Source organism: Virgibacillus sp. FSP13 (assembly GCF_054048505.1).
The window spans coordinates 1-57,671 of the sequence record NZ_JBSVKG010000008.1 but is presented as its reverse complement, the minus strand read 5'-3'; the positions used below and the strand labels follow the sequence as shown (position 1 = coordinate 57,671).

General features: G+C 37.1%; 55 protein-coding genes and 6 tRNA genes (1 of these 61 running past the window's edge). 6 read left to right on the top strand and 55 right to left on the bottom strand.

Annotated elements, in window-relative coordinates; translation table 11 throughout:
- The 3 genes from ACW2QC_RS09055 to ACW2QC_RS09045 all read right to left on the bottom strand — a co-directional run.
- Positions 1 to 490 carry the 5' end (the start) of an LTA synthase family protein gene (locus ACW2QC_RS09055; RefSeq protein ID WP_457543643.1) on the bottom strand. It extends 1,409 nt beyond the left edge of the window, so only the first 490 of its 1,899 coding nucleotides appear in the window; the start codon lies at positions 488 to 490; its stop codon lies off the left edge, out of view.
- Positions 491 to 979: 489 nt separating this feature from the next.
- The gene (locus ACW2QC_RS09050; RefSeq protein ID WP_457543642.1) at positions 980 to 1,939 is read right to left on the bottom strand and encodes an ROK family glucokinase; all 960 of its coding nucleotides are present in this window, start codon (positions 1,937 to 1,939) and stop codon (positions 980 to 982) included.
- On the bottom strand, positions 1,932 to 2,150 hold the full coding sequence (locus ACW2QC_RS09045; protein WP_457543641.1) for a YqgQ family protein: 219 nt from the start codon (positions 2,148 to 2,150) through the stop codon (positions 1,932 to 1,934). Before ACW2QC_RS09045 ends, ACW2QC_RS09050 begins: the two co-directional genes overlap by 8 nt.
- Before the next feature lie 128 nt (positions 2,151 to 2,278).
- Here ACW2QC_RS09045 and ACW2QC_RS09040 point away from each other — a divergent pair, with 128 nt between their 5' ends.
- On the top strand, positions 2,279 to 3,130 hold the full coding sequence (locus ACW2QC_RS09040) for a hypothetical protein (RefSeq protein ID WP_457543640.1): 852 nt from the start codon (positions 2,279 to 2,281) through the stop codon (positions 3,128 to 3,130).
- Between the two features lie 110 nt (positions 3,131 to 3,240).
- On the opposite strand, the gene ACW2QC_RS09035 is transcribed toward ACW2QC_RS09040, so the two are convergent.
- The 4 genes from ACW2QC_RS09035 to rpmG form a co-directional block, all read right to left on the bottom strand.
- Positions 3,241 to 4,791: a rhomboid family intramembrane serine protease gene (locus ACW2QC_RS09035; protein ID WP_457543639.1), complete on the bottom strand. Its 1,551-nt coding sequence runs from the start codon at positions 4,789 to 4,791 to the stop codon at positions 3,241 to 3,243.
- Positions 4,792 to 5,246: 455 nt separating this feature from the next.
- Entirely contained in the window at positions 5,247 to 6,260 is a 1,014-nt protein-coding gene (locus ACW2QC_RS09030; RefSeq protein WP_457543638.1) for a ThiF family adenylyltransferase, read from the bottom strand.
- Positions 6,261 to 6,273: 13 nt separating this feature from the next.
- Positions 6,274 to 6,837, bottom strand: coding sequence for a 5-formyltetrahydrofolate cyclo-ligase (locus tag ACW2QC_RS09025; protein WP_457543637.1), 564 nt, complete (start codon positions 6,835 to 6,837; stop codon positions 6,274 to 6,276).
- A 90-nt stretch (positions 6,838 to 6,927) separates the two neighbouring features.
- Positions 6,928 to 7,077 (bottom strand): 50S ribosomal protein L33, encoded by a 150-nt coding sequence (rpmG, locus tag ACW2QC_RS09020; RefSeq protein ID WP_026681152.1) that lies wholly within the window; start codon positions 7,075 to 7,077, stop codon positions 6,928 to 6,930.
- A 176-nt stretch (positions 7,078 to 7,253) separates the two neighbouring features.
- On the opposite strand from rpmG, the gene ACW2QC_RS09015 reads away from it, so the two are divergent.
- Positions 7,254 to 7,598, top strand: coding sequence for a hypothetical protein (locus ACW2QC_RS09015; RefSeq protein ID WP_457543636.1), 345 nt, complete (start codon positions 7,254 to 7,256; stop codon positions 7,596 to 7,598).
- Positions 7,599 to 7,619: 21 nt separating this feature from the next.
- Positions 7,620 to 8,153: a hypothetical protein gene (locus tag ACW2QC_RS09010; protein WP_457543635.1), complete on the top strand. Its 534-nt coding sequence runs from the start codon at positions 7,620 to 7,622 to the stop codon at positions 8,151 to 8,153.
- Between the two features lie 123 nt (positions 8,154 to 8,276).
- On the opposite strand, the gene ACW2QC_RS09005 is transcribed toward ACW2QC_RS09010, so the two are convergent.
- From ACW2QC_RS09005 to sodA, 3 genes are all read right to left on the bottom strand, one after another.
- Positions 8,277 to 10,343 (bottom strand): peptidoglycan D,D-transpeptidase FtsI family protein, encoded by a 2,067-nt coding sequence (locus ACW2QC_RS09005; RefSeq protein ID WP_457543634.1) that lies wholly within the window; start codon positions 10,341 to 10,343, stop codon positions 8,277 to 8,279.
- 70 nt (positions 10,344 to 10,413) lie between these two features.
- The gene (locus ACW2QC_RS09000) at positions 10,414 to 11,685 is read right to left on the bottom strand and encodes an MFS transporter (RefSeq protein WP_457543633.1); all 1,272 of its coding nucleotides are present in this window, start codon (positions 11,683 to 11,685) and stop codon (positions 10,414 to 10,416) included.
- 122 nt (positions 11,686 to 11,807) lie between these two features.
- A complete protein-coding gene (sodA, locus tag ACW2QC_RS08995) occupies positions 11,808 to 12,419 on the bottom strand; it encodes a superoxide dismutase SodA (protein WP_457543632.1) in 612 nt (203 codons plus the stop codon).
- Positions 12,420 to 13,504: 1,085 nt separating this feature from the next.
- Between sodA and ACW2QC_RS08990 the strand changes: the two genes are divergently transcribed.
- On the top strand, positions 13,505 to 13,738 hold the full coding sequence (locus tag ACW2QC_RS08990; protein WP_457543631.1) for a hypothetical protein: 234 nt from the start codon (positions 13,505 to 13,507) through the stop codon (positions 13,736 to 13,738).
- A 106-nt stretch (positions 13,739 to 13,844) separates the two neighbouring features.
- Here the strand turns inward: ACW2QC_RS08990 and ACW2QC_RS08985 are convergent.
- The 8 genes from ACW2QC_RS08985 to ACW2QC_RS08950 form a co-directional block, all read right to left on the bottom strand.
- Positions 13,845 to 13,920: transfer RNA gene (locus ACW2QC_RS08985), tRNA-Phe, on the bottom strand.
- Between the two features lie 59 nt (positions 13,921 to 13,979).
- Positions 13,980 to 14,072 (bottom strand) — tRNA-Ser (locus tag ACW2QC_RS08980).
- Positions 14,073 to 14,084: 12 nt separating this feature from the next.
- Positions 14,085 to 14,161, bottom strand: a tRNA-Ile gene (locus ACW2QC_RS08975).
- Between the two features lie 9 nt (positions 14,162 to 14,170).
- Positions 14,171 to 14,246 (bottom strand) — tRNA-His (locus tag ACW2QC_RS08970).
- Between the two features lie 29 nt (positions 14,247 to 14,275).
- Positions 14,276 to 14,349: transfer RNA gene (locus ACW2QC_RS08965), tRNA-Met, on the bottom strand.
- Positions 14,350 to 14,352: 3 nt separating this feature from the next.
- A tRNA-Asn gene (locus ACW2QC_RS08960) sits at positions 14,353 to 14,427 on the bottom strand.
- A 366-nt stretch (positions 14,428 to 14,793) separates the two neighbouring features.
- Positions 14,794 to 16,422 (bottom strand): Na/Pi cotransporter family protein, encoded by a 1,629-nt coding sequence (locus ACW2QC_RS08955; protein WP_457543630.1) that lies wholly within the window; start codon positions 16,420 to 16,422, stop codon positions 14,794 to 14,796.
- A 194-nt stretch (positions 16,423 to 16,616) separates the two neighbouring features.
- Entirely contained in the window at positions 16,617 to 17,249 is a 633-nt protein-coding gene (locus tag ACW2QC_RS08950; protein WP_457543629.1) for an NfeD family protein, read from the bottom strand.
- A 73-nt stretch (positions 17,250 to 17,322) separates the two neighbouring features.
- Between ACW2QC_RS08950 and ACW2QC_RS08945 the strand changes: the two genes are divergently transcribed.
- On the top strand, positions 17,323 to 17,652 hold the full coding sequence (locus ACW2QC_RS08945) for a hypothetical protein (protein ID WP_457543628.1): 330 nt from the start codon (positions 17,323 to 17,325) through the stop codon (positions 17,650 to 17,652).
- Between the two features lie 36 nt (positions 17,653 to 17,688).
- Here the strand turns inward: ACW2QC_RS08945 and ACW2QC_RS08940 are convergent, their stop codons facing one another.
- A complete protein-coding gene (locus tag ACW2QC_RS08940; RefSeq protein WP_457543627.1) occupies positions 17,689 to 18,093 on the bottom strand; it encodes a hypothetical protein in 405 nt (134 codons plus the stop codon).
- 149 nt (positions 18,094 to 18,242) lie between these two features.
- On the opposite strand from ACW2QC_RS08940, the gene ACW2QC_RS08935 reads away from it, so the two are divergent.
- Complete coding sequence (locus ACW2QC_RS08935) at positions 18,243 to 18,527, top strand: DUF2624 family protein (RefSeq protein WP_457543626.1); 285 nt, start codon at positions 18,243 to 18,245, stop codon at positions 18,525 to 18,527.
- 179 nt (positions 18,528 to 18,706) lie between these two features.
- On the opposite strand, the gene ACW2QC_RS08930 is transcribed toward ACW2QC_RS08935, so the two are convergent.
- The 36 genes from ACW2QC_RS08930 to lepA form a co-directional block, all read right to left on the bottom strand.
- The gene (locus ACW2QC_RS08930; protein ID WP_457543625.1) at positions 18,707 to 19,600 is read right to left on the bottom strand and encodes a deoxyribonuclease IV; all 894 of its coding nucleotides are present in this window, start codon (positions 19,598 to 19,600) and stop codon (positions 18,707 to 18,709) included.
- A gap of 22 nt (positions 19,601 to 19,622) precedes the next feature.
- On the bottom strand, positions 19,623 to 20,942 hold the full coding sequence (locus ACW2QC_RS08925; RefSeq protein ID WP_457543624.1) for a DEAD/DEAH box helicase: 1,320 nt from the start codon (positions 20,940 to 20,942) through the stop codon (positions 19,623 to 19,625).
- A 70-nt stretch (positions 20,943 to 21,012) separates the two neighbouring features.
- Entirely contained in the window at positions 21,013 to 22,119 is a 1,107-nt protein-coding gene (locus tag ACW2QC_RS08920; RefSeq protein ID WP_457543623.1) for a Nif3-like dinuclear metal center hexameric protein, read from the bottom strand.
- A complete protein-coding gene (locus ACW2QC_RS08915; RefSeq protein WP_457543622.1) occupies positions 22,109 to 22,822 on the bottom strand; it encodes a tRNA (adenine(22)-N(1))-methyltransferase in 714 nt (237 codons plus the stop codon). Before ACW2QC_RS08915 ends, ACW2QC_RS08920 begins: the two co-directional genes overlap by 11 nt.
- 168 nt (positions 22,823 to 22,990) lie before the next feature.
- A complete protein-coding gene (cccA, locus tag ACW2QC_RS08910; RefSeq protein WP_457543621.1) occupies positions 22,991 to 23,371 on the bottom strand; it encodes a cytochrome c550 in 381 nt (126 codons plus the stop codon).
- A gap of 104 nt (positions 23,372 to 23,475) precedes the next feature.
- Positions 23,476 to 24,015, bottom strand: coding sequence for a hypothetical protein (locus tag ACW2QC_RS08905; protein WP_457543620.1), 540 nt, complete (start codon positions 24,013 to 24,015; stop codon positions 23,476 to 23,478).
- A 106-nt stretch (positions 24,016 to 24,121) separates the two neighbouring features.
- On the bottom strand, positions 24,122 to 25,243 hold the full coding sequence (rpoD, locus tag ACW2QC_RS08900; protein WP_457543619.1) for an RNA polymerase sigma factor RpoD: 1,122 nt from the start codon (positions 25,241 to 25,243) through the stop codon (positions 24,122 to 24,124).
- 31 nt (positions 25,244 to 25,274) lie between these two features.
- The gene (dnaG, locus tag ACW2QC_RS08895; RefSeq protein ID WP_457543618.1) at positions 25,275 to 27,089 is read right to left on the bottom strand and encodes a DNA primase; all 1,815 of its coding nucleotides are present in this window, start codon (positions 27,087 to 27,089) and stop codon (positions 25,275 to 25,277) included.
- A 514-nt stretch (positions 27,090 to 27,603) separates the two neighbouring features.
- On the bottom strand, positions 27,604 to 28,404 hold the full coding sequence (locus tag ACW2QC_RS08890; RefSeq protein ID WP_457543617.1) for a pyruvate, water dikinase regulatory protein: 801 nt from the start codon (positions 28,402 to 28,404) through the stop codon (positions 27,604 to 27,606).
- 32 nt (positions 28,405 to 28,436) lie between these two features.
- Positions 28,437 to 29,066 (bottom strand): helix-turn-helix transcriptional regulator, encoded by a 630-nt coding sequence (locus ACW2QC_RS08885; RefSeq protein ID WP_457543616.1) that lies wholly within the window; start codon positions 29,064 to 29,066, stop codon positions 28,437 to 28,439.
- A gap of 170 nt (positions 29,067 to 29,236) precedes the next feature.
- Positions 29,237 to 31,321, bottom strand: a complete 2,085-nt coding sequence (glyS, locus tag ACW2QC_RS08880) for a glycine--tRNA ligase subunit beta (protein ID WP_457543615.1) — start codon at positions 31,319 to 31,321, stop codon at positions 29,237 to 29,239.
- Positions 31,321 to 32,199 (bottom strand): glycine--tRNA ligase subunit alpha, encoded by an 879-nt coding sequence (gene glyQ / locus ACW2QC_RS08875; RefSeq protein ID WP_106497117.1) that lies wholly within the window; start codon positions 32,197 to 32,199, stop codon positions 31,321 to 31,323. Before glyQ ends, glyS begins: the two co-directional genes overlap by 1 nt.
- A 443-nt stretch (positions 32,200 to 32,642) precedes the next feature.
- Complete coding sequence (gene recO / locus ACW2QC_RS08870; RefSeq protein ID WP_457543614.1) at positions 32,643 to 33,386, bottom strand: DNA repair protein RecO; 744 nt, start codon at positions 33,384 to 33,386, stop codon at positions 32,643 to 32,645.
- Between the two features lie 90 nt (positions 33,387 to 33,476).
- A complete protein-coding gene (locus ACW2QC_RS08865; protein ID WP_457543613.1) occupies positions 33,477 to 33,617 on the bottom strand; it encodes a YqzL family protein in 141 nt (46 codons plus the stop codon).
- Positions 33,618 to 33,751: 134 nt separating this feature from the next.
- A complete protein-coding gene (gene era / locus ACW2QC_RS08860) occupies positions 33,752 to 34,654 on the bottom strand; it encodes a GTPase Era (RefSeq protein WP_457543612.1) in 903 nt (300 codons plus the stop codon).
- Between the two features lie 234 nt (positions 34,655 to 34,888).
- Positions 34,889 to 35,275 (bottom strand): diacylglycerol kinase family protein, encoded by a 387-nt coding sequence (locus ACW2QC_RS08855; protein WP_457543611.1) that lies wholly within the window; start codon positions 35,273 to 35,275, stop codon positions 34,889 to 34,891.
- Positions 35,253 to 35,717 carry an rRNA maturation RNase YbeY gene (gene ybeY, locus ACW2QC_RS08850; protein ID WP_457543610.1) on the bottom strand — a complete coding sequence of 155 codons (465 nt, stop codon included), beginning with the start codon at positions 35,715 to 35,717 and terminating at the stop codon, positions 35,253 to 35,255. The genes ACW2QC_RS08855 and ybeY overlap by 23 nt, the downstream gene beginning before the upstream one ends.
- A gap of 1 nt (position 35,718) precedes the next feature.
- Complete coding sequence (locus ACW2QC_RS08845) at positions 35,719 to 37,860, bottom strand: HD family phosphohydrolase (RefSeq protein ID WP_457543609.1); 2,142 nt, start codon at positions 37,858 to 37,860, stop codon at positions 35,719 to 35,721.
- 83 nt (positions 37,861 to 37,943) lie between these two features.
- Entirely contained in the window at positions 37,944 to 38,903 is a 960-nt protein-coding gene (locus ACW2QC_RS08840; protein WP_457543608.1) for a PhoH family protein, read from the bottom strand.
- A gap of 2 nt (positions 38,904 to 38,905) precedes the next feature.
- Positions 38,906 to 40,123: a sporulation protein YqfD gene (yqfD, locus tag ACW2QC_RS08835; protein WP_457543607.1), complete on the bottom strand. Its 1,218-nt coding sequence runs from the start codon at positions 40,121 to 40,123 to the stop codon at positions 38,906 to 38,908.
- A gap of 29 nt (positions 40,124 to 40,152) precedes the next feature.
- Positions 40,153 to 40,431, bottom strand: a complete 279-nt coding sequence (yqfC, locus tag ACW2QC_RS08830; RefSeq protein WP_106497108.1) for a sporulation protein YqfC — start codon at positions 40,429 to 40,431, stop codon at positions 40,153 to 40,155.
- A 249-nt stretch (positions 40,432 to 40,680) separates the two neighbouring features.
- Positions 40,681 to 41,154, bottom strand: a complete 474-nt coding sequence (locus tag ACW2QC_RS08825; RefSeq protein ID WP_457543606.1) for a hypothetical protein — start codon at positions 41,152 to 41,154, stop codon at positions 40,681 to 40,683.
- A gap of 32 nt (positions 41,155 to 41,186) precedes the next feature.
- A complete protein-coding gene (floA, locus tag ACW2QC_RS08820; RefSeq protein WP_457543605.1) occupies positions 41,187 to 42,179 on the bottom strand; it encodes a flotillin-like protein FloA in 993 nt (330 codons plus the stop codon).
- Positions 42,180 to 42,216: 37 nt separating this feature from the next.
- Positions 42,217 to 43,497: an NfeD family protein gene (locus tag ACW2QC_RS08815; protein WP_457543771.1), complete on the bottom strand. Its 1,281-nt coding sequence runs from the start codon at positions 43,495 to 43,497 to the stop codon at positions 42,217 to 42,219.
- Between the two features lie 220 nt (positions 43,498 to 43,717).
- Complete coding sequence (locus ACW2QC_RS08810; protein ID WP_457543604.1) at positions 43,718 to 44,164, bottom strand: GatB/YqeY domain-containing protein; 447 nt, start codon at positions 44,162 to 44,164, stop codon at positions 43,718 to 43,720.
- A gap of 14 nt (positions 44,165 to 44,178) precedes the next feature.
- Positions 44,179 to 44,355: a 30S ribosomal protein S21 gene (gene rpsU, locus ACW2QC_RS08805; protein WP_010650937.1), complete on the bottom strand. Its 177-nt coding sequence runs from the start codon at positions 44,353 to 44,355 to the stop codon at positions 44,179 to 44,181.
- Positions 44,356 to 44,508: 153 nt separating this feature from the next.
- Complete coding sequence (gene deoC / locus ACW2QC_RS08800; RefSeq protein ID WP_457543603.1) at positions 44,509 to 45,180, bottom strand: deoxyribose-phosphate aldolase; 672 nt, start codon at positions 45,178 to 45,180, stop codon at positions 44,509 to 44,511.
- 131 nt (positions 45,181 to 45,311) lie between these two features.
- A complete protein-coding gene (gene mtaB / locus ACW2QC_RS08795; protein WP_457543602.1) occupies positions 45,312 to 46,667 on the bottom strand; it encodes a tRNA (N(6)-L-threonylcarbamoyladenosine(37)-C(2))-methylthiotransferase MtaB in 1,356 nt (451 codons plus the stop codon).
- Complete coding sequence (locus ACW2QC_RS08790) at positions 46,667 to 47,425, bottom strand: 16S rRNA (uracil(1498)-N(3))-methyltransferase (protein ID WP_457543601.1); 759 nt, start codon at positions 47,423 to 47,425, stop codon at positions 46,667 to 46,669. Before ACW2QC_RS08790 ends, mtaB begins: the two co-directional genes overlap by 1 nt.
- Positions 47,426 to 47,434: 9 nt before the next feature.
- The gene (gene prmA / locus ACW2QC_RS08785; protein WP_457543770.1) at positions 47,435 to 48,382 is read right to left on the bottom strand and encodes a 50S ribosomal protein L11 methyltransferase; all 948 of its coding nucleotides are present in this window, start codon (positions 48,380 to 48,382) and stop codon (positions 47,435 to 47,437) included.
- Positions 48,383 to 48,473: 91 nt separating this feature from the next.
- Complete coding sequence (dnaJ, locus tag ACW2QC_RS08780; RefSeq protein WP_457543600.1) at positions 48,474 to 49,601, bottom strand: molecular chaperone DnaJ; 1,128 nt, start codon at positions 49,599 to 49,601, stop codon at positions 48,474 to 48,476.
- A gap of 261 nt (positions 49,602 to 49,862) precedes the next feature.
- Positions 49,863 to 51,695 (bottom strand): molecular chaperone DnaK, encoded by a 1,833-nt coding sequence (gene dnaK, locus ACW2QC_RS08775; RefSeq protein WP_457543599.1) that lies wholly within the window; start codon positions 51,693 to 51,695, stop codon positions 49,863 to 49,865.
- A 30-nt stretch (positions 51,696 to 51,725) separates the two neighbouring features.
- Positions 51,726 to 52,301, bottom strand: a complete 576-nt coding sequence (grpE, locus tag ACW2QC_RS08770; RefSeq protein WP_457543769.1) for a nucleotide exchange factor GrpE — start codon at positions 52,299 to 52,301, stop codon at positions 51,726 to 51,728.
- A 120-nt stretch (positions 52,302 to 52,421) separates the two neighbouring features.
- Positions 52,422 to 53,453, bottom strand: a complete 1,032-nt coding sequence (hrcA, locus tag ACW2QC_RS08765) for a heat-inducible transcriptional repressor HrcA (RefSeq protein WP_457543598.1) — start codon at positions 53,451 to 53,453, stop codon at positions 52,422 to 52,424.
- Positions 53,454 to 53,529: 76 nt separating this feature from the next.
- Entirely contained in the window at positions 53,530 to 54,687 is a 1,158-nt protein-coding gene (gene hemW, locus ACW2QC_RS08760) for a radical SAM family heme chaperone HemW (RefSeq protein ID WP_457543597.1), read from the bottom strand.
- An 82-nt stretch (positions 54,688 to 54,769) separates the two neighbouring features.
- Entirely contained in the window at positions 54,770 to 56,578 is a 1,809-nt protein-coding gene (gene lepA / locus ACW2QC_RS08755; protein WP_457543596.1) for a translation elongation factor 4, read from the bottom strand.
- Positions 56,579 to 57,671 lie beyond the last annotated feature (1,093 nt).

The following is a 57,671-nucleotide window of genomic DNA, read 5'->3' as shown; positions in this document are numbered from 1 at the left end:
CCAACAATACGAATGACATAGCTAAGGCAAAAGCTTTACCACTTCTTGGGTATTTAACAGCAACTATATCTGACTTTTTCTTACTTAAATACCAAATAATTGCTACATCGGTAAATAAGAAGATATCGTAAACTTTAATCAGTGTTAAAATACTGGATCCCAAGTCCCCCATATTACTTGCCTGAAATAATTGAGGAATTGTTATAAAATCTGTAAAGGAACGATAGAATACTAGATTGAAATATAAAATGACAGTTCCGATTAAAGCAGTATAACGCAAAAATTTCATTTGCCTTGATTGTTTTTTAAACCAAACACTTAGCGCAAAAATTAAAAATGCTGAAACAAACGGATTAATAAACAGGATTAATTCCTGCATGGAGTTGTCTAATTCAATGCTGAACATAAAGCGGTAAATAATATATGTCTTTACCCCAAACAGCAACGTTGCAATTATATACAGCGGAATTTTAGGCCATTTCACGTTCATTTTATTTCCTCCTACAAGAAAAACATTTCCTTAATTCGATTATTATTACATACTCTTACGTAACCCACCATGGATTACATTCATCCTATACTATATGACGTTTTAAAAGAATAAAAGTTTCATTAAAGGTAAGAAAGTATAAAACTTGGCACTAATTCGGTATTGGACAGGACAAGCCACGTCCAGCTCCAGCGCTAAAGCGACTAGCGCGACTTCCCTCACCTCCGTACGATAAGTCAACATCGGTTCAAGTCTAAAGGAAGGCCGACTAAGAGCGGGCTTTACGCCCAACGTCGGCATACCCCTTTTGCAGGGGCATGTTTCCTTTATCTCCTACGGCAGGAATGTTCAGTTAAGATCGCTGCTTTGCGCAGCAACACTGAACCACCCTGCTTGGCAGGGTGCAGTCCGTACGTCGCTAAACGGGCGCTTGAGCTTTTGTTCTTTATTTATCATTCCTATGTTTCAGCAATTAGGAATGACACAACATCAATTTATCCCTAATTTTTCCTTGACCAGAAAGGCTGCCCCGATAATCCCGGCATCATTACCAAGCTTGGCAATTTTCAGTTTACATACCTCGCTTACTCTAGGTAATGCATATTTAGTAAAAGCGGAATTTATGCTAGATAATAATTGGTCGCCAGCTTTGGAGACCCCACCACCTATTAGGATAGTAGATGGATTGATAACGGTGGCCAAGTTGGCAATTGCAAATCCAAGAACATCCCCGGTCCGTTCAACGATAGCTTTACAGTCTGGATCTCCATTACGCGCTAAGTCAAATATGTCTTTAGCTGTCACCATATCGGATTGCTGATAAAATGAAGCCAAATGACTAGTTGATTCATTTTTGACTTGTTCCATCGCCTGTCGAACAATACCAGTTGCGGAGGCGATTGTTTCCAAACAACCTTTCTTTCCGCAATTACATGGGTAACCTTCTGGATCAACCGTAATATGACCGATCTCACCCGCTGTTCCATTCACCCCATTTAAGATGGTTCCGTTAGCAATGATTCCACCACCAACACCAGTACCAAGAGTTAATGCGATCAAGTTTTTCGATTGATTGCCTGCACCTTTCCAGTTTTCTCCTAACACAGCAATATTGGCATCGTTTTCAACAAACACCGGAAGATTAGCAATCGAAGAAAAACTCGTTGCCAACTGAAAATTCCTCCATCCAATATTTACCGCTTCATATACCAGTCCAGTAGCACCGTCTATAAATCCTGGTGCACCGATTCCAATTCCAATAACTGATTTAATTTGAGAGATTGATAATGTATCACTAATAGATTGCCAAATATCCCGTACAATGGAGTCTCCATTATTCGCTTTTGAAGTCGGAATTTCCCATTTATCCACAATTGTCCCTTGTAGATCCAGTAAACCAATTTTACTAGTGGTTCCACCTATATCAATGCCGATTATCAAATCATTCATGAGAATTCCCCTCTTCTTTATCATGAAGTCGTGCCATTTCTTTGCGAAGTACGAGCAAGGCCATCTGGTATTCGTCTGTTCGAATCAATTGCGTTTGATACAATTCTTTTATTTCTGTTTCCATTAATTCCATATCAGCTAGTCGATCACCAATATAAATAAACGTTCCAAACCGTTTAAGCAGTTGTCGTACATCATACACTGTTTTCATATAAATCACCAAATTATATTATATCAAAACCTTAACAAGAAAGGAATACAATTAACTGAAAAAAGCATAAAGGCTTGTTTCTTAACATACATCATATTAAAGACAAGTTTTCATAAAGGGTGACACGAATGAATAAATGGTTATTCATTAGTATCTTTACGTTATTTTGCTGTTTAGCTGGCTACCTATTTTTTCAACGAATAAGCTCAGTTCCGACTGTTATTTATTTTCCGATTGACCAAAATACAACCTTTGACACTGCCGATACCAGAATTGAGTTTATAACCGAGCACAAACACAATCAATATGAATTGGCGTGGACAAGCAACTCGAAAAGTAGTAAAGAAGTATACTTACGCCAAGATACCTCTTTATTGTTTGATAATGGACTATTAAGAGGTGTTACAAGCAAATGGAGTGAAAATTCGGATACGGTCAACTTACGAAAAAAACTTTTAAGCGAGGATAGTAGTTACTTCCAGGCAATTTCTTATCATCATGGGGAGATCCATTATCCAGATGATCAAATTAAAAGTATTCAAAAAATGTCATATGATGAATTGTATGTAGTTGATTCACCAACAACCCCACTAGTGACTTTTCAATCACCAAAGGAGGCTTTTGACAAGGAATGGAAAAAATTACTGGATGTTACATCGAAACAACAGTTGCTTTATCATTGGAAAAAGTTAATGCGCCATTTCAATATTCAAGCATCGTCCTATGACATTGTTCCTTTGACATCGCTACACCGCTATAACCAGGAAAGTTTGGCTAACATGACACAGAAACAGACAGACCAAATGATTGGGCAATTATGGGAGGGATTGTACAAAAATTACATTATTCCTGCTTCATCTGGTACTGGCGATTTGAAATCGAGTTATGTTCCATTGGTTTTATTTGCCAAGGACCGTACCCATCTAATCGTTTTATTCCAACTCAATGGTGAAAAGCAAAAACTAATCCAACAATTTTAAATAAGGGGACTTCATTTTTATAGGGGTCACTCGAAATTTTGTACATTCGTTATTATTGTAATGTAGATACAACTAAAATGGCGCCTTTATTAAGTGAAAGGCGCCATACTTCATTTTTTCGGATTTTCCCCCGTGATTTTCTCATAAAGATTAGCATAGGCTGCTTCATCGGGGTTTAAATCATAAGCCTGTTTGATCATTTCTTCTGCTTGATCCGTCTTGCCCTTTTCATAATACAATATTGCAAGGTTATAATACGCCTCAGGCATCTCATCAGTCTGTTGAACTACCTCTTCTAAATCGATTGTAGCCAATTCAGGTTTATCAAGCTGTATATACGCATAGGAGCGCTGAAAAAGTAAAGGTACTTGTAGGTTATCCGGATGTTTTAAACCTTCTGTTGCATGATCAACAATCGCAGCATAATTATTTTCTTCAAGCAATTCACCAATCCTTGCTAGTTGATAGGATGCACTATTTTCGTTGTTTTGGATACCAAAAACACTGAGCCCGATTATTACAGCAATATACAAAATAAATGCACTGATTTGAATAGGCAACATTCTTTTTTTGGGTAAACTAATGATTGCTGTTGCTAGAAATCCCATTAGCAATCCACCAATATGTGCACTATTATCAATTGTTTCAACAAAAAAGCCAAAAATTATATTTATCCCGATTAATACGAGTATTCCTTTCCCCATTGTTTGAAAAAATATTTTCTTATGGATGAGTCCAAAAAACAGTAATGCACCAAATAAGCCAAATAGGGCTCCAGAAGCACCAGCTGAAACATTCGTTGTCATTGCAAAGCTAGCTACACCCGCACCCATTCCTGCGAGGAAATAAATAAAAGTAAACCGCCATGATCCATATATTCGCTCAACCGCTGTACCTAAATAATACAGAGCAAGCATATTCATAAATAAGTGCAGCAAGCCAATATGTAAAAACATGGAGGTAATAATTCGCCACCACTCTCCATCCATGATTGCTGGATTATATTTTCCTCCGAAGTCAATTAAGGTTTGTGTTGATGTACTCCCCCCATTCAATTCAAGCATTAGAAACATCAATACATTGACGATTAACAGCAAATATGTAATGAACGGCTTGCCATGTGAAAATACCGATTGTACTTCTTTTCGTTTATTATTTAAGTTACTAGTCAGCTGATTTTGATAATAGTCGATTTGTTCTTCCGTTTCACTGCCTGCTGAGTAATCTGGTTTTTCTTTTTCGGAACCATCTACAGCCATGTAAAATCTGCTTAGTTCCTCCTGCTTACTGTCATCATCCAAATAATAAACATTCATTTTCACTGGATTTCTTTCATTTAACTGCATTGGTCGTTTCAATTCTTCCCAGTCGTCCACTGGAGCATGGGAAGAAACATAAACATTATGTACGTGAACATGTTTACCTTGTAATAATCGCTTCATTGCTTTCGTTTTCTGAAATACAATCGCGATATCTTTTTTCAAATGGTTCTTCCAATCAAATCCATGATGCAGCAAACGAATAATTTGGGATGTTTTATTTTCATACCGTTCCAGCCATATTTCTTCATCGTTATCATTTATATGTAACACGTTAAAATGATCGTCTTTTACCAAGTGATACGCCAACTGGTACATCGTATGAGTCTCGTTCCTATACATTTTGTCACCACCTTAACGTCCATCATACCAAAACTAGGAACTGATTACGTAACAAAACGTATTTTGTATGAAAACATTTTTAGGTTGAAGCATACATAAATAAGCCCAACGAATTTTTTTGAAGGGCTATGCTATGAAGATCGTTGTTGGTGGTTTCTTATAAAAAAGAAAGCTGCTAAAAATGCAACTTTCTTTATCCGTTATGAATTAGTTTGTTTCTGAAATAATCCGGGTAGAAGCTTATTCTTAATCGCCGGCAAATTCATGGATATTGCAACCGTTAACCTCCGTAAGAAACTGATTGCCAGTAAGGTGTTGATCAACCTATACCGCCATTTATAAATTATCGATAATACAGACACAAGCAGCGCAAGGACTACAAAAACCCTCATGTGAACACCCTTTTCATTCGTAGTAGTGTTATTAGTTATTTTCCAACGTCAGCAAAATATACATTAGGAACCGATATATCGGTCATACAATGTTCTAGCTTTGGCGATATCCTCTGTTCCCTGTACGAGTACACGACCATCGGGAAAAATAACAAAGGTTTTTTCATCATCCATTTTTGCCTTTACTAAAAATGGGGTCCGCTTGGTTTTCATGATTTTTGCTAACTGATTATCAATTTTCGCAAGATCCCAACTTTGTTTTTGATGAATTTGCACCGTATTTCGTCCACATAAAACAGTTTCTGAGTTTTGAGCCTTTTTTTGTAATGCAGGATATTCTTTTCTTTGACATGTCGGACATTGTGGATTAGCTTGAGCAAATTTCATATCATAATGTTGGTTATACCAGAAATCGACTGTTTTTATTGTATTTCTTAAATGTTGCTTATTACCAGTCAGAAACTTCAACACTTCGATCACTTCCATTGAAGAAATCATGTCCACGGCAGGAGCAATAACGCCAACAGTATCACATGTTTGTCCACTTTCAGATCCTTCCTTTGTAATACAGCGTAAACAAGGAGTTTCGTCTGGAATAAATAGTGCTGTCATCCCTCTGGAACTAACGACACCGCCATACGAAAATGGAATATCTTTCTTAAAACAGATATCATTCAAAAGGAAGCGAGTAGAAAAATTATCTGTTCCATCTAAAACTACATCAACGTCATCTGTTAACTTATCGATATTTTCATTCATAACATTCTCGATGATCGCTTCAATCGTGACATCACTATTTATTTTTTCCAGCTTTCTCTTTGCTGCAACTGCTTTCGGAAGCGCTTCGTATGCATCTGCTTCATCAAATAACATTTGCCGCTGTAGATTACTTAACTCTACATAATCCCTATCAACAATCCTAACTTTACCAACTCCGGCCCGTACCAGATGATTACTAATAACCGTTCCTAAGGCACCAACGCCAACTATGAGTACCGTGCTGTCCGCTAACATTTTTTGACCAGCTGCTTGGATAGGTGAAAATAATAACTGACGAGAGTAACGCTCCATATTCATCAACTAGTCCTCCCTACTTGATCAAAGTCTTCTCTGTCATAAGATGATTAACCGGAATATCGAACGACTCAGATGGAAGATGATCAACAACTTGTTGTTCACTTGTTAAAGAAATGGTTTCATTTGGGAAATCATTTAAAAAGCGATCATAATATCCTCCACCAAACCCAATCCGAAATCCATTTTTATCAAACAGTATCCCCGGAACAATTAACAATTCAATTTGCTTTTTTTCCACCCTCAATGTTTCCTCTGGTTTTGGCTCCAATAAACTATAATAAACGGTTTCCAATTGATCATATGTATGAAATTGATAAAAGACAAGCCTCTTTTCTTTTGGTTGGCATTTCGGTACACAAACGGATTTCCCTTGCTTCCATGCAGCTTCAATTATTGGTCTTGTATTCCATTCAAATGCTTGGGATATTGTAATCCCTATCGATGTTGCCTGCTTCCAATAATCTGATGTTATCAAGTTCTCTATTAGCTTGTGTTCAATTATTTGTTTCTGTTCGTTAGACATCTGTTTCAATTGTGCGATCATAGCCTTGCGCATTTGCGATTTATCCAATGTCATACCCCCTACTTAATGAAGTATACCGTATTATTGATTAATCCCAAAAATAAAACCCTCATCAACAATGATAAGGGTTTTATCTTCGTACATTTATTTTGTTTCACGATGTAGAGTATGTTTTTTAAGACGTGGACAATATTTCATAAGCTCTATTCGCTCAGGATTCGTACGCTTGTTTTTAGTAGTAATATAATTACGATCACCAGTTTCTGTACAAGCTAATGTAATGTTTACGCGCATGATTTTTCCCTCCAAACTGTGAGACTTGCTTAATAGCATATAAAATTCACTTCAGACTTAATTATAATAGCAGATCTTTAACAATCAATCAAGGAGCAAATATAAAAAAATACCAGTTTTCTCATTGGCAATTGTATGTTATAACTAATATGGAAGATAAAATGGAGGTATCAAGGATGATTTATGTATTAATTACACTAATAGCAGTGGCTGTAATTTTGTTTGTTTTGACATTTTTTATGAATGATAAATTTGATGATCTGGAAAATCAATTTGAACAGTTTTCCATTTCAACGATGCAGGATACATATCAATTGAAGAAAAAAGTTAAAATCCTCGAGGAAGAGCTACTAACAGAGGATTTTTCAACTGATATCCAACCAACGCGAACAGAAGAAAAGAAACCACTTTTAATTCAAAAGGTCTACAACTTACATCAACAGGGGTATTCAACTGAAGCTATTTCAGAACGCACCGGGTTAAGTAGCAACGATATAAAAGCTATCTTAAACAATAATTAAACTATAAATGAGGAGAAAACCATGAAACAACCTATTCGTTCATTTTCAATCGGACTATTTACAGCTAGTCTGATTTTGTTAATTGTATTTCTGTTTATTGACGACTCTAAAAATAATACAGACGATATAGCCGCTGATGACATGATTGAAGCATTAAAAGAAGATGGTTATCGTGTCTTATCGGAATCAGAATATATATCATTATCGGTCAATGACAACGGCAAAGATACAACGGAAGAAGAAAAGGAAGAGCAACCAGCAACTGAACAAAAAGACAACGAAAAAGCTGAAAAAGAAGAGAATAAAGCAGATGACAATTCAAAAGAAGAAAAGAAAGAAAAAGAAGCTAAAAAAACATACACCATTACCATCAAATCCGGAATGGCATCTTCCGAGATTAGTAATCTATTAGTTGAAAATGATATTATTGATGACGCTGACGAATTCAGTCAGTACTTAGAAAAAGAAGGATATGCTAAAAAAGTTCAGCTTGGGAAATTTAAGGTATCAAGCGATATGAGCAATTATGAAATTGCCGAAGAAATAACGAAATAAGAATCCAGACTATAATAGCTGTTTGCAAGGGTTTTACAACCCTGATGCAAACAGCTTTTTTTCTTCGTCACAAAAAAAGGTCTATAACCCTTTACTAGAGTAATAGACCCCATGCATTTTTATTTAGTCATCTTTTGTATCTTCTTTATGCTCCTCTTTTAAGTCAAAATACGAATCAAAAATACGTTCACCAATCTTATTATTAATATGCTCCCCTATACCAGTATTCGGCACAACAATCGCAAATGCTACTTCAGGATCATCATATGGGGCATACCCAACAAGTGTTAAGTTCTCGGTATAATCACCATCAGCTGTGTTCTCTGCAGTACCCGTTTTTCCCGCTGGATTGTAGTCTTTCCCAGCAAATTCAGTATACGCAGTCCCGCCTGGTGTTTGATATGCTCGGCGGAATCCCTCTTGAACACGATCGATATATTTTTGATCCATTTGAATTCGGTTTAGTACTTCTGTATTCTCACTTTTCAATACAGGACCTAATCGATCTTCAGACGGTGCAGGTGTGCGAATTTCCTTCAAGAAATGCGGGCGAACACGATAACCATCATTTGCAATCGTTGATACATATTGTGCTAACTGCATGGTTGTGAATGTATCATACTGTCCAATCGCAAAGTCAAGTAAATTACCTGCATTTGGATTTTCTCCTTTAAACCCTGTCTCCTCATAAGGGAAATCAATCCCTGTTGATGTACCAAGTCCAAATTGACTAAAATAATTTCGCATTCTTTCAAATGGTTTTGACTCCCAATCAAACTGTAAATTTTCACCTTTCACATAATGGAAGTCACCACCCATACGCATTGCGATGTAAAACATATAGACGTTTGATGATTCTTGTAAGGCGGTAATATCGTTTACAGGTCCTAGGTCTTTCCAAGAACTTTTTGGGTCGTCACCAGCAATTTGAATTTCTCTGTCATTAAATGTTTGGCCAGGAATTATTACACCTGATTGAAAACCGGATAGGACGGTTGCACCTTTTACCGCTGATCCTGGACGGTGTACTTCATACAACGTTTTTAATGCTGCATTTGAAAACTCATGTTCTTCACGATCATAATGCTGTCCAGATACAGCTAACAGTTCTCCTGTTTTCGGCTTCATGACGACAGCCATAGCATCTTCCATGTGACGATTATCGTATGGATACTTATTTATCGTTTTCTTAAGCTCTTCACGAATAATTTTATCAACTCGTTTTTGTAGATCCATATCAATGGTTAATACTAAATCTTTTCCCCGCTGACCCTCTACAGCGACCTTCGTATCAACAACTTTTCCAGCCTTATTTGTTGTATATTCGATCTGCTCTTTTCTGCCTCTTAAGACGGATTCATATTGCTCTTCCAGTCCGCTTCTTCCAACACGATCATTCGGACTGTATCCACGTGTCAGGTAATAGTCTTCTTTTTCCTGTAAAATCCCTTGTGATTGCGAGGTTATTGTACCAAGTAAATTGCTGAATGTTTCATCATAAGGGTATTCTCGATTCCAGTCGGTTGTCGCATTAATTCCGTCGAGTTCACTTAAATGTTCAGCAACTCTAGCGTATTCTTCTGGCGTGACATTTTCATTTTTTACAATTTGGGGAGTTAGGGTTAATGCCTTATCTAATTCTTTTTTGATGAGAATAACTTCCAATTGTTCTTCCGTAAGGTCATTAACCTCTTCTTTTTTTATTCGTTTTAATATCGTCTTATACTGTTTTGCTGGTTCCATGTCTTCAGCTTCTTGTTTACTTAATCGCTTTTTCGCTTCTTCTTCATGGTTTAAATACCAGTATTCCTTCTTATCCCGTAATGTTATAGTATCTAATTTTTCTTCTTTATTCTTTTCGTTATACATAGAAATATACGTTGACAGCTTTTCTGCTACATCTAACCGGTCTTTTGCTTGTACTCCTTTTGGCGGTGTATAGGTGATGGAATACAATGGTTTATTGTCCACAATTACATTATGGTAACGGTCATAGATTTTCCCACGAGGTACTGGTATTTTTGTGGTATCCTTAATTGTCCGATCAATTTCTTCTTGGAAGCTTTCCCCGTTTAAAATTTGAACCACACCCAATTGAAGAATCAGGACAGAAAACATTAAAAATACAACAAAAAATAATATATTCAAACGAAAGGGAAGCTGTCGTTTTTTCTTTTTTTTCTTTACCATTTTCCTCCCCCATTTTTCTGTAAACATTTCCTCTTATTATATCATCTTTTGAAGCAGAATCTAACATGTTTTAACGATTTTTTTCATCTGTCAGCTGCTCTTTTATCGGAACTTCTTTTTTACGGGAACTACCTAAGTAAATATCCTTAACGAAAAAATAAATAAACAAATGTCCCGTGCCTAATACGACCAAAAGTATCGGTATAATTTTTTCTGCCGGAAACAGCGAAACGGTGATAAGAAAGATCGAAATTGATGCAACTCGACCAATATTGACAAAGAGTTCACGAACAACAATATATTCTACCCGTAAGTCCTTTGCCTTCCATGCCTTGCCAATCACATCATATGTTAACGAAGCATATGGGACATTGATTATTGGATAAGCAATACCGATTACAACGGCATAGATGATCAGGTTCACATAACTGATCTTGAACAGAATAATGTATATCGAAAAGTAAAGAATTACCCCTCCAAGCAAGATTGCCTTCTTTCGCAATGAAGGTTTAATGTATTTTGTGGCGATAAAATAAAATACAAAAGACAACCCAGATAGACACAAATTAAACATACCTAAAGAAAATTCACTTTTGGTAACGAGGAACACCCAAATGGAAATAACGAACAAAAATATCCCTTCACGTAAACCTTGGAATACATGAGCATGTAAAATTTTTCGCCAATTTTTATTGTGATGACGTTCAATAAAAATCCTTTTAAAATGAAAATCTCCTTCTGCTTGTCGGCGTTTTAATGCGAAACTGCAAGCAACTGCACAAATAAATAATATAAACGAAATCGTGAATATAGTCGTATATCCAACATTGGCGGTCATTTTCGCAATAATAAAACCAGCTAATACAGGACCGACCATTCCACCAAACGATTGCAAAACCCCTAGAAATCCATTAAAGAAATCCCGTGTTTCCGGTTCAGTGATCTCAAAGGTTAATACATTATAGGCAAGCCAGTAAAACCCATAACCAATACCAAGTACGCTTCCTAACAAAAAGTTGTAAGTGGAGGCTTTTTCAGCAATGATTAAAACACTCAAAAAAAATAGAGATAAAAAAATTACCCCCAAACGTAAAACGATAACACGATCAATCTTTTTCGCTATTCGCCCAGCAAGGATAAACATGACTGGTTGGAACAAATAAATACCCAAGTTATACATGGCGATTGTGATATAATCCCCGGATTGTTTCCAAAGGTAAATGTTGACAAAAGTGTTGGAAAGAAAAATCCCTAAAGAATAGAGTCCTCCAATCACCAATAAAAAGATTAAATCCCGATTTATATCTACTTTTCCTGTTATGTTTTCTAGACTTTTTAGCATGATTTTAAGCTCCTTTTGTATATCTAATAGTTTGAGCAAATCATCATCAGATATGCAAAAGGATTACCAATGAAAACATAAAAAAACGCGGGAAACATTGATCCCGCGTTTTTTATGTTTATTTATTTAGCTTCATTATAATTTTTTGCTACTTCATCCCAGTTAACAACGTTCCAGAATGCTGAAACATATTCAGGACGTTTGTTTTGATATTTAAGATAATAAGCATGCTCCCAAACATCAAGGCCTAGAATAGGTGTTTTACCTTCCATTAAAGGTGAATCTTGGTTAGGCGTGCTTGTAACTTCAAGTGCACCATTATTAACAACTAACCATGCCCATCCAGATCCGAAACGACCTTTTGCAGCTGTTTCAAATTCTTCCTTAAACTTATCAAGGCTACCAAATGTACCATTTATTTTGTCAGCTAATTCACCTGATGGTTCGCCACCACCATTTGGTGATAATACTTTCCAGAATAAGCTATGGTTCGCATGGCCACCACCATTATTACGTACAGCAGTGCGAATATTTTCAGGTACAGCATCTAGGTTGCTTACAAGATCTTCTAGTGATTTATCTTGAAGATCAGCTTGTCCTTCAAGTGCACCATTAAGTTTTGTAACATAAGTATTATGATGCTTCGTATGATGGATGTTCATTGTTTCCTTATCAATTGTTGGTTCTAAAGCATCGTATGCATAAGGTAATTCTGGTAATTCAAATTTAGCCATTACTAAACGTCCTCCTTCATAATTATGTTAAAAAAGGATAGAATATTCACCCTTTTAATGCAAGATTATCAAAGCTTTATCGTACATGCAAATTATATGCATATTTTTACAATACAATCGTGATAATCAACTTGATCACATATTAAATAATACCCGATTGAAAAAAAATAAAACATCCGAATGAAAAACTTTGATCTCCTTGTTGCTTCGATCATTGGAAAACCTATGTATATTTTAACTCAACTTTCGCACCAATAAAATAATATCAAACAGTTAGCTGGGGCAAACTTGGAACGTTTCTAATAATTGCCTTGATAACCTTGGTAAACATAAAGACTGTTTTCTAAAAGATTGGGACTGCGATTATTCGCCCCTTTGAAAGCATTTGTTGTTTTATATAAAAAATGCGAGGTAACTAAGAAATTGCTCCCTCGCCGTTCCGGAAATACACTGGTATTGCATTTACTACCATTGACTGTAGTAGTACGTGTCCTACCAAGCCACATTCTATCGCTTCACTAGTCCGGGTGAGTGGAGGGTGGTGACTCCTCGAAAAAGAAAAGCACTTTTTCTTCGTGCGATGTATCGCTGACGAAGCCTTCCTTGTCCTGCGGGAACAGCACGTGTCCGAAGACCCCGGAGTGGTTTTCTCGAGGCAGGTTAAATACGCGACGTCCTGTCGCAACACCTGCACTAGCACGTCCTGTGCGTCGAAGGCTGAGGCCGTGCCCGCGGAAAGCATCCACCCGGAACGATCCCGGACGGCAGGAAATGCGCGTACTTATAGAAAAAGAGCCCAGCAGTCGCAGTTTGTTTAAATGCGATTGATCCAAAGTCAACTTAAGCAGTGAATCTTCATCCTTCCTCATTTTATCAAGGCCTATTTGTCCATTTGAAGCTGCAAAAGTTGAGTTTTAACTAATAAAAGCGATTATTGGTTCTTTTAACCAGTTTATCCTATAATGGAATGATAATGAATGCAAAACAAAAACCTGCTAAGATGGTCTACTATAGCATGGAAATTGAATAGGAAAAAGCCTTAGACCAACTTTTTCCCTATAAATATATAAAGAGGAGTTTTTACCGTGTTAATAAAAAATGCTGGTACGCTCAGCCAGAAATATTTCCAATCCTACTTTCAATTAACGATGAATTCTCAACATTGTAATGCTGACCAAGCTAAGAAAATTATCTTTGACCGTTTTTTTGATGGTAATACAAAAAAACTTGGTGTCACTTCATACCAAAATTTCATAAATGCGTATAAACAGAGTAAAAAACCACACCTAGAATTTCGGATGAATAATCATAACATTTGAGTGTTAAGTTGTTGTATTTTAAGCAGAGAATATAACTATTTGCTAAAATTTATAAATAAAAAAACAAGCATCAAGTAGCTTGTTAGTAATATTATTAATTATAAAATGGTGGCTCCGGACGGAATCGAACCGCCGACACACGGATTTTCAGTCCGTTGCTCTACCGACTGAGCTACAAAGCCATATGATTTTTTAAATATTATATTATCCTCGTATTTCATCTCTGGCATTAAAATATGTATGGAGGAGGTAGAGGGATTCGAACCCCCGCGCGGTTTGACCCGCCTGTCGGTTTTCAAGACCGATCCCTTCAGCCAGACTTGGGTATACCTCCGTAAGCTTTTTATGGTGGACCCTGCAGGATTCGAACCTGCGACCGATCGGTTATGAGCCGATAGCTCTAACCAACTGAGCTAAGGGTCCTAAAATTTATGGGGCGACCGGTGGGGATCGAACCCACGGATGCCGGAGCCACAATCCGGTGCGTTAACCACTTCGCCACGACCGCCATTTAGGCTTTTTGTTTTATAACTATAGTAGCGGCGGAGGGGATCGAACCCCCGACCTCACGGGTATGAACCGTACGCTCTCGCCAGCTGAGCTACACCGCCATATGGCTCCACAGGTAGGATTCGAACCTACGACCGATCGGTTAACAGCCGATAGCTCTACCACTGAGCTACTGTGGAATTATCTAATATAGTATTTCATTGTAGAACAATCCAACAAGGATGTGTTCGTCATGTTGCAAGTTTCATCAGGAGGTAAACACTCCCTCGCATGACCTACTTTGAAGTAATTCAAGGATGTTACGGTCAAGCTACTGTGGAATTATCTAACAAATCCCTGTCGTTTTTTATCAGCGACGAATAATAATTTACCATATCCGACAGAATCTGTCAATCATTCGATCAAAACTTTTTTCAAAATATCTTATGTAACTCGTTGTTACTTTTAACGGAAACAACAATAAATACTATAGCATTTTCATTTATAGTTTTCAATACAAATCTTAAAAATTTTTATTTGGCAGGGATATTCCCTGCCAAACTTCGCTACGATTCACCAAGAACCTCTTCCGCAATATTCACAGCATGATCGCCGATTCGTTCTAAATTACTAATAATATCAACAAACACAATACCTGCCGATCCATTACACAAACCTTCATTCATGCGAATAATGTGCTTTTTGCGATACTTTCGTTCCATTTTATCGATTTGATCTTCTTTTTGCGCAACAGCTAACGCTTCTTGCCGATCCATTTGATCAAGTGCTTTAACAGCTTGCTTAACCGTTAAAATCGTTAAATCAAACATATTGTTCAGATCTTCTTTGGCTTGATCCGTTAACTCGACTTTATTTGAAATCTTATAATCAATTAATTCTATAATATTCTCGAAATGATCGCCAATCCGTTCAATATCACGTACTGAATCCATTAATGCAGTATGCTTGGCACTTTCTAGTTCTGATAACGAACCAGATGATACTTCCACAAGATAATCGGTAATTTTGCGATCCAAATTATTCAATGCACCTTCCACTTGCATCGCCATTTCCGAATGTTTTTGCTGTTGTGTAAACAAGTACTGATTCGTTTCTTCTAACCCGATACAAGCATACTCTCCCATGCGAATAACCTCTGCCTTTGCCTGTTCAAGCGCGAGTGCAGATGATTGCTGAATAAATATAGGATCTAAGTGCTTTGGTTTATATTCAATTGTAACGTCCTCACCAGGAATTATTTTCGTCACAATCCACGCTAATCCAGCAATAAATGGAAATTGAAGTACCGTATTGGCAATGTTAAAACTACCATGTGCGAAAGCTAATGTCATTTCCGGATTCAAATGAAACTGTCCTTGTAAATAATAAACAAAGTGAGTAAATAAATCCAATCCAACAATAAATATTGCTGCACCTACTAAATTAAAAATCACGTGTGTAAAAGCTGCACGTTTAGCCGCGACACTTGCACCAATCGATGCTAATATCGCTGTAATTGTTGTTCCAATATTGTCACCAAAAAGGACAGGTATTGCTGCTTGTAAATCGATTGCTCCTTCTGAAAACAATCCCTGCAAAATTCCAATCGTCGCACTCGAACTCTGAACGATAACCGTAAACAATGTTCCAATAATGACGCCAAGTACTGGATTTGAACTCATTTCTACCGTCAGTTCATGAAATGACTCCAGTCCTCTCAATGGTGACATACCACTGCTCATCAATTCGAGTCCAAAAAATAAAGCGCCAAAGCCAAAGATAGTTTGTCCGATCGAATTAACTTTCTGATTTTTGAAGAAGAATAAGAGGAAACATCCAACTGCAATAATTGGTAATGCATATTCACCTAAATCAATACCGATAATAAATGCTGTAACAGTTGTTCCAATATTTGCACCCATAATGACACCGATAGCTTGTCTCAGTGTCATAAAACCTGCATTTACAAGCCCAACGGTTAGTACGGTTGTGCCTGAACTACTTTGAATAAGTATCGTTACAATCATACCCGCAAGTACACCTAGAAAAGGATTACTTGTCGTTTTATCAAGAATATCTCGCAACCGTTCACCCGCAGTTTTTTGTAATCCTTCTCCCATAAATTTTATTCCGAGCAGGAAAATACCCAAACCGCCAAAAAACTCAAAAAGAAGTGTTTGTAAATCGATACCCAATGGTTTTACCGCCCCTTCACATTGTTGAATTATGTCATACCTTTTTCATTATTAGCCACGCCCTCACGTTTTGTAAATACTTATTCTACATTCTTAACAATAAATTTACATTCTATTTTCTACAATGGCACTTCCCAAGAGAGCGTAAAAAAAATAATTCTCTTGAATCTTGATGATTCAAAGAGAATTATCATTTAGTTCGTTATTATTTCGACTAGTATTCGTGTGCCATCTACTTCTACAACACGCACGGTACTGCCTCTAGGAATCCATTGTCCATTAGATATTGCACTATAGTTCTTGTTGTTAATCCGTACCGTCCCAACTGGGCGCAAATCGTTTAACGTTATCCCTTGTTGGTTTAGTAAATTTTCATATTCCTCATTCATCGTGTTATAGCCAGCTTCCTTTGTTAACCGGTCCCTCAATGTGATTTTTGTCCACATGTCACGATGTTTAAACACCTTTAGAAATAGCAGAGAAGAAAACCCACCCACAAGAACACCGATTACAGCATACAAACCGACAGATAAACTTGGTGCCGCCAACGCGACAGATGTTAACATGCTCGCAAGTCCTAACGTAGCAAGTGTACCATCATTTAATAACTTCCCATCAATGATGATAAGTAATAATCCGATAAAATAAATAATAAGCATAATAATAAACAAGCTTGTGTCCAAATAGGCCGAAAAATAAACAACGATAAATCCAATTCCAAGTATCCCAAAGAAACCACGCATGTTAACCAAAATTTCACCAATCAAAAATAAAGTTCCTAGTCCAGTTATAACAAATCCAATCCAATCGGAAGAAAAAATATCCATAAATCCCCCTCCTCCCTATTACTTTTATATACGTTTTATGCTCGCTGTTTGTTTCACAAAAGGAGAAATGAATATGAACTTTTTTAAAAAAAGCGGAATTTATTTATTCATTATATTAATAATAGTGAGTATTTATACTGATTTGACTAATGGTTCACTACTACCGTCAAACAACAATACCATACCAGAAAAACAAACAGAATCAACTAACACTAGGAAATTTGAGATCATGAAGGTAAAAGTGCGGGCAGGTGATACCGTACTATCGATTGTCGAAGAAATTAACGATTCACTTCCGGCGTTTGATATTAACCAGATCTTTGAAGATTTCCAATTAATTAATCATACAGACCCACATAAACTGATTATTGGAGGTTATTACTATTTCCCTATATATCCATAAAAAAGAGACTGACAACTCATTGCCAGCCTCTTTTTGTTATACAAATGGTAATATAAACAGTGAAATGATAATCGAAACAGCACCAGCGATTATAGCTGTATTTCCTAACGTATTTGCACCGCGACTTCTTGCGATAAAGCCGACAATGATCCCTGCTCCACCAAGAATTATTGGTAGCCAAAAGAAGGATACAACCGATAATGCCAACGCGATCCAGCCATACATACTGTTTACATTGGTATCATCATCGTCTTCTATTCTTGATGGTGTATCAAGATCATCTGCTGTCATTTCAGCTGCTGTTTCCTCATCGTTTTTTCTTGTAGGGTTAAATGACGATGGATCTTGACCCGTTAAATTTGTACCCACCAAATCATTATCATCTTGTCGTTCTCCAAGGTCTTCTGAAGATTTATTCGAGTAACGCTCAAAGTCATCCATAAACAATACCTCTCTTTCTTGTATTGAGGTGCATCTATAGTTTATGGATTCTGCCTAAATCTAATGGTGTTACTTTATGGAAAAGCAAGTCACTTTTTCTGAGCTGGTTCATATCATAAATAAGCAATAAATTTTAAGGAGGCATGATCATGTCCAGATTTATCAAAGATCTGATAGCCAATAAAATAACTCAATTATCCCCAGAAGAATTATTGCATTATAGTCAACAATATGGTTTTTCAATTACCAATACACAAGCTAAAGCAATTACAACATATCTAAAAACGCACACCATTGACCCGTTTCATGCTGACGGGAGAGCCAAAATGCTTCAAGAATTAGCACGTATAACCGATCTAAAGACTGCCAAGAAAGCTCAGAAATTATTTAATGAAATAATCAAGTCGCATGGTTTGGAGTCATTATTTTATTAATGCCAAAAGGAATAGCGTTTACCAGCACTATTCCTTTCATATTATAGAGGATGTTCAAAAAGTCCGGTGAAAATGACACATCGAATTTCTTCGTTGGCTTGTTTTTCCGTTCCGGTACTCAAAACTACACCGCCTCGAACTTCTCGGTCCTTTTCATCCTCCTTTTTGAACACGCACTTTTATTGATTTCTAATTTTTTCTTTTAGATTTTCATCAAATTTTTCCGCTTTTATCATCTCAATTTCAAATTTATATGGCGGTTTTTTATTTTTCTTATCTTCCCCAACGTATGGCGTCTCCAATATTTTCGGTAGATCCGTTAACTGTGGATGATGAATCACATAGCGAAGTGCCTCAAATCCAATATGGCCAAATCCTATGTTTTCATGACGGTCCTTATGTGCTCCAATTTCATTTTTACTATCATTCACATGTATAACCTTCAGACGATCTAAACCAATAATTTTATCAAAATCATTTAATACACCATCAAAATCATTGACAATATCATAGCCCGCATCATGGATATGGCACGTATCTAAACAAACAGATAATTTCTCATTATGTGTGACCCCATCAAAGATTTTTGCTAACTCATCAAACGTACGACCGATTTCCGTGCCTTTTCCTGCCATCGTTTCCAGCGCTATTTGGACATGTTGTTCCTTATCAAGTACCTCATTTAAGCCTTCAATTATTTTTTCAATTCCAGCTTCTGCACCCGCACCTACATGGGCACCAGGGTGAAGAACAATTTGCTTAGCCCCAATCGCCTCTGTACGTGCGATTTCACTTCGCAAAAAGTTAACACCTAATTCAAATGTTGCTGGTTTTGTCGTATTGCCTATATTGATAATATAGGGGGCGTGCACAATCAGATCGACAATTCCATTTTCTTTCATATGAGCTATTCCTGCTTCAATATTAAGCTCCTCAATCGGTTTTCTTCTCGTGTTTTGTGGAGCACCGGTATAAATCATGAAGGCATTTTCTCCATATGAAACTGCTTCTTCACTCGAACCTAATAACATTTTTTTCCCGCTCATTGAAACATGTGAACCTATTTTTAACACGTGACACCTCTCCTGCCCTGAATTATTTTTTACGTTTTGTATGTTGGTTTTTGGTTAACTGGCGTTTAATCTGTTGTTGTTGCTTTTTCATTTTTTTCTTATAACCTGGTTTTACTTTTTTCGTTTTTCGTACCTTTTTCCAGGCTTCCTTTTCAGCGTTTGTTTCGGTTTTTGTACGAAGATTGCGTTCATTCCACGCCTTCACTTCTTGCCAGTCACCATTTTTTATCGTGTAAAATGTAAATGCAAGTCCTTTGTATTCTAATTTTTCAATCAGCTTAAGATCCTGGTCGTCATATAAGCTAATCGCGGTACCTTCCATTCCTGCTCTAGCTGTCCGTCCAACACGATGGATATAAAAATCTTCCTCTTTGGGCAACTGTGCGTTAATCACATGACTAACACCTTTAATATCAATCCCTCTTGAAGCTAAGTCGGTTGCCACAATATATTGATACCGGAGATTTTGAATATCCTTTAACACCCGTTTCCGTTCTCGTGGCGACAATCCCCCATGAATTAATCCCACATCCAATCCTTTTTGTTGCAAGGACGCCGATAGTTCATTCGCTAATTCTTTGCCGTTCGTAAAAATAATAGCTAAAAACGGTTGGATTGTTTTGGTTATATCAAAAATAATCTCAGCTGCAGTCCGGTGTTTCAATGGAATTAGCCGGTGTTCCATTGTTTCTGGTGATAACCCGTCATCTATTTTCACATGTAATGGATTTTCCAAATACTTTTTGAAAAAATGTTCCAACCGCTGTGGGATCGTTGCCGAGAATACTAGTAATTGGATATCTTGTTTACAGCGTACCAATAATTGATCGACATCATGAATAAATCCTAAATCCAACATCAGATCCGCTTCATCAATGACAAAGGAATTGGCCGAATAAAGTGAAATGGCGTCTTCCTTTACCAAATCCAAAATTCTTCCAGGTGTACCAACAACAATATGGGGAGGTTGCTTCAACTTCTCCATCATTTTTTGTTTATCTGTACCACCAACTAATAACTTTGCGAACCATTGATTGTCTTTATCGGCATAATGGATTATTTTTTTTACCTCTTCATGTATTTGCATAGCAAGTTCTCTTGTCGGTGCGGTAATGACAAATTGCACTTCACGTTTATTTACATCAATTTGGTTAAATAACGGTAATAAATAGGCATGTGTTTTGCCTGAACCTGTATGTGACTGTCCGATGACACTTTTTCCGTTTAAGGCAGCCGGTATCACCTGTTGTTGAATTTCTGTCGGTTGATAAAATTGTAGACGTTCTACTACTTCAAGTAAAACAGGATGGAATGCAAACTTACTAAAATGATTATTTTCCATAAATGTACTCCTTCTTCAATTAACGATCTAATGTTTAAGATAGACTTTATCTCTATTATAGAGTACTTTCTTAAATAAAGCGAAATGGTTCAGTATTTGCTTTTGACGTAATAACCTTGATACTTTGTTGGTTAAGTTGTTGTTCTAAATGGTGCTTAACACTTTGTTTCATCACTTTTTCAATATGATGTCCAGGATCAATAACAGAAAGTCCCATTTGCCAAGCATCCTGTGCTGCATGAAATGTCATATCGCCTGTTATATAAGCATCTGCACCTTTGGCTTTAGCAGCATGAATATATTTTTCACCACTTCCACCTAAGACCGCAACTTTGCTAATTGTCGATGTTAAATCGCCAGTTACCCGCAAATCAGGTACATCCAATACTGTTTTTAGGTGTTCGCATAATTCAGTTAAACCCATGCTTTTCGTTAACCAGCCGATTCGACCAATTCCATAAGTTTCTCCTTTGTTTTCCAATGGATAAATGTCATAGGCTGGTTCTTCATACGGATGCGCGTGAAGGACAGCTTTTACAACGTTATCTATTCTTTGTTCTGGTACTATTGTTTCAATTTTTATTTCATCAACTTTCGCGATTTCATTTTTCGTACCAATAAAGGGGGTTGTCCCTTCCAGTGGTTTAAATGTGCCCTGGCCTTCTGTTTGGAATGTACAATGACTATAATTACCAATATGACCAGCCCCACCCTCATGAAGTGCTTGCTGTACTTTTTCCATCTGTGGGTGCGGAACGTAGACACTGAATTTCACTAATTTGTCTGTATTTGATCCAAGTAGCACCTTACGCTCATTAATACCTATCACATCACATAACATATCATTAACGCCACCATTTGCAGCATCAAGATTTGTATGTGCAGCATATACAGTTATATCATGCTGGATAAGTTTTTGAATGATTCGCCCTTGAACGGAATTTGTATTTAACTGTTTGATTGGTTTAAACAATAACGGATGATGAGCAATAATTAAATCAACATTTTTATCGATCGCTTCATCCACAACAGATTCCAGCACATCTAACGTTATCATAATTTTATTTACTTGTTTATCATATGTTCCAACTTGCAAACCGACATTGTCCCAATCATACGCCAAACGTTTTGGAGCCCACTGCTCAAGGATAGAAAATATAGTAGCATTAGTTACCATTATTCAAAACCTCCTTTATCCATCCTAATTCCCGTTCGAATTGTGTGATCTTTTCTTCATCTCGAGTTGTTGCTTGTTTCATTTGGTTAATCACCCGAATTAATTTTCCCAGTTCATATTGCCACTTACGATAGAAAGTTGACGTTTGTTTTGCTAATAAAAAAGGGCCAAATAACAATTCTTTTTCTGTCCAATTATTCAATGGGGAATCATTATGACGTTTTGCTGCGTTAATGATTTCATAAAAATGACCATTCTCTTCAACTAGTTCTTCATCTGTAAGTCGAAAATTATGCGCCGTCAACCATTTCCGAACACCTTTTGCATCTACATTTGGTTGAGCGATGATATGCTCCACATTATCAAGCTTGTTCTTTCCGTTTTCTAAAATGGATTGAATTAGTGATCCGCCCATTCCAGCAATCACAACCTGCTCCACCTCATCTTTTTCAATCACTTGCAATCCATCACCTAGACGCACATCAATTTTGTCGGAAAGTTGATACGCCTGTACCGTTGTTTTAGCACTATTAAACGGTCCTACATTTACCTCACCGGCAATTGCTTTTGCTGCACTATCTTTTAGGCATACATAACATGGTAAATAAGCATGGTCCGATCCTATATCTGCAAAATTAGCACCTCTAGGTAAAAATAATGCTACTTTTTTTAATCGATTTGAAAGATTTATTTTTTGCGACATCTTACTCTCCTCTTATAGCGCTTGTCCAAAAAAAAGAGGAAAAAAAGGACCAATTAGTTTCGATGAGTCATTTTTACCGGAATTTTTGAACAACCTCTTCTATGATAAAAGAAAGCCTTCTGCATTGATCAGAAAGCTTTCCTTGTAGTCTATATTCTTAATCTTTGTTTATTTCTTTTCTGAAAGCCATTTAGCTAATGCTTCTGCTTGTGGATCTTCTACTAGACCAGCTGGCATTTGACCACGGCCATTCATAATTGTGTTTTTAATTTCATCCTCGGAAAGTCTGCCGCCAACTTCCTGTAAGTTTGGCCCCATTCCACCGGATAGATCAGCACCATGACAGCTAGCACAAGTATTTTCAAAAATGGCTTCAGGATCGTCTGTTGCACCCTCTTCTCCGCCATTATCAGCTTGTTCGCTTGTATCTCCGCCTTCTTCAGCCTTTTGAATAGCTTCACGTTGGTCGATACCAGCAACAGAAAGAATGATTACCATAGCTATCCCTAAAACGGCGATAAGTGCAAACGGAATGATGTTTTTCTTCATTCGTATTTCCTCCTTATGTATACCCTTATTCAATTTTGTCAAAAAAAGACTATCCTTATTTTACTTGAAAACCAATTTAGTTTAAAGAGAAATGATGTGAAAACTTATAGAACTATTATTACTACTGTTAACACAATCCCAACAACACCTGCAATATTAATATATTTCATCTGGTTTTTCAGCCCCAATAAAAGCCAACCAAAAAACTGCGCGATTATCAAACCATTTGTCAAACCTTGATGATGGACATATAAGTTACTTAAAAAAACAGTTGTCAAAAGCAGCAACAATAGAAATACAACCAATGACAGACGAGACAATCGCTTGTCTTCTTTTTTATAATAATAGTATTGCCAAAAAGAAGACCCCATAAATAAAATTAAAATACAAAGTTGCAATATTGGATGAAATTCCGTAAAATAGATAACAACAAATGAAAACGGTATCAACAGCAATTGGATCACAAACTGCACCAAAAAAGACAGTTTTAATGATGGCCTCCCCTTTGCTGTCGATGGTTCACTAATTGCTTCACCATTCGAATAAAGGGCTAAGAGAAAATCACAATACATCTCTGGAAGCAGCTTGTGTCTTTTCCAATAATTTATTTCCTTAATAATAGTAGCAATTCGTTCTTCTGCCATGCATCATCACCTCAGTATAGGCGGCAATCTAAGACTGTGATATTTGGATAAAATAATCACGCACAGTCATTGTTCACGCAATGAGTGTCCAATGACTGAACACCAATTATTCAAGGAAATCTTTAAGACGCTTACTACGACTAGGATGACGCAATTTACGCAATGCTTTTGCTTCAATTTGACGAATTCTTTCTCTTGTTACGCCAAACACCTTGCCGACCTCTTCCAATGTTCTTGTTCGTCCATCGTCAAGCCCAAATCGCAGCCGTAATACATTCTCTTCCCGATCCGTAAGTGTGTCTAATACATCTTCCAGTTGTTCTTTTAATAGTTCATATGCAGCATGATCAGAAGGTGAAATTGCTTCTTGATCTTCAATGAAATCACCTAAATGGGAATCATCCTCCTCACCAATCGGTGTTTCAAGTGACACGGGTTCTTGAGCAATTTTTAGAATATCTCGAACCTTATCTGGGGATAAATCCATCTCCTCACCAATTTCTTCTGGTGTAGGTTCACGTCCAAGATCTTGCAGTAACTGGCGTTGAACACGAATAAGTTTGTTAATCGTTTCCACCATATGAACTGGAATTCGAATTGTTCGAGCCTGATCAGCAATCGCTCTTGTAATTGCTTGACGAATCCACCATGTAGCATAGGTACTAAACTTAAACCCCTTCCGATAGTCGAACTTTTCGACTGCTTTCATAAGGCCCATATTACCCTCTTGGATAAGATCTAAAAATAACATCCCTCTACCGACATAACGTTTAGCTATACTAACAACCAGGCGTAAGTTAGCCTCTGCAAGTCGTCTTTTCGCTTCATCTTCACCTTGTTCGATTCGATTTGCAAGATTAATTTCTTCAGCAGCTGACAATAAATCAACTCGACCGATTTCCTTCAAATACATTCGAACTGGATCATTAATTTTAATACCAATTGGAACACTTAAATCATTTAAATCAAATTCTTCTTCTTTCGCTATTTGTTGCATCTTGGGATCTTCTTCAGACTCACCAATTACTTCTACACCTTGCTCATTCAGGTACTCATAAAACTCATCCATTTGCTCTGATTCAAGCTCGAAACTCGACAATCGATCTGCAACTTCTTCATAAGCAAGTACACCACGTTTCTTTCCTATCTCAAGTAATTGGTCTTTTGCTTGTTCAAGTGTCAACTCATTTTGATTGTCTTTTGTTTTTGCGGGCTTATTTTCGGCCATGAGTCCCCCTCCTTCCATACTTCTAAATACATCAATTTGTATTTTTTAACTGCTTTTGTATTTCAATAATTTGCATTGCTATTTGGGCGGCTTTTATTGGATCGCTTTGTTGTTCAGCTATTCTCTGTTGTTCTCTCAGCATCTTTATCGTTGCGACATCATGGTTCTCTGTATAAATAATCCTCAAATAATCATTAATTTGTTGATCACTGATATTTTCAACCATCGGTATCATCGCGATTTCAATAACTGTCTGCTTTATTTTTTCATCTGTCAACCTGTCAATAAATAGGCTAACATCAGCAGGATGCCCTTCCTCATAATAAGCATACAAATGTGTGGCAATAATTTTATGCTCATCCACATTAAAGGCCCCACCTATTTCCTGTTGTACCTTATCAGCAATTGATATGTCCTTTAACATGTAAGCAATAAGTTGTCGTTCCGCATTATAAAATGCCGGTAACAATTTTTTAGTCTGATAAATATCTTTGGTATTATTAGTATATCTTTTCTTCTTGCTCTTATCCTTATTAACATTGACATTTTGGCGATATTTACGGATCTCTTGCTCCAATGTCTCCATGGTTAAATCATATTCACTGCTTAACTCTTTTAAATAATATTCCCGTTCAACCGCATTATCAATCATTGCCAATTGTTTCAAAATAATTTCAATATAATTTATGCGATCGCCCTCAAGTTTTACATTATAATCCTTTTTCATATAACGCATAAAAAAAGTCATATACGTATCACTAGCTTTGATCACTTTATTCGTGAACGCATCAGCACCGTACGATTTAATGTAGTCATCAGGATCCATTCCGTCTTCCAATCGGGCAACCTTCACTTGACAGCCGACCTGCCGAAGTAGGTTCGCAGCTTTATAAGTAGCTTCGATACCAGCATTATCCGAATCATAACAAAGAATAACTGTATCCACATAGCGGCGCAATAATTTTGCCTGATTTTCGGTTAACGATGTCCCCAATGTTGCAATTACATTTTTCACACCTGCTTGGTAGGCTGCAATTACATCCATATATCCTTCTAACAGGATAGCTTCACCACTTGTGCGAATGTGTTTTTTTGCTTGGTCAAAGTTATATAGTAGTTTCCCTTTTTGAAATAATTCACTTTCAGGGCTGTTTAAATATTTTGGCTCTTGACCAGCAATTGCACGTCCACCAAATGCTACTGTTTTTCCCAGGTGATTTCTAATCGGGAAAATCACTCTCCCTCTGAACCGGTCAGAAACGGTATTATCATCGTACAGGGAGAGCAGACCTGCTTTTACTAAAACTTGTTGGTGAAAACCTTTTTTTTCAAGAAATTCAGCGATAAAATCTTTTACATTTGGGGCAAAGCCTAATTGAAACTGATCAATTGTTTCCTCTTCAATCCCCCGGTCGATAAAGTATTGATATCCTTCTTTTCCATCTTTAGTAAACCGAAGTAAGTGATGATAAAGTTTTTGCAACCATTCATAGGCAGATAAAATACTCTGGTTTTCCTGGGAAAGAGAGCTTTCCTTGTTTATACCTGTTTCAGGCAATTTCGTACCGCTTCTATCTGCAAGAAATTTCAAAGCATCATAAAAAGAATAGCTCTCCATTTCCATTAAAAATGTCACGACATTTCCACCTTTTCCACAACCAAAGCAATGAAAAATTTGTTTTTCTTGTGTGACTGAAAACGAAGGGGTCTTCTCCCCATGAAAAGGGCATAATCCGAAAAAATTTCGCCCTTGTTTTTTCAATTGTACATATTCTCCAATGACATCAACAATATCATTGGCTTTACGGACTTCTTCGATCACTTCTTCTGGAACTTGATTAGGCATATAAAACCACCACTATACTATTATTCGAGATTGTTTAAGAAAATCCTTCATGATTCGACAATATTTTTTATAACTCGAAAAAAATTTCCTTCTATTTTGTATGCTAAACTTAGAAGGATCATTCCTGTCTATACAATTTTGTTCGCTATTCCCCATTGTACCTCTTGAAGGGCAAACATAAACACTAAGATGTTCCTAGTGATTGCTCTACAACTAATTTTCCATTACAATTTAATTCTACACAAGCGAAATAGAATCCTCCTTAATTGGCAATGTTTTATTTTTCTGACTATGTCTTCCATCCTTAGAAAATTGTAATGTTAGAACACATTTTTACACAAATACTAATTATAATACAAGAAATACTATAATGCTATAAAAAAATCTTGGAAAACTCGGCATTTTCCACGTCCGTATCGAGTGCCGAGTTTTTCTTATAATCTATAAAATTTATACCTTCTTAAAGAGCAAGAAAACATCCTACTCCTTTATGTAGAATGTTTTCTTGTTTATTCTATGATTTAATAATGCGTAAAATGCTATTTGCTGTTTCTTCAACCGCTTTACTAGATACATCCACTACTTTACAGCCAATTTTATTCACAATTTTATCAAAATAATCCAGTTCTTGATGAATCCTATCCATGTTTGCGTATGTGGCTTGATCACCTAGACCCAATGCTTTTAGTCTCTCTCTTCGAATATCATTTAACTTCGTCGAATTAATTCTAAGACCAATACATTTTTTTGGATTAACTTCAAACAATTCCTCAGGAGGGTCGACTTCTGGAACGATCGGCACATTTGCCACTTTTAAACGTTTGTGTGCTAAATATTGTGATAATGGTGTTTTCGATGTACGGGAAACACCAATCAAAATAATGTCTGCACGCGCAATCCCGCGCGGGTCCCTTCCGTCATCATATTTAACAGCAAATTCTATTGCCTCCACACGCTTAAAATAATCTTCGTCCAATTTATGTACTAACCCTGGTTCAAGTCGCGGCTTTCCGAATAACCGCTCCATTGCTTCCATCATTGGACCCATAATATCGATCGCCTCAATATCAAGTTTTTTCGCTTCTTGATTTAAATAATTGCGAAGTGCTGGATCAACCAAAGTAAACCCAATAATTCCTTGTTGTTCTTTTGCTAAAGTTAGTGCTTCATCGATCGTTTGTTTGTCCTCTACATAAGGAATACGTTGGATTTTATATTCACCATTATTAAATTGGCTCAAACCAGCCTTAATAACTAAATCTGCTGTTTCCCCGACAGAGTCAGATAAAACATAAACTAATGGTTTTGATCCCATCAATCTCCACTCCTTTCCAGTTCAGGCTTATTCTATAAGTGTTCATCCATAATTAATTCAACAAATGCTTTCGTGATCGTTGTTTTTGTAATACGACCAACGATTTCTAGACTTTTTTCCGCATCTTTTACTACTGGAACACCATCAATTTGTTTATCGATTAATTTTTTTGCAACGTCTAAAAGTGGATCGTCTCTCCGACAAACCGTGATATTAGGCATACGGGTCATGATAATGTGTACTGGTATATCATTTAAATCTTGTTTCCCAATACTTGCTCTTAGCAAATCTTTTCGCGAAAGAACCCCAGTCAAACAGGCATTATCATCGACTACAAATAATGTACCAACATCCTCCAGGAACATTGTTGAAATGGCATCATATACCGATGCACTTTCCTTAACTACGATTGGTACAGATTGGTATTCATGAACTTTAAACTGCTTTATCTTTTCAGTTAACAGTTCCGAGCCAGTTTTTCCAGTAAAGAAATAGCCTACACGTGGTCTAGCTTCTAAGAATCCGGCCATTGTTAAAATAGCTAAATCCGGTCGTAAGGTTGCACGTGTCAATGATAACTGATCAGCAATATGTTCTCCGGTAATTGGACCATTCTCTTTAACAATTTCAATAATTTGTTCTTGTCTATTAGATAATTCCACTCTTTCACCACCTATCAGCATAAATGTGACATACTATTATATAAACATTATAGCTTAATTATAGTGGAAAGGGAAATAAAGACATACGATTGCAGGGATGAGGGCGAGAGGAGTGTAATCAACACCATTCTGCCCTTTCAAATAAACCCACAATCGATTTACTCCAGCCCTTAAAAATGCTGTTTCCAGCTTACTTGTGTCATATCAGCGTAATCATGGATTAACTTGGCAATTAAGTGAATCAATGCTAAGCGATTATTACGAACTCCATCATTATCAGCCATTACCATGTTATTTTCAAAAAAGTCGTGGATTCCATGATGCAGCTTACTTAATTGCATTAACGCTTGCTCGGCATCCAAATCATCCTTCGCCTGATGATAACCAGTTGAAACTTCTTGAAATTTTTCATATAAATATCGTTCGGATGGTGTTTCAAACAATTTCGGATCAACTTGATCACTATCTGCTTTTTTTGCTAGGTTCAAGACTCGAGTAAATGCTTCTTGTGTCTGCTTGAAATCAACTTGATTCCGTTTTTGTGATAATTCGCTTGCCTTTGCCAGTGTATAATCAAAAACTCCGATATCATTTGCTAAGACCGCGTGAATGATATCTGCTTCAACGCCTGCTTCTTTCAACAAATACGTCGCACGTAATGCCAAGAAATCGTTCAGTTCATTTGCAATAGTTTCTTGATCATTTAACTCGATATCGGTTGTTTGATACAATTTTTGCGTGATTTCCAATAGCTGCTCAACAGAAATATCCCATTTATTGTGCTGTAAAATTTTCAACACACCAACAGCTTGGCGTCGTAATCCATATGGGTCTTGTGAGCCGGTTGGCACTAAGCCTACCGAAATACATCCGACAATTGTGTCCAGCTTATCTGCTACACTTACAATAGCTCCTTCAATTGTTTCTGGTAATTGGTCATTTGCATTACGTGGCATATAGTGTTCTGCAACAGCTTTTGCAACTATTTTGTCCTCACCAAAGTTGATGGCATAATCTTCTCCCATTATACCCTGCAGTTCCGTAAATTCGTTAACCATATTCGTCATTAAATCAAACTTACTGATTTCTGCTGTTCGAACTGCTCGTTGCTTTTTCTCATCATCCAAATCTAACCCATCAGCAATATGTTTCGTAATCGTCATAACACGTTCAACTTTATCATGGATGGTCCCTAGCTTTTCCTGAAAAACTACTTTATCTAGTTTTTGCAAGTAAAAAGCAATTGGGTGTTTCTGATCTTCCTCGTAGAAAAATTGTGCATCCGATAATCGAGCTTTTAATACTTTTTCATTTCCTTTAGCAACCATTTCAAGTTGATGGTCATCACCATTTCTTACACCAACAAAACGTGCGAGTAGCTGACCTTCATTCGATTTAACAGGAAAATACCGTTGGTGTTCTTTCATCGAGGTAATCAGTACTTCAGGTGGTAATTTCAAGAACGACGTATCAAACGATCCCATAAAAGCAGTTGGATACTCAACCAAATTGCGAACTTCATTTAACAAGTCTGCATCTGTTGGGATATGCAAGTCATTTTGTTTCTCCAATTCTTTTATTTCTTTAACAATTAATTTTTCACGTTTATTCGGATCAGCAATGACAAAATTCTCAGCCAATTTGTCTACGTATTCACTTGGTTTTTCAAGTGTAATAGTCCCCCCTAGAAACCGATGACCATATGTCTGGTTGCCTGTATGGACATGGGTAATCTCAAACGGAATCACTTCATGATCATATAATGCCACAAGCCAGCGAATTGGACGCACATATCGCAGACTTTCTGCTGCCCAGCGCATATTTTTTGGAAACTGTATCGATAAAATAACATCTTTGAACGATGGTAGTAATTCAGCTGTTTGCTTTCCTTCAATATGTTTTTCAACAAAAATATAGGAGGTACCTTTAACCTCTTTTGTGTATATGTCCTCCGTTGTTTTACCTTGCCCTTTTGTAAACCCAACAGCTGCCTTTGTCCAATTTCCTTCCTCGTCTTGAGCAATTTTAGTTGCGGGGCCTTTTGCTTCTTCCTCAATTGTCGTTTGCTCTTCCGCCATTCCTTGAATAAGAACTGCAAGCCTTCTAGGCGTTGAATAGGAGGAAATGGACTCATAGGCGATCCGCAATTCTTCCAGCCAATTTTCCGTTTTATCTTTCAACTGTTTTTCTGCATCGTCAATAAAGCGTGCAGGTAACTCTTCTAATCCTATTTCAAATAACGCATCCTTTGCCATTATTCTTTCTCCTCCTTAAGCATCGGAAATCCAAGCTCTTCCCGTTTTGCCACATATGCCTTCGCAATGCCTCTAGCTAAATTACGAACCCTGGAGATGTATCCTGTTCGTTCTGTAACGGAAATTACACCCTTTGCATCAAGCAAATTGAATGTATGGGAACACTTTAATACGTAGTCATACGCTGGGAAAACCAATCCTTTTTCCATCGTTGTCTTCGCCTCTTGCTCATACATACTGAATAATTGAAATAACATATCCGTATTTGACTCTTCAAATGTGTATGTTGAATGCTCATATTCTGGTTGAAAGAAAATATCCTTAACCGTTACACCATCTGTCCATTCCAAATCAAACACATTTTCTTTATCTTGAATATACGATGCCAGCCGTTCAATTCCATATGTTAACTCAACTGTAACAGGATTTGCTTCTAAACCGCCAATTTGCTGAAAATAAGTAAATTGGGTAATCTCCATCCCATCCAGCCATACTTCCCAGCCCAAACCTGCAGCACCAAGTGTTGGATTTTCCCAATTATCTTCAACAAATCGAATATCATGTTGCAGTGGATCAATCCCTAAAGCCTTGAGCGAATTTAGATATAATTCCTGAATGTTATCAGGAGATGGCTTCATAATTACCTGAAATTGATGATGCTGATACAAGCGGTTCGGGTTTTGACCATACCTGCCATCTGCCGGACGTCTTGATGGCTCTACATACGCAACCTTCCATGGTTCCGGCCCTAAACTTCTTAATAGTGTCATTGGTGACATTGTACCTGCACCTTTTTCCACATCATAGGCTTGGACTAAAATACACTTTTGATCTGACCAATGTTTCTGCAATGTTAGAATCATTTCTTGGATATTCATTGTGATTTACCCTCCAGTTTATACAATAAAAAACGTCCCTATGTCTATAAATTATCTAGACATAGGGACGGGATTTCCGCGGTTCCACCCTATTTGCTCATTTAGAGCCACTTTATTGAATTGCTCCGGAGCGCCTTTCCTTATTGGACTATTATCCAGCTCACACCGTTCTGGACTCGCTTTAAGAGGTTGTTCAAAAGTCACCAAATGATAAGCTGCGAACCTCTTCGTTGGCTTGTCTTTCTGGTCCTCATGTAGATTTCACCTACATTCCGGTCCTCAAGACTACGCCGCCTCGACCTTCTTGCTTCTAATTTGGCAACTCTTTGAACACGCACTTTGAATAGAAGTCAATAAATACTTTTTCTCCATCACTGCAATTGTATCTCAATTGAACATATGTATAGATGATACTGCATTTATAATGATTTTGTCAACATAACTCACCTTAAGCGATCTAGTTGATTTAAGAACTTCTTCGATTTTATATAAAATCCGCCATAGCGATCATAATAGGAGTCTAATAATTGCCGCAGCAACTGGATATTCTTCTCTTTCATTGATATGTTACCAATCTGTTCCAGGCCAACATGTAGAAAAACGTGCAATAACTTTGCTAAAACATTTGACAAGGCGATTGCATCCCGGTCCAAGTATAAACATCTCGCGCAAAGTATTCCTCCTTCATCAATGGAAAAAGAAAATGGGGCTTCTTTACAACCGCAATTGACACAACAATCAACAGTAGGAGCAAATCCACCTTTTGCAAACATTTTTAATTCATACATCATAATCGGGATTTCTGCACGTTCATTTTCAGCAATCCAACATAATGTTCGGTACAACTGATCATATAAATAAACGTCAGGTGTATGCTCATCCAAAAGCTTATCTGTTAATTCAACAAGGTAAGCTGTGTAAGCAGTTTTAATAATATCTTCACGAATAGCACGAAATGATTGAACTATTTCTCCTTGTTGGACTGTACTTAGACCAGTATTCATATAGACGAAAAACTCACCAAGAATAAATGGCTGCGTAACCGCAGCCATTCTGCTCTTCGGCTTCTTAGCGCCTTTGGCAATTGCTGCAAATTTTCCCACCTTTTTACTTAATATCGTAACTATCTTATGTGTTTCACCATAATCTTGTGTTTTGATGACAATACCTTCCACCTTTTCAAGCACATAGCTTCACCTATCCTTTATTAGGCAATTCAATCTCGTCCATTACCTAATACGTCCCCACGTCTATTGAAAAGCTTTCCAATTCAATTTTTAAATTTTCGTGTCATGTTGCGTTATTTCGTCATTTTCATGCCGTGTTTGACCATTTGGTTCTGTCTCCAACTCTTTCAATAACAAATAGGTTTCAACGTTCCCCGTTTGACTAAATAATTTCCAAGTAAAGTCGATCACAAGAAACCACACCTTCCTTTATATCGTTTGAAAAAGCAATATTTTTTCAGCTCAAATTGTAACCTAAAAAATTTGAACCCTATTACTAGAATGACCACACATGAAGAAAGAATGAGTTTTAAATTTTACCATGTTTAATATTCATCACGACGAAAACCTAACTCCCGAAGCTGGCTTTGTCTGTTTCGCCAGTCTTTTTGAACCTTCACCCAAAGTTCAAGATATATTTTTGTACCAAGTAATGCTTCAATATCCGCACGCGCTTTCTTTCCAATTTCCTTCAACATGCTTCCTTGTTTACCAATTAGAATTCCCTTTTGTGTTTTTCTTTCGGTAATGACAGTCGCCTGAATAAAGACTGTATTAGAGTCTCTTTCTTCAATATTTTCAATCACAACCGCGATCGAATGCGGAACCTCTTCCCGTGTTAATTGCAAAACCTTTTCACGGATCAATTCGCTAATAATGAAGCGTTCCGGGTGGTCTGTAACTTGATCATCCGGATAATACTGCGGACCTTCTGGCAAATGGCCTTTTAAAACATCCAGTAGATGATTAACATTATTACCTTGCAATGCTGAAATCGGGATGATCTCTTCAAAATTATATTTTTCCTTATATAATTCAATTAGCGGAAATAAATCGTCTGGATGGATCAAATCAATTTTATTTATAATGAGAAAAACCGGCTTTTTAACCTGCTGTAGCCGATCCAAAATATATTGATCGCCTCTACCATACCCCTCTTTAGCATTAATCATAAACAAAACAGCATCCACTTCATTTAATGTGTTTTCGGCAATTTGCACCATAAAATCACCAAGTCGATGCTTCGGTTTGTGTATTCCTGGGGTATCAATAAAAACTAATTGCGCATCATCCTGGGTAAGTACACCTTGAATTTTATTTCGGGTTGTTTGCGCTTTATCACTCATGATGGCAATTTTTTGACCAATTACCCGATTCATAAATGTCGATTTTCCAACATTTGGTCTACCAATTATTGCAATAAAGCCAGATTTAAAATTGTTTTCCATGCTATTTCCTCCGGTGCCTAAGTTATTTCGTCTTTGTTTATACTATAATACTACAAAAAAGCGCTACTTTCATGTTATCGACAAAAGCTTTAAAAAGTTTTTCTTTTTCTTCGTTTCCCGACACGGTTCATACCCCGAAGCGGTTATCTTTTATAAATCAGTCAAAGTAAAAAACCCATCACTAAGGAAGGGTCTTAAATTATAGCTTTTTTCTTAATGTTGTTGTGTTTAAGCCTAAATCATAAACAGTCTGTATAGTTTCGGTAAAAAAATGATAATGCCAATAATCATAGCCATCAATGCGGCTACTAACACGGCTCCAGCAGCAATATCCTTGATTACTTTCGCTACTGGGTGGATATCCGGTTTTACGTAGTCAACCATTCTTTCAATCGCCGTATTCATCATTTCCGCAACAAACACAATGCCGATGGAAAACAATATCATTGCCCATTCGACAGCGGGTAATTGAAGTAGAAAACTCACACCAATCACGATAATGGCTGCTACTGTATGAATCTGGAAGTTTCGTTCTGTTTTAAGTATTTCAACAAACCCATTCCATGCATACCGAAGACCAATTCCCCGCTTCTTTTGTTTATCGCTCGAGTCCAAACGCATTTAATATATCCTCTTGTTTTTGGAACATTACTGCCTCTTCTTCCTTTACCATATGATCATAGCCGAGTAGATGGAGGAAACCATGAACAGTTAAAAATCCGATTTCTCGCTCAAGTGAATGGTTGTAATCCTCTGCTTGTTCTTTTGCACGATCGACTGAGATCACAATATCTCCCAACACGAGGGGAATATCCTCGCCAACGACATGTATTTCCCCTTCCACTGTCTCTTGCAATGCGAAAGATATAACGTCAGTTGGTTTATCAATCCCCCTGTAATTACGATTCAATTCTTGTATTTCTTTATTATCAACGAAGTTAACCGACACTTCCGCTTCGTTTGAGATACCTTCCTTTTCTGCAGCAAAAATCAGTAATCGTTGAAGCATATCTACATAATCACTAGGGATTGATGTTGTTTGATCATGAAAATCAATATGCATGCTACTTTGCCTCCTTCATTGGATATTGAATTCTGGAATGAAAAATTCCTTTTAGCGTTTCACAAACTGTTTTATGAATGGTGTGTAATTCCTGAATCGTTATCGGGCATTCATCAAGTTGCCCATCCATAAGGCGGTCTTTAATTATCGATGAGACAATTTCCTCAATTTTTTCCTCTGTTGGTTCCTTTAGTGAACGAACTGCCGCTTCCACTGAATCACAGATACAAACAACTGCCGCTTCCTTCGTTTGAGGCTTTGGACCAGGATAACGAAATTCCGTCTCTTTTACTTGGTTATTATTCTCTTTCTCCTTATAATAAAAGAATTTCAATAATGTTGTTCCATGATGCTGATTCGCAATATCAATTATTTCTTTAGGCAATCGATGTTTTTTCAGCATTGCTGCACCATCATATGGATGATTAATGATAATTTCTGCACTTTGCCTTGGCTCGATCCGATCATGCGGATTTTTAATGGCTAATTGGTTTTCGATAAAGTAATGGGGCCGTACTGTCTTACCAATATCATGATAATAGGCGCCGACCCTTGCCAGCAAACCATTTGCTCCAATCGCTTCACATGCTGTCTCACTTAGATTTGCAACCATAACAGAATGATGATAAGTTCCTGGAGCTTCGGTTAGAATTTTTTTAAGTAAAGGCTGATTCGGACTCGATAATGAAAGTAACTTTATGTCTGACAATATACCCAACCCTGTTTCGAAAAACGGTAATAAACCAATTGTTAACACCGCTGACAAAAGGGCAGATCCAAAACCAAAACCTAACGGAATAAAAAGATCATTAAATGAATATTTCTCGAATGAAAGAAATAAGAATAATAGTACAGTAACTACGTTTACAACAGCCATACCTATTCCAGACTTCACAATTGCCAGCCTGTCTTTTATATTCATTAAAAAGATAATACCAGCAATTTGTGAGAAAAAGAAGTAAATACCAGCTTCAACATTTAATGATCCAGGAATTTCTCCATTGAAAATAATACTTCCCAAAATAGCATATAAACTAGCTAATACAATTGCTAATCGTTCCTGAATCAACTGTTTTACAAGAAGTGCTCCTGTTGCAACAGGAACTAAGAAATAAAATTGGTTTATTTGCGTTGTAAATAAGCTAACACCCTTCATCAAAAATACGACGATAATACTGATGAGAAAAACGGCCGCAATTTTGCCACCATCTAACTGTTTCTTCTTATCTAATAAGTACATTTCATACCCAATTACGGTAGCAATTAACACAATGAGTAAAGCTATCCCAATCACCGGATATACATTGCGTTCTTTATTTAACAGCCCAACTAACTTTAACGTTTCATATATTTCATTTGTAATTGTTTGGCCCTCTCTAACAATTATTTCGCCAGCTCTAATAACAACCGGCTCGACACTACTTGCCGCATCTTTTCTAGCGTCCATTGTTTTTTCAACGTCAAAAAATGAATTTTCTACTACTGCAAATCCACTTAACGACATTAAGGCTTGTTTCAAATCGCCTCCTAGATCCGTATATTTTACTTTCTGCTTCACTTCAGCTGTAGCACTTTGCACATTTTCCGTGCGAACCCCATTATGTAGGATTTCTGTCAATGCATCTAGCATGATCTTTTTGCCTGTTGCTCGCTCTTTTGGTGCAGCTTCAATTAGCTGAGTTAAAATAAGGTCATCAACATGCTCCGTTATTTCAGGTGAAAGTATGTTTTGTAATCGCTGGACTCTTTCTTGTGTAGTTAGTACAACCGCTTTCTCATTATCATTCGAATCTTCTTCACTTGTTGGATTTTCTTCTTCAAGTTTTGTAATTGCATCAAAAATTTCGTTGATATAGCCAACTTGTTCTTCCGTAATTTCCGTTGATATGTCATATCTATCTTCAATCGATTGCACTGTTTCTCGTGTTTTTCGTTTCGTCTCCTGCTCATTCTCAATTGTTATTGGAGAGCGAATTGTTTCTTTCGCTACACTAAAGCGATCGATATCATACGTTTCGGTAAAAACATTATTTAATGTTACCGCAAAAAAAACGATAGCTAGAACTGTAATTGGTATGCCAATTCTAATCCATTTTGACTTTAATTTTACTAATGACGATAAATATTCCCCTAATTTTTTCATTATCGTTTCACCCCATTAATAGGTCCTCATATAGAAAATAAGACCCACTAAATTGGGGCCTTACCTATTAAGAATATCAGCCATTAATTAACCTTTTCATATGCATCAATAATTCGTTGTACTAATGGGTGTCTGACAACATCCGTTTGTGTTAGATGCACAAAAGAAATACCCTTTACATTTGCAAGTAAATGATTTGCAACTTGTAATCCAGATTTTACACCTTTAGGCAAATCAATCTGCGTTATATCCCCGGTTATAACCATTTTTGAGCCGAATCCTAGCCGAGTTAAAAACATTTTCATTTGTTCAGGAGTTGTGTTCTGTGCCTCATCCAAAATTACGAATGCATCATCAAGTGTTCTTCCCCGCATGTATGCTAGTGGTGCTATTTCAATCGTTTCACGCTCGATTAGCCGCATTGTATGTTCTGCACCAAGTACATCATGTAATGCATCATATAATGGCCGCAAATACGGGTCCACTTTTTCCTTCAAATCCCCAGGTAAAAATCCCAAACTTTCCCCCGCTTCAACTGCCGGTCTTGTTAAAATAATTCGCTTCACCAGACCATTTTTTAAGGCGTGGACAGCCATTACAACTGCCAAATACGTTTTCCCTGTACCAGCGGGGCCAATTCCGAAAACAAGATCATTTGTTTTAATTGCCGTTATATAACTTTTTTGTCCTAATGTTTTAACACGGATCGATTTACCTTTTACATTTTTTGTGATTTCATCTTCAAACAATGTTTCAAGTTGATTAATCTTGCCAGCTTTTGCTAACTCAACCGCATAGACAACATCACGTTCTGAAATTGTTAATCCTTTTCGAATAATCGATAAAAATGTTAACAAAATAGCTTGAACTAATGCAATATCTTCCTCTGAACCCGAAACACGAACTTGCTCACCTCTCGTAACAATCGAAACCGATAGTTGTTCTTCCATTTGCTTTAAAAATTTGTCGTTAGTTCCGAACAAAGCTAGGGCTTCACTTGGACTCGTTATTTGTAAATCAATTGTGCTAAGATTCTCTGACATAATCAATCTCCTTGATTTATAGGTTCTGCTTTAGCTATATTTTCTTCTACTGTATGATATAAGGTTAATTTAACTTTACCATGCTCTGTGGATTCATGCAAAATTTTTTGAGAGATTATTTTTGCCTCTGGACCCAATCTTAGTTGTAATTCATTTTTCGCTTGTTTTTTACCAACTTGAATCGCTTCTTCCTTCGTTCGATCAAGCTTATGATACTTTTTTTCACTTAATTTGGATTCGATAAAGTTAATGGGTAGTTCCCATTTCAAAAAATGAATAGGATTGTTGTTAACCTCTTTATGGATATTTTTATAATCAGGATCACCAAATCCCCAAATAGGTAACTTAACATCACCGAAACCTAAATAGTACTTTTTTTCGTTCTTTCCTGTTAACATCTCAAAATTAGCATGAAGTGGAACGGTTACAGATACTTCATACCATGTTTTTGCGATAACCTCCCCTTCTGCTGCTACCAACTTTGATTTTTCATCATCTTTTTCTTCTTTTTCCACATCTTCTTCAAAATCAAGTTTTCCGGAAACAAGTACATCCCCAGGCTCCACATAATCATTTACATGTTTTTTAGAAAGCCCCTTAGAAACATACATATTCTGGATAACACCTTTTTTAGTTGCCACTAAATTACGCGGCCCTTTAACCTCCTTTTCTTTAACAATTGATTTCTCTACACCCTCAAGAAAATAGGTCGTCCCTTTTTTATTCACGCCAACCCACAGTAATTCAGGTATATCACTCACTAACTTTTGTTGAATAACACTAGGTGGTTCTAAAGTTAAGCTCCATGATCCTGGATGAATGCCATATATATCAAGCTGTTTGACGATCTTTTTTTCGATATCTTTAGGTAATCCTGTTACCTTTACATCCCATATTATATTAGATAAAAGAAAAATCAACAGAATACTAACCAAGAGACCTGTAACGATCTCTTTTTTTCTGATTATTTTTTTAAACAAAAAGGGGGAGCCTTTCTTGTGAACAAAAGATAGCTTGTATATTGTTTTTCTTTTAATTTGCTTGATTAATTTAATATCTTGTAATTTAACGTTACCTTGACAGGACGTTTGGGACACTTTTTTTATATCCCAAACAAGAATCCCTTGTTTAACACACTTTTGAAAGAAAAGTTCTGGCATATGTCCTTTTACTAAAATGGTTACATATCCGGTTATAAACGATCCTTGAATTTGCTTCATTTCCTCCTCCTTATCACACTTCAATAAAATTACGCTGGAATAAACTTGACTTCCTCAATTTGCCCTTCCACTAAAATCTCTTCAGGAAGCATCATTTTTAAAACAAAGGAAGACCCTAAAATCTGAATAAACCCTTTGTTTGTTTTCAATTTTAGCTCAGTGTCTGAATAAACTTCGAGCCCTTGATGGTTCTCGATATAGCAATGTATTTGACCAATCATGGTAATTCTAGGAAGTTCAAGAATGACATCTGAAGGAAGTGCAAGATGCTTGGTTAACCATGGTGCGATACGTTTATGCCATTTCACTTACAGAGCCCCCCTCTCACATTCATATTTATGAAAGGAACAATCAGATAAGAACAAGAAATACGAAAGTGATCAATTCCCTGATTGTACTGTCGGGATCAATCATGCATAACCTTTTCACTGACCATTACGATTTTGAAAGCACAGTGAATCTCGGCCCATAATAATTTGGATTGAATTGACATGTTATCAAAACAAAAAGCCTTCAGGAAAGCATACTCACTTTCCTGAAGGCTTTTAAGACAGCTATTAATTTTTTCTTCTTCGTTCAGAAATAATACTTTGATATGGCTTATGTGCCCTAGGTGGTCCTAAAACTTCAGCCATGATAATACCATCAATCAATCCTTTATTTGATAAATTTTTCTTAACCTGTTTCTTTAATGAGGACTTTCGATTCGAAAGCTCACCAGGCTTTCGAATTGTATTACCAATTATCGCATCATGGAGTTGTTTATCAGCCTTTTGCTCGGTATTCGTATTCATGATATCCGCCAATTGTTTCATTTGGTCTTCTCGCTGTTTCTCCATTGAAGCAGTATTCTTCACCTGTTTCGGTTGCATAGCTGGAGCTTCGCGTCTTGATTGATAATTTCCACCAGATGGTGTTGCTGTTGGCTTTGGCACTTGATAAGGCCGTTTATGTTTTGTCTCCGTGGTTTTATCCTTAAACATCCCAATAGCCCCGCCGATAATAGCAAGAATCGCGAGAATTACTTCCATAGTAGTCCTCCTCTATAGCACTCTAGCTTCCTTTATTTGTTATTATCCTCGTCATCTTCTTTGGATAGTTTACCAATTGTATCGCGCATATCTGTATCAGCATCAATATTCTTATAGTTCATATAATCCATTACACCTAGGTTACCCGAACGTAATGCTTCAGCAAGTGCAAGCGGGACATCTGCTTCAGCTTCGACAACTTTTGAGCGCATCTCTTGAACTTTTGCAACCATTTCTTGTTCTTGGGCAACAGCCATAGCGCGTCTTTCTTCCGCCTTCGCCTGTGCAATGTTTTTATCTGCCTCAGCCTGGTCTGTTTGTAAGATCGCCCCAATATTTTTGCCGATATCTACGTCTGCAATATCAATCGATAAAATCTCAAAAGCTGTTCCAGCATCAAGCCCTTTATTTAATACATTGTGGGAGATGGAATCTGGATTCTCTAAAACTTTTGTATGTGCCTCTGAACTACCGATTGTACTAACAACTCCCTCACCTACACGAGCGATAACCGTTTCCTCACCAGCACCCCCAACAAGGCGATCAATATTTGCCCGTACGGTAATTCTTGCTTTTGCTTTCACCTCAATCCCATCCATCGCAATACCTGCAATAAATGGTGTTTCAATTACACTTGGATTTACACTCATTTGTACTGCTTCAAGAACGTCGCGACCAGCTAAATCGATCGCAGCACAACGTTCAAAACTTAGTTCAATGTTTGCCCGCTGTGCAGCAATTAAAGCATTGACAACCCGATCAACATTACCACCTGCTAAATAGTGGCTTTCCAGTTGATTTGTCGTGACATCCAAACCTGCTTTATGTGCCTTGATTAATGGATTAATTACTCTTGATGGTACAACACGACGTAGGCGCATACCAACCAATGTAAAGATACCTACTTTTACTCCAGCTGCAAGTGCACTAATCCATAGCATTACTGGAATAAATGTAAATAGCACTGCGATAACAATCAAAATGATTCCGATGATAATAATCGGCATTAATTCCTGAAATTCCATTTTTGTATTCCTCCTATTATTTTTCTGTTTCTATATATTATAATTCTCTAACTACTACTCTAACTCCTTCAACCTTAACAATTTTTACAAATTTATCTTTCTGTATAAAACTTCCCTCTGACACTACATCGATTCGCTCTTCATCAAATAGCGCTGCGCCAGATGGTCTAAGGGGCGTCACTGTTTTCCCCTCAAGTCCAATCAATTCTAAGCGGTTTGTCGATGATACATAACCCAATTCAGTGGATGTTGTGTCCTTCAAAATAACATGTCGGAAAAAGCCTTTATCCATCCCCATCATCTTAAACAGAATAACAGCGGCAACGATAGCTATAATTAATGCAATACTAACACTCATCGCCATGTGTCCAATGTCCTGACCTGATAAAAAGAGGGAGCCAAGAATGGAACCGATCCCTAACAGACCAACAATACCGCCTGGCACAAAAAACTCTGCAATAATTAAAATAATACCTAAGATAAGTAAGAAAATTGCTTCAAATCCCGCTAATCCTGCAACAATATGACCATAGAAAAACAACACAAGTGATAGGAGTCCCATTATACCTGGCACGCCAAATCCCGGTGAAAAAAGCTCTACAATTAGTCCCAGGCTTGCTAACGATAATAATATCGGGACAACTATTGGATTGGTTAAAAATCTCGCAAGCTTTTCGGAAAGTGTTGGCTCTATTTCTACAACAGTGGCTTTGTTTAAACCAAGCGCCTTTAATAATTCTACTCGATCTTCAATCGTTCCCTGTGAATAATCCACTTCAACAGCTGAAGAGGGGTCTAATGTTAAGAATTCTCCTTTTGGTGCTCCGTAATCCGGTAAATCTATATTAGAATCTGCCATTGCTGCTGCATATAAGGGATCTCGACCTTTTGAATCAGCTGCACTTTTCATAGCTGACAACCAGGCTGATTGAGCTTTTTTATCAGCAGCGGTACCATCTTGATTGATCACACCACTCGCACCCATCGTTGCTTGCGGTTTCATATAAATTGAATCGGTATTTAAGGCAATATAAGAGCCTGCAGATAATGCCTGATTAACGATATAACCGGTTGTTGGGGTTTTCAGATTTTGCAATAGTTCTGCAATTTGGCCCGCAGCATCAACTCTTCCTCCAGGCGTGTCAATTTCAAATATAATATGATCGGCACCCTCATTTTCAGCCTCCTCTGTAGCACGGGTTAAAAATGATTCCAGGCCTTTCTCTACCTCGTGTTCAATCGGAATAACATACACTAATTTGCCATTACCATCAGCAGCATGTGTAAAACTATTACTATGTAAAAAAGCGAACATCATAACAAGACTTATTATGACATATGCTGGTAACTTTCTTCGTATCACTTTCTCACCTCCTAAATAGTTGAATAACTTACTTACGGATTGTGATGTTTTTAGGTTTCATTTTTTAAGTTAACCAATGAAAATAATCAAGCGTATTAAAAAGCAATGTAAATAGTAAAAAAGGTCTCTGCCTAGTTTGACAAAGACCTTTTGTAAATCTTATTTAGATGAATAGTTAGCTTAAATGCTTTTTGACAAGCATATTAATTTTTGAGCCGTCTGCCTTCCCTTTAACTTTAGGCATGATCGCACCCATCACTTTACCCATCTCTCGCATTGATGTTGCATTTACTTCCTGAATCGTCGACTGAACGATTGCCTCAAGTTCATCATCTGACAACTGTTTAGGCATATATTCCTGTAAAATATTGATTTCAGTTTCAAGTTTTTTAACAAGATCATCGCGTCCAGCTGATTTAAATTCTTGGAGGGAATCTTTTCTTTGCTTTAACTCTCTCGACAGAATAGTTAATTCTTCGTCTTCAGAAAGTTGTTCTTTACCGAGCTTAATTGTTTCATTTTGCAATGAAGCTTTAACCATGCGAACAACACTTAGCTTTTCTTTATCTTTTTGCTTCATTGCTTGCTTCATTTCTTGATTAAGCTTTTCTAACAATGTCATGCTTGGCACCCTCTTTAGAATTTACGCTTTCTAGCAGCTTCCGATTTCTTTTTACGCTTAACGCTAGGTTTTTCATAATGTTCACGTTTACGATATTCCTGTAGTGTACCACTTTTTGACACACTACGTTTAAAGCGACGAAGAGCATCCTCAAGAGACTCGTTTTTACGAACGCGAGTTGTATTTGACATGCTAATTTCCCCTCCCTCCGAAGCATAAAACAGTTTGTACAGGCATATGTAACTACCTCACATGCCTTGTTAAATTATAATATAACCATTCTTGAAGGTCAACTCATTTTCTCGAATTCATTAACAATATTAGTTCTAAAAAGAATTCAAGTCTTAGTAATCAGAATTTCCTTGGTTTCCAGCGATAATATCAACACCTGCACTAGCACCAATTCGTGTTGCTCCAGCATCAATCATCGCCCTTGTTGAGGCTAAATCGCGTACACCACCAGATGCTTTTACTCCCATTTTATTACCGACTGTTGCACGCATTAGTTTAATATCTTCAACGGTTGCGCCACCGCCAGAAAATCCAGTGGAAGTCTTAACAAAATCTGCACCTGCTGCTTTGGCTAATTGACATGCACGCACTTTTTCATCATCGGTTAACAATGCTGTCTCAATAATTACCTTCGTTAGCGCAGTTCCTTTAGCTGCTGAAACGACTGCTTCAATGTCACACTTTACAGCATCATCATTGTTTGATTTCAATTGGCCAATGTTAACAACCATATCTACTTCTGTAGCACCATCTTTAATTGCCTGATTGGTTTCAAATACTTTTGTTTCCGTTGTTGTAGCACCCAATGGAAAGCCAATAACCGTACATACTTTTACTTCCGTATCCTTCAAATTTTCATAACAGTAGGATACCCAGTATGGATTAACGCAAACGGAAGCAAATTGATTTTCTTTTGCCTCTTCTATAATCTGGGTAATTTTTTCTTTTGTTGTATCCGGTTTTAATTGTGTATGGTCAATGTATTTTGCTAGATCTTTTCCCATATAAACTACCTCTCTTTCATTTTCATTGTTGTACGTACCTCTTTGCTAATCATAGCACGGTTTATGACTAAAAACAAATAAACCCGGTGTATTACCGGGTTTTAGTAAAAGAATGAAGCTTTGCCCACCGCCTAAGAAGTAGCTGCAATATAGTGGTTTGTCGCCTCATCCATAACTCTCACAAATGTTCCTTGGTTATATGGATATCCTGATTCTGTGATTTTCACACGGACAATTTGACCAACCATGTCATGACTACCGGTGAAAACAACTTTCAAATAGTTATCCGTATACCCAACAAGTAAATCAGGATTATCTTGATCAGGCATGCGTTCTTCAGGAATAACTTCCAACACTTCATTTTCGTAATTTGATGCATATTCTTTTGCCAGTTGATCAGATAATTGAATCATACGATGAACGCGATCATTTTTTACATCGTCATCCACTTGGTCACTCATTCGAGCAGCTGGTGTTCCTGTTCTTCTTGAAAAAGGGAAAACGTGCAGTTCGGAATAACCAATATCTTTAACAAAGTTATATGTCTCCATAAATTCTTCTTCCGTTTCACCTGGAAAACCTACAATAACATCTGATGTAATGGCTAGATTAGGTAAAGCTTTACGGATCTTTTCTACTTTTTCTTTATAGTAGGCACTTGAATATTTTCTACGCATTCTTTTTAAGACTGAATCTGAACCAGCCTGAAGCGGGATATGTAAGTGACGGACAATTTTCTCTGATTTGTCAAGTACATCAATTACTTCATCTGTAATTTGACTAGCTTCAATTGAAGAAATACGAATTCGTTTTAAGCCATCCACTTTTGTTTCTAGTTCCTGAAGAAGCTTAGCAAAATTGTAATCCTTCAAATCTTCACCATATCCTGCAGTATGAATACCTGTTAAGACAATTTCTTTATACCCCGCATCAACTAATTTCTGAGCTTGATCAAGCACATCTTCTGGTTTCCTAGAGCGCAATAAACCGCGTGACCACGGAATTATACAAAATGTACAGAAATTATTACACCCTTCTTGTATTTTTAATGATGCTCGTGTTCTATCCGTGAATTCAGGAACATCCATTTCTTCAAAAACGCGATTTTTCATAATATTAGTAACACCATTAATTGGCTCTCGCGTTTTTTGGTGTTCTTCAATATACTCGATCATTTTTTTACGGTTCTGTGTCCCTACTACAACATCTACACCCGGGATTTCCATTATCTCTCCAGGTGATGTTTGTGCGTAACAACCGGTTACACAAACAACTGATTCAGGATTTTTTCGAATAGCACGGCGGATAACTTGTCTGCTTTTTTTATCCCCTGTATTTGTGACAGTACAGGTGTTAATAACATAAACATCAGATTGACGGTCAAAATCTACCCGTTCATATCCATTTTCCTTAAACATATTCCAAATTCCTTCTGTTTCATAATGATTTACTTTACAGCCCAATGTATGAAAGGCTACTGTTGGCATTATTTACACCCCAATTCTTCAAAATGATAAGAAATACTCGCTAATACATATAACGGTGCTGTTTCCGTTCGTAAAATACGTGGTCCTAAACGAACGGGAGAAAAGCCGTTTTCTTTTAATTTATCAACTTCACTCAGGGAGAATCCACCTTCTGGACCAACACATACTAGAATATTTTGCTGTTCCTTCAACGAACTTACGGCCGCAGCAAATGACTGATATTCGGCTGTCTTCGCTTCTTCTTCATAGGCAAACAGTAAAACATCATAGTTGCTGCTTTCCCTGATAAGTACATCTATATTCATTATTTCCCTTATCTCAGGTACTTTATTGCGATGACTTTGTTCACTTGCTTCCTTAACAATTTTTTCAAAACGCTGCAGTTTTTTCTCTGTTTTTTTCTTGTCCCAAACAACAACCGATCGTTCAGCTTGAAAAGGAATAAATGCTTCTGCACCTAGCTCTGTTCCTTTTTGTAGGACAAGGTCAAATTTATCGCCTTTTGCAAGACCCTGAGCAATCGTAACATTAACAGGGAGTTCCGTTATTTCGTTAAGCCGCTCCATGATCGTTGCTTGGACATAATCGTGTTCAAGTTTGTCAATTACACAAATTGCTGCATTGCCATCCGGATTGTTGCATATTATTTTACTTCCTTCCTTATAGCGCATTACTCGTGTAACATGATGAACATCATCACCAGAAATAAAAACCTTATCACTTTGCCAGTTTGTTGCTGGAATAAAATAGCGTTGCAAATTGAACACCTACTTTTGTGCAGGTTTCTTTGCCACAATAGAAACCCAGTCTTCCATCTCGTTTATTTCTAAAATGGTGAACCCATTTTCTTGTAGTTGATCTTTTACCATTTGTTTTTTTGCTTGAATGATGCCCGATGTGATAAATAACCCATCTTCTTTTAAGTTATTCCACGCATCACGGATAAATCGAACAATGATCTCCGCTAAAATGTTAGAAACGATAATATCAGCCTGTTTGTTTACGTGATCCAACAAATTATTTTGCTTGGTCTCAATTTGTTGTCCTAACTTATTTAATTTTGCATTCAATTTTGTACTTTTAACAGCAATATCATCCAAATCATAAGCGTAAACCTTTTGAGCTCCAAGTAAAACAGAAGCAATACTTAAGACACCTGACCCACAACCAACATCCATGATCATATCATCCGGTTTAATGTGTTGTTCCAGTGCTTGAATGCTTAATACGGTTGTTGGATGTGTACCGGTTCCAAAAGCCATCCCGGGATCTAGTTCGATAATTAACTCATCACTCGCCACAGGTGGATAGTCTTCCCATGTTGGTGTAATCGTAATCTTCTTTGATATTTTAACAGGCTTATAATATTTTTTCCATGCAGTTGCCCATTCTTCTTCTTTCACTTCACTCAATGTAATCTGGTTAGTACCTAGATCAATATCATAGATCATTAAATTATTAATAGCCTGTTTTATTTCTTCAACCGTCTCACCTAAAAAACTATTAACAGGTAAGTATGCCTTAACATAGACACCTTCTTCTGGATATTCGCTCGTATCTAAATCATAAATTTCGCCGAATTCATTTTCTCTCTCTTTAACCAAATCTAATGGATCTTCAATAACAACACCACTTGCTCCATTTTCATGAAGAATATTAGAAATTGGCTCAATCGCCTCATTCGTTGTATGAACGCATATTTCGGACCATTTCAATAGTACCCACTCATTTCTCAGGAATGTAACAAAATATGTAAACGATGTTGCTTCACGCAACACCGTTTGATTACCTAGTCTCTTTTTACAATCAATCACCTTTGAAGGCTTTTTTAAACCGTTGGAAGAAAGATCCCTCTTGTTCATCTGTTGCTTCATTACCGCCAATTTCATTAAATTCACGAAGCAATTCCTTTTGCCGATCTGTTAATTTCTTAGGCGTAACAATACGTATTTGTACATGTTGATCGCCATATCCATAACCACGTACATTTGGGGCACCTTTTCCCTTCAGACGGAAAATTTTACCTGTCTGTGTACCGGCCGGAATCTTTAACATTACTTTTCCATGCACAGTAGGAACCTCAATCTCATCGCCAAGTGCTGCCTGCGCAAATGTAACAGGTAGTTCACAGTAAATATGATCGCCTTCACGCTCATAGAATTCATGCGGTTTGACTTTTATTACCACATATAAATCGCCTGCAGGACCACCATTTACACCTGGCTCTCCTTTTCCAGATACGCGAATTTGTTGCCCTTCATCAATACCAGCTGGAATGGATATATGAATGGTCTTGTTTTTCTTCACTTTTCCAGTCCCACCGCAAGTATTACATTTTTCCGGAATGATTTTTCCAGAACCGTTACAATGATGACATACCCGGCGGTTTACAACCTTACCAAATGGTGTATTTTGTTCCGTATTCAGTTGCCCTGAACCGTTACAATGTGAACATGTTTTCGTTTTTGTGCCTGGTTTTGCACCAGAACCACTACAAGTATCACATGTTTCCTCTTTAGGTATATTGATATCCGTCTCTTTTCCAAAAACAGCTTCTTCAAAATCAAGGACCATCGTATATTGTAAATCTGCTCCTTGTTGCGGGGCATTCGGGTCTCGCCTTCGTCCCCCGCCGCCAAAGAACATATCAAAAATGTCGCCAAAACCTCCAAAGTCTTGGGCGCCGCCGCCAAAGCCACCAAATCCTTGACCTTGTGCACCTGCATGACCAAATTGATCATATTGCGCACGTTTTTGCTCATTACTTAAGACTTCGTACGCCTCTTTTGCTTCCTTAAATTTATCCGCAGCACCCTCTTCCTTATTTACATCAGGGTGATATTTTCTTGCCAATTTTCGATAAGACTTTTTTATTTCATCTTTTGACGCGTCTTTTCCAACGCCAAGTACATCATAATAATCACGCTTACTCACTTATTCATCACTCTCCCGATACACTACTCGCATAACTTTAATCTTATCATCAATTATTTGCTAATAGCAAATGTGAGAAAATACTTAAATTGTAAAGCTAAGCTATCCTTACGTGAAAAAAAGCCAAAGCCAAGAGAATCCTGACTTTGACTTGGAATTACAGAACAAGGACAACTCTGAGATCTGACACATTACAATGTTGAAGTTGCAATGTTAATAAGAGCTTTTCCTTTATCTATCAACAATTTTTCCTGCTTTGGTTTATTTTTTATCTTCTTCGTCATCTACTTCTTTATAGTCCGCATCAACAACATCGTCATCGCCGTTTTGGTCTTCCTGACCTTGTGCTGCTTGTTGTTCTTGCTGCATTTGTTCATACATCTTAACAGATAGCTGTTGAACTTGTTCTTGCAGTGCTTCTTTCTTTTCTGTAATTTGATCTAAGTCATCGGATTCGATTGCTTTTTTCAATTCTTCTTTTGCTTCTTCTGCTTTTTGTTTTTCTTCATCCGATACTTTATCGCCAAGATCTTTGATTGTTTTGTCAGTTGTAAAGATTAGTTGATCTGCTTCGTTACGTAGTTCAACCTCTTCACGACGTTTTTTATCTGCATCTGCGTTTTCTTCAGCTTCTTGAACCATACGCTCGACTTCTTCATCAGAAAGACCAGAAGAAGATTTGATTGTAATTGACTGTTCTTTATTTGTACCCATATCTTTTGCACGAACATTTACAATACCATTCGCATCAATATCAAATGATACCTCGATTTGCGGTACACCACGTGGTGCTGGTGGGATATCCGTTAATTGGAAGCGTCCTAGTGTTTTGTTATCTGCAGCCATTTCACGCTCACCTTGTAGGACATGGATATCAACAGCTGTTTGATTATCTGCAGCAGTTGAGAATACTTGTGAATGACTTGTTGGGATCGTTGTATTACGTTCAATTAATTTTGTAAACACACTACCCATTGTTTCAATACCTAATGATAGAGGTGTAACGTCTAGCAATACAACGTCTTTTACATCACCTTGTAATACCCCACCTTGAATAGCAGCACCAAGCGCAACGACTTCATCCGGGTTTACACCTTTTGATGGTTCTTTGCCAATTTCGCGTTTGATTGCTTCTTGTACTGATGGGATTCTTGTTGATCCACCAACTAAAATAACTTTGTGGATTTCATTTGCAGAAAGATCAGCATCTTTAAGTGCTTTACGAGTTGGGACCATTGTGCGTTCAACTAATTCCGTTGATAATTCATCAAATTTAGCACGAGTCAAATTCATTTCTAAATGTAATGGCCCAGCTTCACCAGCTGTAATGAATGGTAGCGAAATTTGTGTTTGTGTAACACCTGATAAATCCTTTTTCGCTTTTTCAGCTGCGTCTTTCAATCGTTGCATTGCCATTTTGTCTTTGGAAAGGTCAATACCATTTTCCTTTTTAAATTCTTGAACTAAGTGATTAATGATTACTTCGTCAAAGTCATCCCCACCTAGACGATTGTCACCAGCAGTTGAAACAACTTCAAACGTGCCATCACCGATATCCAGAATCGATACGTCAAACGTACCACCACCAAGGTCATACACAAGGATTGTTTGATCTTGATCGTCTTTGTCAATACCATAAGCCAATGCAGCTGCTGTAGGTTCGTTAATAATACGTTCTACTTCTAATCCAGCAATTTTACCAGCATCTTTTGTTGCTTGACGTTCAGCATCATTAAAATACGCTGGAACAGTTATAACTGCTTTATCGACCGTTTCACCTAAATAGTCTTCAGCATATGATTTAATGTGTTGTAAAATGATAGCTGAAACTTCTTGTGGCGTATATTCTTTATCTTCAATTTTTACTTTATAATCAGTACCCATATGACGCTTAATGGATTGAATTGTATTAGGGTTTGTAATTGCTTGACGCTTGGCTACTTCCCCAACTTGACGTTCCCCATTTTTAAATGCCACTACAGATGGTGTCGTACGGTTTCCTTCAGGGTTTGGAATAACGACAGCTTCTCCACCTTCCATTACTGATACACATGAATTTGTTGTACCTAAGTCAATTCCGATTATTTTGCTCATAATCGTGTTCCTCCTTTACTGCTCATCCATTTATTTATTCACTTTAACCATTGCAGGTCGAATAACGCGATCTTTTAGGATATATCCTTTTTGCAATTCTTCTACGACACTATTGGATTCCATTTCATCATCTTCAATTTGCATAACAGCGTGATGTAAATTAGGATCAAAGGTCTTTCCAACTGCTTCAATTTCTTCTACACCTTGATTTTTCAATGCATCCTTCAACTGGTTGTAAACCATGGTAATTCCTTCTACAAAACTTTTATTTGCTTCAGTAACCTCTTGATTGAGAGCACGTTCGAAATTATCCAAAGCAGGTAATAGTTCATTTACCAAATCTTGAGATTTATATTTACGTTCTTTTTCTTTTTCTTTTTGCGAACGTTTTTTGAAATTCTCAAATTCCGCTTGACTTCGTAACAATTTTTGATATAAATCATCTTTTTCTTGCTTTACGTTTTCCATTTCTTCTTTTAATGTTTCCATTTTACTTTCATCTGAGTCTAATATCTGCTCCTCAACGTTTTCATCTTCATCGATTACTTCGGTGATTTCAGGTTCTGCTTCTGCAAATTCTTTTGTTTCATTATTGTGATCTGCCATCATAGCCACCTCCTCTTTAAAATAACCACGTTAGACTATATCATGAAAAGAATGTAAATTAAACTGTAAAGAACATAGGTGAAATGCAGTAATACAACTACTTTCTTGGAATAAATTGACCTAATCATTGTTTTTATACCATACATACAATGCTTCCGTCATTTCGTTTGACAAAACATTTAATAAAGCAATCACCTTTTTATACTCCATTCTTGTCGGACCAAGTAATGCGATTGTTCCCATCTGTTCATCACCCAAATGATAAGTAGCTGTTATCAAACTTAAATCCTTAATTGCTTCCACTTTGTTTTCATGACCAATGGTTACTTTGATACCATCTGTTTTTGATTTCAACAGATTAGCAATTTCCTCTTCTTTTTCCATCATGGTATAAAATGAACGTACTTTTTCAATATCCTTAAACTCAGGTTGCATTAACATATTGGTTTTACCACCGATATATAATTTTGCCGGATATTCATTGAAAAAAGCAGCTTTCAAGTAGTCATATGACTTCTCGAAATCATTTACATACCGTTTCATTAACTCCAATACTTCGCTATTTAGCTTTTCATGCAAGCGAACAATTGGCACACCATAAAGACGATCATTTAATATATTTACCATTTTCTCCAAATCTGTAGCGTTAATTTCTTTCGGTATAGAAAATGATCGATGCTCAACATGCCCTGTGTTCGTAATCAAAATTGCTACAGCAGTTTGCGGTGTTAACGCAACAATTTGAATTTGCTTTAATTTCGCCTCAAATATTTCAGGGCCTAAAATAATCGACGTATAATTTGTCAAATCAGACAGCACTTCAGCGGATTTTTGAACTATTTGCTCGAATTCAAAAAAGCCATCTTGGATGACGTGTCTTATCACATTCACATCTTCCCGCGCTATTTGTGGTGATAACAAATTATCGACATAATAACGGTACCCTTGTTCTGAAGGGATACGACCAGATGAAGAATGTGTTTTTTCCAAAAATCCCATGTTTTCTAGATCCGCCATCACATTTCTAATTGTAGCTGGACTATAGAGGATATTTCCTTTTTTAGAAATTGCACGAGAACCAACTGGCTGCGCTGTCTGGATGAAATCATCAATAATGACCTGTAGAATCAATACCTGTCTTTCTGTTAACATGATGATCACCTCTGTTAGCACTCTCTATCAGCGAGTGCTAATTCTATTAATAAATTATCAAATCCTTATTTTTTTGTCAACGAAGATGAACTAAAACATCATCATCCAATAAAAATTGTGCAAATACATCATTTCCAAATAGTAATCCTTGATCAGTCAAGCAAATTCTATCTTCCATATTTGCAAGCAATCCTTTATTCACAAGTCGATCAATAGCAGATTTATATAACGCATCCATACTAAACCCAAACTTTTCAGTAAATGTTGCCTTACTCACACCGGCTAGTTTCCGTAAACCTAAGAACATCTCTTCCTCAACCTGTTCTTTTAACCCGATATTCTCAGTATTTAAAACCGGCTTCCCATTTTCCATCGCCTGTTTAACATAATGTGGTAGTGGTCTAATATTTCCCGTTCGCACCCCTGGTATATATCCATGGGCACCAGCTCCAAAACCATAATAATACTCATTGTTCCAATACGTTAAATTATGTTTACTTTCAAAACCCGGCTTGGCAAAATTGCTTATTTCATATTGCATGTTTCCATTTTGACGCATCGTATTCCGCAGAAGTTCATACATCTCCACTTCTGTTTCTTGTGGTGGTCGATGTAGCTTCCCTTTATGATAACGTTGGTAAAATACGGTTTTAGGTTCAATTTGTAATGCGTACGTTGAATAATGTGGTAAATCAAATTGAACTGCTTCGTGAAGTGTTTGCTGGAAATTTTCTAACGTTTGGTTAGGAAGTGCATAAATCAAATCAATACTAATATTAGTAAAATCCTGCTGATGCAGTGCGTCAATTGTTTGATAGACATCTTTCACCCTATGCAATCGACCAATTTCTTCAAGCATATTATCATCAAAAACTTGCACACCAAGTGATACGCGTTTAACGCCAAAGTCTCGCAGCAGCTTTATTTTCTCAGCGTCAAAATCACCAGGGTTTGCTTCAATGGTATATTCTTCACAGTTTTGCACATCAAACTTTTCGTTGACCAATTCCAACAGATTACGTAATTGGGTTATGTTTAAAGCAGTCGGCGTACCACCACCAATAAAAATTGTCTTTACTTTATTATTCTTTCCGTTAACATTCACGTTTATTTCATTAGCTAATGCTTCTATATAATCATCTGCCAGCTGTTCATTATAAAAAAACTTCGTAAAATCACAATAATGACAGATTTGCTGACAGAATGGGATATGGATATAGACAGACTGTATCAATTATTTTCACTCCTAAGCATCATCAAAAGAATAGGGTTAAACCTTTGATTACAACAAGGTTTATACCCTATTCATGAAAAATTTAATCATCATTCATTTGTAAAACAGCCATAAATGCCTCTTGCGGAACCTCAACAGATCCGACCATCTTCATACGCTTTTTCCCTTCTTTTTGCTTCTCTAGCAATTTACGCTTTCGGGAAATGTCGCCGCCGTAACATTTTGATAAAACGTTCTTCCGCATTGCCTTAATCGTTGACCGGGCAACAATCTTATTTCCAATCGCCGCCTGGACAGGTACCTCAAACTGCTGCCTTGGTATAAGTTCTTTTAGTTTATCAACAATCTGTTTTCCCCGTTCATAAGCAAAATCACGATGGACAATGAAGGATAACGCATCAATTGTTTCGCCATTTAGTAAAATATCCATTTTTACAAGATTTGAGATTCGATAGCCAATGAGGTCATAATCAAACGATGCATATCCTTTTGTCTGTGACTTCAGTTGATCAAAGAAATCATAAACTATCTCTGATAATGGAATATTGTAGATGATATTCACACGTATATCATCTAAATATTCCATATCAACAAATTGACCACGCTTTTTCTGACAAATTTCCATCACTGCCCCAACAAAATCATTAGGGACCATAATCGTTGCATTCACAAATGGTTCACGAATTTCCTTTACTTGCTGCGGATCAGGCATTACCGAGGGATTATCAACTTCTACGGTTTCATCATTTGTCTGCTCCACTTCATAAATTACACTCGGGGCCGTTGTAATCAGATCAATGTTAAATTCCCGCTCGATCCGTTCTTGAATAATTTCCATGTGTAATAGGCCCAAAAATCCACAACGAAAGCCAAAACCTAGTGCCTGTGATGTTTCAGCCTCATATTGCAACGATGAATCATTTAACTCAAGCCGCTCTAACGCTTCTCGTAAATCATTATACTTATTCGAATCAATCGGGTATAATCCACAAAACACCATTGGATTTAATCGTTTGTATCCAGGCAATGGTGTTTCAGCTGGATTATTAACATGTGTAATGGTGTCACCAACCCTAGAATCACCAACTTGTTTGATCGAAGCTGTTAAATATCCAACATCGCCAACAGTTAATTCATCTTTTGTAACTGGTTTTGGGGTAAACACTCCAATTTCATTAACCTCAAACTCCTTTTCGGTGGCCATCATCTTTATCTTATCGCCAACTTTAACCGAACCTTCTTTCACACATACATAAGCAATGACACCACGGTACGGATCATATAACGAATCAAAGATAAGTGCTTTTAGCGGATCATCGCTATCGCCAGGTGGAGCCGGTACAGCTTCTACAATTCGTTCCAAAATCTCTTCAATTCCAATATTGGCTTTTGCAGAGGCTAATATAACATCGTCACCATCTATACCAATCACATCTTCCAATTCTTTTGTAACGCGATCTGTATCTGCATTAGGTAGGTCAATTTTATTGATAACAGGAATAATTTCTAAGTCATTATCTAATGCAAGATAAACGTTTGCGAGTGTTTGAGCCTCGATACCTTGTGCTGCATCAACCACAAGAATTGCCCCTTCGCAGGCAGCAAGGCTTCTGGAAACTTCATATGTAAAATCGACATGACCTGGAGTATCGATAAGATGAAATGTAAACTCTTCCCCATTTTTACTCTGATAATGTAACTGTACAGCATTCAATTTAATCGTTATACCACGTTCTCGTTCCAAATCCATGGCATCAAGAAATTGCTCTTTCATTTCACGTTGTGTTAATGCTTTTGTATTTTCTAAAATACGGTCCGCTAATGTAGACTTTCCATGATCGATATGAGCAATAATCGAAAAGTTACGGACGTTTTTTTGTTTTTTTGCCATTAGTGATGTTCACTCCTACTATTTCCGTTTAGACATGACATTAACTAGGATACATTATAGCAATAGCACACCGGACATTCAATTATGATTAATCAATCGTGTCCTTAAATAACAAAACCCCTTCATCATTCGTAAAGAATGAATAGCGAAGGGGGATTTTTATTAAAAGGCTGTTTTCTAAAAAATTGGGACTGCGATTACTCGCCCCATCGAAAACATTTGTTGTTTTATACAGAAAACACCCATGGCGGCTAAACCCATGCCACCACCATCTAGAATGAAAAAAGAATGTTCCCACAGAAAAATCTAAGCCGATAAAACCTTGCCCATACTAACTATGAATCACCTTAATATTTCGGTGTACCGTATGATGACTAGGCCCTGATTACGTACACCACTCAAAAGCAATAAACTAAAAAATAAGAAAGGATATCATATCACCACTTAAAATAATATCTTTTATATAGAATTAACTCATAGTCCTTCTAAAAAACAAAAAATTGATGGGCTTATTTCTGTATGCCTTCGAACCAAAATAATTTTTCGTACAAAATCTATAAACTACGACGCAACTAAGAAGTAGCTCCCCCGCCGTTCCGGAAATACACTACGCTTTCCGCGGGCGGCTGCTGAGCCTCCTCGAGCTGTAGCTCTGCGGGGTCTCACCTAGGCCTTTCCTCCCGCCGGAGTCTCCGTGAATTTCCTCCACTGTTTTACCTTTTCGACTATCTATTAATAATGTAATTAAATACGAATAAGATGGTTGATTTCTGCTGCGGGCAGTCGACTCCTCGAAAAAGAAAAGCACTTTTTCTTACGAAGGATGAATCGCTGACGAAGCACTTCTTGTCCTGCGGGAACAGCTTCAGCCTCCGAAGCGGAAAACCACTTCCTGCTCAGGTCTAGACTGTTCCTTTTCCCATAGAACTGGGAATGCTTCGGCAGCACTACATCCTTCGTAAGAAAATTGGTTTGTATTTTCAAGGAGTCTTGCATTTTTCCGCAGCTCAGAATAGCTTTCTGTTCAAGATGTAAAAGTCCATGTAACGTAGATCCCATGGTTTTTCCCTTTCGATAATTAGAACACTACTAT

What these genes read in the sequence shown, in the direction of transcription:
- sodA (WP_457543632.1), bottom strand. Translation starts at nt 12,419, where the DNA reads ATGGCTAAATTTGAATTACCAGAATTACCTTATGCATACGATGCTTTA.
- ACW2QC_RS09005 (WP_457543634.1), bottom strand. Translation starts at nt 10,343, where the DNA reads ATGGTAAAGAAAAAAAAGAAAAAACGACAGCTTCCCTTTCGTTTGAAT.
- dnaK (WP_457543599.1), bottom strand. Translation starts at nt 51,695, where the DNA reads ATGAGCAAAATAATCGGAATTGACTTAGGTACAACAAATTCATGTGTA.
- ACW2QC_RS08855 (WP_457543611.1), bottom strand. Translation starts at nt 35,275, where the DNA reads ATGCGTTTGGACTCGAGCGATAAACAAAAGAAGCGGGGAATTGGTCTT.
- ACW2QC_RS09030 (WP_457543638.1), bottom strand. Translation starts at nt 6,260, where the DNA reads ATGAATATGGAGCGTTACTCTCGTCAGTTATTATTTTCACCTATCCAA.
- dnaG (WP_457543618.1), bottom strand. Translation starts at nt 27,089, where the DNA reads ATGCCTAATCAAGTTCCAGAAGAAGTGATCGAAGAAGTCCGTAAAGCC.
- rpsU (WP_010650937.1), bottom strand. Translation starts at nt 44,355, where the DNA reads ATGTCAAATACAACTCGCGTTCGTAAAAACGAGTCTCTTGAGGATGCT.
- glyQ (WP_106497117.1), bottom strand. Translation starts at nt 32,199, where the DNA reads ATGAATATCCAAGAAATGATTCTAACATTGCAGAAACATTGGTCAGAT.
- ACW2QC_RS08935 (WP_457543626.1), top strand. Translation starts at nt 18,243, where the DNA reads ATGTCCAGATTTATCAAAGATCTGATAGCCAATAAAATAACTCAATTA.
- glyS (WP_457543615.1), bottom strand. Translation starts at nt 31,321, where the DNA reads ATGGCAAAGGATGCGTTATTTGAAATAGGATTAGAAGAGTTACCTGCA.
- ACW2QC_RS08945 (WP_457543628.1), top strand. Translation starts at nt 17,323, where the DNA reads ATGAACTTTTTTAAAAAAAGCGGAATTTATTTATTCATTATATTAATA.
- ACW2QC_RS09025 (WP_457543637.1), bottom strand. Translation starts at nt 6,837, where the DNA reads ATGACATTGGATAAATCGCAAATGCGCAAGGCTATGATCGCACAATTG.
- rpmG (WP_026681152.1), bottom strand. Translation starts at nt 7,077, where the DNA reads ATGCGCGTAAACATTACATTAGCTTGTACAGAAACTGGTGATCGTAAT.
- ACW2QC_RS09050 (WP_457543642.1), bottom strand. Translation starts at nt 1,939, where the DNA reads ATGAATGATTTGATAATCGGCATTGATATAGGTGGAACCACTAGTAAA.
- ACW2QC_RS08950 (WP_457543629.1), bottom strand. Translation starts at nt 17,249, where the DNA reads ATGGATATTTTTTCTTCCGATTGGATTGGATTTGTTATAACTGGACTA.
- era (WP_457543612.1), bottom strand. Translation starts at nt 34,654, where the DNA reads ATGGAAAACAATTTTAAATCTGGCTTTATTGCAATAATTGGTAGACCA.
- cccA (WP_457543621.1), bottom strand. Translation starts at nt 23,371, where the DNA reads ATGAAGAAAAACATCATTCCGTTTGCACTTATCGCCGTTTTAGGGATA.
- grpE (WP_457543769.1), bottom strand. Translation starts at nt 52,301, where the DNA reads ATGGCAGATCACAATAATGAAACAAAAGAATTTGCAGAAGCAGAACCT.
- ACW2QC_RS08915 (WP_457543622.1), bottom strand. Translation starts at nt 22,822, where the DNA reads ATGTCGCAAAAAATAAATCTTTCAAATCGATTAAAAAAAGTAGCATTA.
- ACW2QC_RS09000 (WP_457543633.1), bottom strand. Translation starts at nt 11,685, where the DNA reads ATGCTAAAAAGTCTAGAAAACATAACAGGAAAAGTAGATATAAATCGG.
- ACW2QC_RS09015 (WP_457543636.1), top strand. Translation starts at nt 7,254, where the DNA reads ATGATTTATGTATTAATTACACTAATAGCAGTGGCTGTAATTTTGTTT.
- ACW2QC_RS08825 (WP_457543606.1), bottom strand. Translation starts at nt 41,154, where the DNA reads ATGGAAGTAATTCTCGCGATTCTTGCTATTATCGGCGGGGCTATTGGG.
- ACW2QC_RS08815 (WP_457543771.1), bottom strand. Translation starts at nt 43,497, where the DNA reads ATGATGTTCGCTTTTTTACATAGTAATAGTTTTACACATGCTGCTGAT.
- ACW2QC_RS08840 (WP_457543608.1), bottom strand. Translation starts at nt 38,903, where the DNA reads ATGTCAGAGAATCTTAGCACAATTGATTTACAAATAACGAGTCCAAGT.
- ybeY (WP_457543610.1), bottom strand. Translation starts at nt 35,717, where the DNA reads ATGCATATTGATTTTCATGATCAAACAACATCAATCCCTAGTGATTAT.
- mtaB (WP_457543602.1), bottom strand. Translation starts at nt 46,667, where the DNA reads ATGCCAACAGTAGCCTTTCATACATTGGGCTGTAAAGTAAATCATTAT.
- lepA (WP_457543596.1), bottom strand. Translation starts at nt 56,578, where the DNA reads ATGGCAAAAAAACAAAAAAACGTCCGTAACTTTTCGATTATTGCTCAT.
- ACW2QC_RS08940 (WP_457543627.1), bottom strand. Translation starts at nt 18,093, where the DNA reads ATGGATGACTTTGAGCGTTACTCGAATAAATCTTCAGAAGACCTTGGA.
- ACW2QC_RS09010 (WP_457543635.1), top strand. Translation starts at nt 7,620, where the DNA reads ATGAAACAACCTATTCGTTCATTTTCAATCGGACTATTTACAGCTAGT.
- floA (WP_457543605.1), bottom strand. Translation starts at nt 42,179, where the DNA reads ATGGAATTTCAGGAATTAATGCCGATTATTATCATCGGAATCATTTTG.
- ACW2QC_RS08920 (WP_457543623.1), bottom strand. Translation starts at nt 22,119, where the DNA reads ATGGTAACTAATGCTACTATATTTTCTATCCTTGAGCAGTGGGCTCCA.
- ACW2QC_RS08810 (WP_457543604.1), bottom strand. Translation starts at nt 44,164, where the DNA reads ATGACATTGTTAGAAAAGCTTAATCAAGAAATGAAGCAAGCAATGAAG.
- yqfD (WP_457543607.1), bottom strand. Translation starts at nt 40,123, where the DNA reads ATGAAGCAAATTCAAGGATCGTTTATAACCGGATATGTAACCATTTTA.
- ACW2QC_RS08925 (WP_457543624.1), bottom strand. Translation starts at nt 20,942, where the DNA reads ATGGAAAATAATCATTTTAGTAAGTTTGCATTCCATCCTGTTTTACTT.
- ACW2QC_RS08845 (WP_457543609.1), bottom strand. Translation starts at nt 37,860, where the DNA reads ATGAAAAAATTAGGGGAATATTTATCGTCATTAGTAAAATTAAAGTCA.
- ACW2QC_RS08905 (WP_457543620.1), bottom strand. Translation starts at nt 24,015, where the DNA reads ATGGCAGAAGAACGAATTGCTACTATTATTAAGGAAATAAATTATTGG.
- ACW2QC_RS09045 (WP_457543641.1), bottom strand. Translation starts at nt 2,150, where the DNA reads ATGAAAACAGTGTATGATGTACGACAACTGCTTAAACGGTTTGGAACG.
- hrcA (WP_457543598.1), bottom strand. Translation starts at nt 53,453, where the DNA reads ATGTTAACAGAAAGACAGGTATTGATTCTACAGGTCATTATTGATGAT.
- ACW2QC_RS09040 (WP_457543640.1), top strand. Translation starts at nt 2,279, where the DNA reads ATGAATAAATGGTTATTCATTAGTATCTTTACGTTATTTTGCTGTTTA.
- ACW2QC_RS09035 (WP_457543639.1), bottom strand. Translation starts at nt 4,791, where the DNA reads ATGTATAGGAACGAGACTCATACGATGTACCAGTTGGCGTATCACTTG.
- rpoD (WP_457543619.1), bottom strand. Translation starts at nt 25,243, where the DNA reads ATGGCCGAAAATAAGCCCGCAAAAACAAAAGACAATCAAAATGAGTTG.
- deoC (WP_457543603.1), bottom strand. Translation starts at nt 45,180, where the DNA reads ATGGGAAAAGATCTAGCAAAATACATTGACCATACACAATTAAAACCG.
- ACW2QC_RS08890 (WP_457543617.1), bottom strand. Translation starts at nt 28,404, where the DNA reads ATGGGATCAAAACCATTAGTTTATGTTTTATCTGACTCTGTCGGGGAA.